The following is a 56,904-nucleotide window of genomic DNA, read 5'->3' as shown; positions in this document are numbered from 1 at the left end:
AGCCGGCGATTCCCTCTGCTACGGGCTGATGCACCTGCCCGATATAGCTCTTATGATTGTCATAAGCCACACTTTGAAGGCCGGCCTCTCCTTCAAAAGACCGGAACGCCTTGCCAAGCGTGCCGCTTTTCATCCAGACATCCGACAGGTATCTGTTCATGGAATCGAGTTCCGACAGTACCGTTCCTACATTCATCTTTACGCCCATACCTTTCTCCTTTCCTGCTTATGTAACAGTGCTCATCCCTGCCCATTCACATGACGGTCAACCTATCTCCGTGACGTATTCCCGCCTGTTTGAATGTCAGATATGGATTCACATATGTCTTCTGCCTCCAGGACCTGACTGAGATGCCCTCCGGGGGCACTTCAAGTGTAAGCGCGCTGTTATCGTTCAGGATATCCAGCACATCCCGGATCCTCTGCTCTGACTTCACGCTGACATCTATCTTTCCATTATTGTACTCCGTACATATCGTTAATACTATCAATCCTGCGCTTCCTTTCCCTTCTAAGCTTTCCTGCATATAAGTATGCGGCGGCCAGCACGACGGCGGCGATAATCTCTATCCAGAATATTACGTCCGAACCGGTACCGGCTTCCTCTTTTTCTATTTTATTCCCGATATTTTCCACAGTCCCGGCAAACACCTGGCCGCGGATAACATCCAGCTTCTCTTCTCCGTCATTCGTAGTGACAAACACCTGCTGTCCGATATACGTTATGTTATGCATATTTTCCAGCTCTAAGGACTGTATCTTTTCTTGTGACCTGTCTTCAAATACTGGTAAGCCGTACAGGTCACAGAGCGAGATGCCGGTGGTGCTCTTCTGTTCTGTTATCACAGAAGTATCCCATTCTATATCTGTATCTTCCTGTTGAACCTGAACTTCTTCTGTCTCCATATAGCCTCCCATTGCGTTCATATTGCCAGACGCATCATCAAAAGGGGAGCCGGAGCACCCGGCCCTTGGCTCCCATCGCCCTATCTGCCTGAATTGGCCGCACTTGCAGCCTGGTCTGCCTCTTCATAGTATGTTGCATTCTGCTGCAGGCCTGTCCCGATATCCTGAATCAGATCCTGGATTGCCTGGAAGCTTGGCGCCAGTTCCTGATAGCGGGTTATGTACGCTTCTGCTCCCGCTCCCTGCCACAGCTCCGGCAGCTTGCTGTTGACAATCGTATCCAGGAATGAGCGCAGCTCCGTATACTCCTGCATTGCCTGTCCTGTTATCTGCTGTGCCTGAGTCTTCACGTCATCGCTTTTAATTCCTATGTTCATATGTATCCTCCTCTCTTCTTTTGATTTATAATTAGCATCTCTGGATGTTAATTATCCTTTTTCTTTCTACGCATTGACGCATTTATAGTGATAGAGGCTACGACGCCGAGGATGGCAAATGCACCGAGCACTTCCAGTACGGCCCTGCCGGTTTCCGAGGCCTCTTTTACATCGCTTCCTGACGCAGATGCAGCGTCATCTTCCATATTGCCGCCACCGGTATTGCCTGCCGTATTCTGCTCTGTCACCCAGAAAGGATCCACAATAAAGCGGCCCGCTTCTTGATTCTGTGCTTTTCCTATCCTTGTGTACGGTAATTTACCCGTAAAGCTCTCCATTCGTTCCTGGTTGTCCCGGCTGCTCTCTTCCTTTACTTTCTGTGCCCCTGCAAGCCCTTGTTCGACTGCTTCTTCCGAAGCTTTTGTCGCCTCTTGTATATGCTGCTGTAATGCCACTTCATTCGCCGTGTATGTCTCATAGGTCTTTGCCATGCTCTCCAGACGATCCGTGTCTTTTTCCAGTACCTCCTTCTGCAGGGAGCTCGTATTGTCGTGCATGTCTGCATATGAATCCTGTATTGCGCTACGGTCGATATGCCCAAGTGGATCATATGCTGTCAGCGAGCTTTGGAACGTGGACAGCTTTCCATCGGAATCGGCATAGCTGCTTTGGAAGGCATGTTTCACTTCATCGGCCCTGTTAAGCAGAGGGGATACGACATCGCTTCTGAGGCTGCCCATAATATCATCCAGTTTTGTCTGGCTGATTGGCTCAATCTTATAATCTTCATCCGCCGCCAGGTCAACGCCTGATGCCGCGAGGCTGTCCGCAAGCAGCCTGTCCGCCTCTCTTCTATTCTCCTGCGCGTCTCCTTCTGTGAAGGTTCCGTCCTCCTCTTCTACGAACCGTTCGATGCTGCAGTCTGGCAACAGGCTCAGAACGATTGCTTTTATCTCTTCTTTGTCCTGGATATCTGTCGAAGCCACTCCCACCCTATAGGTGCCACTGCTGTTCTGCCGGTAATCCGTAAGCAGCCGCTCCAGCTCTCCTACGTCTAAGGTTCCATCTGCCGCCGTCAGCGTGTATGCTGCTCCGTTCATCGTTACGGTCCCATCATGGACCGTCCAGGCCGGTAAAGAGCCTGTATCATATGTACCGGTACTCAGAACATCGGCGATATCGTCTGCCGCTGTCTGGATACCGTTGTTATGCTCTTCTATACCGTGGCGCATCCCCATCCAATATCTCTGTAGTACACCCAGATTCCCCTCCACAAGATCCAGCTTGCCTTGAATATTGTCTCTGTTGCTTTCAAGTGCCGTATTATAATCTGCAAGCAGCCTCTTTACCCCAGGCAGGCCCGGGTCATATATATCGTTTCCTTCCGTATCCTTTGTGACATCCAGGCCTTCAATCTGCCGGTTCGTATCGTCAAGCGATGCCTTTGCCTCGCTTCCTGCTTCCGCAAGCTGCCTCCTCCCCTCTTCTCCCCTGGCCACACCTGTTTCATACTGGCTCTGTATCTCTTCGATAGCAGTTACGTTTCCGAGGATATATTGTTGTATGTCCAGTTCCGTTATGCTCATATCCGGCTGTAGGAGCTGTGGGAATTCTATATATTTCTGCAGGTCATAGGCCTTGATTTCCAGCAGCACCGATGTATCTTTCTTATCATTTTCCATCACCTTTATGGCACTGTCCTGTGCAGTATGGAACTCCTCCAGAATCCCTTCCACATACAGCAGACTTACATTGTCCGCCATCGACTGTATGAAAGAATCGACCTGTTTAAGAATCGTTATCTTTTTCTCCTGGGCGAGCTGCTTATTGATCTCATATGTTATATTTGACTTAGACATCACCGTATTCAGACTTTCGATATCTGCTGAAAAGCCTGCCGGTATGACGATATAAGCCGCATAATCTCCTGTCTGCACTCCATTCCTGGCATCTTCCAGACCTGCGTATACATAATTGCCGCCGGAGAAATGAATCAGGCTCGCAGCATAATTGACCGCTCCGTCTTCTCTTCTCACGCCCTCGTCCAGATTCACCACCGCAATTATGCTGCTCTCTTCTTCCCGCCCGGCATCTGCCACATATGCCGTACTTACCCTTCCAGCTATAAAACCGGCCGCAAGCAACACAAGTGCAGCTACAGGCAATATAATCATACGGCCGACCTTCTTATTTCTCAAGCAGCCGCCCTCCTCTCCATACTCTTTGTCATTTTCTTAACTGGCAAAGACGAGCCAGTAACAAAGAGACCTGTCGTATTATATTACTATCTTATGATTTTAGTCTGTAAAATCAAAGCAGATTTCCTTAACTGGTCGATATTTGTCCTTCAAATTATCAGTTATAAACAGCAATTCAGATATCCGCTTTCAGACAATTTATACCATATATCTTCTTCTATGTACATAAATCGCCGCCGAACCGTCGGAGGCTTGTCTTTATTTGGCTATAATCTATAAATTCAATTGACTTTTTCTATAGAAATTGATACAATTGGAACAAGAACAGACAATATTTTAACAAGGAATATAGTAAATCGGGGTACTTGTATTCCAGTTTAGAGGACATATTGTTTGTTTATTTTAAGTTTTAGTTACTTTTTAAACAATCTGGAGGGATGAACTATGAACGCAACAACTATTTTACGTATTATTATCATTGTGTATACAGCAATCTTCGCCGTATACTGGATTAAGGACTGTGTAGCTCACAAAGAAGAGTTTACGGGCAAAAAAGTAATTCCGTTGTTCATCATTGGTGCTATTACAAACTTCCTCGATACGCTTGGTATCGGAAGTTTTGCAACTACACAGGCTGGCTTCAAGTTTACAAAATCAAGTCCTGACGAGACAATGCCTGGTACACTGAATATCGGTGATGCTATACCGGTCGTAACAGAATTTGTTCTTTTCCTGACATTAATTGAAATGGATACATTAACTCTTGTACTGTTAATCATTTCAGCAGTTATAGGTTCTTACATAGGAGCAGGTATCGTTTCCAAGATGCCTGTTAAGCAGATTCGTATCGCTTTGGGAGCCGCTCTTATTGCTCTCGCTATAATCATGGGCTGCAGATTATTATCATTCGGTCCATTCGGCGCTGTTGGTACGGCTACAGGCCTTACAGGCATTAAGTTAGTAATCGGTATCGTTGTCAACTTCTTCCTTGGAGCTTTCATGACAATCGGTGTTGGTCTCTACGCTCCTTGTATGGCTATGATTGGTGCTTTAGGTATGAACATACAGGCAGCTTTCCCAGTTATGATGGGTTCCTGTGCATTCCTGATGCCAGCATGCGGTATCAAATTCATCAAAGAAGGCAAGTATGACAGGAAAGCTTCTGTACTTCTTACAGTCGGCGGTGTAATCGGTGTACTTATTGCTTACTTCTTAGTAAAATCTATGCCTATGACCGTGCTTACATGGGTTGTAATCGTTGTAATGATTTACACGGCAATCACGTTCTTTAGAGATGCTTCCAAAGGTTAATTAATATAACAAATAAAATGCCACCCGGCCGGGTGGCATTTTTATTAACTTCTTTATTTCTTTTTCCCTGACTTATTCTTTTTCTTTTCCTGTATCTTGCGGTCCTGCTCTGCCTCAGCTGCCTTCCTCATCATGTTCATCAGCCGTATACGTTCTTTCAGAGGCAATTTTAAAGGTATCACATCTCTTTTCGTCTTATCCCGTATAAACTTTTCAAATTCTCCGGCATCCCCCATATTAAAATCTCCAAAAGGGAGTACATATAATTCTTCATTGTTCATAGCTATAAAATAGTTCCTGTCATCCTTATAGCAGCCTGATACCTCGCCATATTTTGCATTGTTCACTTCCTGGTATTCCGTATTCTCGACATCAAACCCGCTTTGACCGAATGTAAAGAAAATATCCGATTGATTTTTGTAGTTATCATCTACAGCTGCAAGTTTCGTGAACGCAATATATCGCCTCGTAAATATAAATATCAGAATCAATGCACCGATTATGCCGCAAGGCCATGCTGCAGATGGAATCTCCCTAAACGCCACAGCCAGTATGATAAAGCAGCCGGCAAACAAACTAAGTTTAAGACCTGTTCTCGGATTTTTCACTTTATAAGTAAATTTAATAAAATCTTTCAGTACCTCTTCTGTATGCTTCGTTGCCACTTTATAGATAGGTGTCATATTTTTTCTCCCTCCGGTATACTATTCTCCTCTCTCATTATATTATATTTATCTTACAACCACAAGAGTCACTTGACAAAGTAAGACAATCAGTAAAAACTTGTGTCTTTACTCTTTTACCACGGTAAAGTGCATTAAATTACACATCAAAATTCAAATTTAATCGTTAAATTGCATAAAAATTAATTTTTTATTTTACTTGTATTGACACTTAAATTTATAAATGTTATATTAATAGCAACTTAAATGTACGAAAACCAATGGCGGTTACCTCGAGCAAGGGAACTGCCTATTTTTAAAAAAGTACAGGTAAGTTAAAACCAATATGGTTGTAATTGCAGTTAAGCTGCCGCCGACCATTTCCCCCAAGAATGGTCCTGCGACAGTGGACTCCAATTGATATATACATCCTCTTTAGTAGGAGCATTCCCCAGCTTTGTATATAAACAAAACTGCAATGCAACGAGGAAAAACCTCTCAATGACATACCAAAAAGAAAGGGCACGACATATCGTATGTCGTGCCTTTTCTTTATCCAAAGGCGCAGATGGACCGGCTAATCTGCATAACTATACATAAGCTAGAATTATTATTTATATGAGCACATAAAAGAGAAGGAGGTCTACTATGCAAGACGAAAAAAGAAAACAAAGAGAGGCCACAGGCAAAAATGAGGACGCTTTGACAGACAAGGAAAAGGAACTGTCCGGTACCTGGGCTGCCGACGCTCAAGATGACCTAGAGGACTGGATCGAAGAACAGGGGATTCAGCTGAGGTATTAAATGGGGGTTTAAGTAAAGTGGCGGCGTGCGGGAAGCCGGGTGGCAGATGCTCCGATGCGTACGAGGCTCCGACTAATTCACGTATCCCTAACCATGCGGAATGCGCGCCGATAGCGGCTTACATCCCGCAGGATAAGGGCTACGGAAAGGATTCTACGCCTCTCCCGCTTATACCTTCGCATCTCCCACCCGGCTCCCCGTCCGCTATCTACTTCACTTAACAAGGGCGAGAGTGGCTGTGTGACATTACTGGCCAGCGGATGAACGCTGGCTGCGTCAGCTAGATGGAAAATGATAGCAAGCTTAACGTAAACAGCACATACAGTTTAAAACGTTGTATATTATCGAGTCAAACTCTTGCAGCGAGGCGTGCACGCCGTTGCTACAGGAAGAGCCGGAATCAGGCGGGAATGTTATCTCATATAACATCCCCATATCTGATTCCGGCTCTTCCTCATAATAATTTCATTCCGCCTTTTTAATAATATACCGGCACAGATAAATTCCTTCCGGCCGCCAGTAACGTCACACAGCCACCCCCGCCGTGCCAGTAAAGTAGATAGCCGCTGGGGAGGCAGGGGACAGATGCGCAGGTATAAGCGGGAGGGACGGAGAATCCTCACCAGATTCCTTGGCCCGTGGGGTGTGAGCCGCTATCGGCGAACATCCCACAGGCTTAGGAATCTGTGTGATAGTCGCAGTTCCCGGACGCATCGGAGCAGATGTTCCCTGCCTCCCCAGCGGCGTCCCACTTTACGTAAACTCCTATTTCTTGCGCATCTTCAGCTTCAGCAGCGCTGTCGCTTTCCTGCAGTCCAGTTCAACCATGTTGTTCTCTCCGACCACATTCGTCTCTGTTCCGTCCACGCTCTTATTGATATCTACGATGCCGTCCAGATAGTCGTTCACAACGACGAACTGAGCCACTGTCCCATTGAAATTAAGCCCCGTCACTGCAATTCCACGGGTTCCAAGCTGTTCGCATGTATTCGTGTAATCTACATCGCTGTTGCCCCATCCGTCAGATGATATGATAACCCCGTCCGCCCGCATGGCTTCCGCCCATACGGCAGTTCTTGTACCTACGAGCATCTTATCCTCGTTATCATCCGGCGTTCCCACGATGATGATTCCCATTAAATCCAAGTCCGTATCACTTGACACGACATCCAGCAATGGATCTCTGAAGTGATGTAATGATGTTTCCTTTGTTGATGGTCCTATTCCCATGATTACACCTCCTACTGCATGGACCGGATAATGCCGTCTCTGTACTCATTAGGTGTAACAAGTATCGGCATATTACCCATATCGATGATCGAGCGTCCGCCTTCGACTCCTGAAGGTTCCTTCGCGAATAAATGTGTGTCATACATAGCGCCCTGTCCGGCAACCTGTCTTACGATAAGGACACGTTTCTTGCCGGGTCTTACGATGTCGTGATATTCATGGCGTTCCGTGCACTTTTCACCCTTGAACTTTTTCAGCTTTTCGCGGTATGACTGGATGAACTTATCGCATGCACGATGCGCTGCGGTCGGACCGGGCCTTTCCTGCCCCATTCCGGCGGCAAGCGTGACATCGAAGGAGATTATGTAATCGTTATCCCCCGGAGTACCTGCACGGTTCAAATAAAGCTGGTCTTTCAGATTCCCCTCTGAAGACCCAAACTCATGACACTGTTTACCGTTGACATCCACGCCTGTAAGCATAACATATACGCCGGTTACGGTGTGGGTAATCCCTTCCCCGAGCTTTCCGAGCACTTTCGTCGATACAGGTATGATGTCCATGATCGTATTCGTCCAGCGGTCATGGTCGCCGGGCTTGATGATCTGGATATCGATTTTCTCAAGATGCTCTTCTTCCGCCACCAGCTTATCAAGCATTTCTTTACTGACTGTCATATGACCGTCAACCGTTATGTCATTGTGTTCTCCCCATTCTACATCGTTCATATGGAATGCTTTGATTACAAGACGTCTCAGGTCTTTTACTTCTTCAGCCAATTTAAGTCACCTCCGATATTTGACAACTATTGTCATACTAAGTTTACGATATGTCGGATTCTTTTCCGATATATCGTTATATCATTTTTCAAAAAAGGGCAGATGCAAAACATCTGCCCTTCGATTAGAACCTGCGTTCACTAAATCTTAGCTACATATTCGAATGGCAACGGAACAATCTTTCCTGGTGTCTGGATCTCAACTAACTGCTCCAGAGTTGCCTTTACGATCTGTGTCTGCTGTTCAACATTGTGCGGTCCTCCGGCATTAGCACCCATAGGTACCAACGGAGCAACTGCACGAGGAGTACCAGTCTGACGTACGACCGGTGGAAGAGCTGCAATAATAATTGTAGGAATTCCAGCTTCTTCAATCGCTCTCTGCACCAATACTGCAGAGCGGTGGCAGGTACCTCAGCCAGCAGTGAGGACTACTGCATCAACATCCTCTTCTTTGAACATCTGTGCGATAGCCGGACCAGTTTCACCTTTGAACTTCTCCTGGTTTCCGCCGCCGCCCATGAATCCTGCATGTACCGGAGCGCAAGCTCTGATAAATCCTTCAGCAGCTAATTCATGAATTCTGTCTATTGGGAACATACAGTTGATGTCTTTGTTAACATCACTGTTATCATACCCACCATGGGATACCATCAGCTCGCTGGATGGTGTTGTGTTCTCTATTTTTCTCCATGTAAAGTCACCGGCAAGATTGAATCTTTCCTGGCTCTTTGTATGAACACCGGCAGCTGTTGCGAGAGCGATAGACATGTCTTTCAGCTCTTTCGTTACAGGAGTCCATACTGATGGCGGAGTAATAGGAACGAATATTTCAGATTGTAAACCTTTAACAACCGTTAAACTCATTTTTAAGCCTCCTTATTATCCATACGTTGGCGCATCTCTTCTTGTTTGCGTCTTTCTTTTTCAATGTTGCTGATATACTTGTCATTTACCTCATCTCCAAGCTGTTCCGGAAAGCTCATGTTCCACCCTACTTCCTGGCCTACTTTCAGCTCATAGTCGCAGATAAACATTCTCTTCGGGGCTTTGAAGAAGCCCAGGCGTCCTTTCAAATCAACGCTGATGCTGCAGTCGTCGATATCCACGATAACGCCTTCCATGTAAATGACCTTATCACCATAATTCAAACGTTCATTGTTCATTCAACATTACCTGAATTAACTGTATTTTTCTTTACGCTTCTGGCTCATCGGAAGTGACTGCTCATTTTCAACGAGGTCAACCTTAACGCCTGCAGCAGCTTCAATCAATTCAACGTTTGTAGATTTAACGTTTGGATTCCATTTCTTCTCAGCAGCTTTCACATCTTCTCCTGCCATAGCAGCTTTCAGCATAGCTAATGCACGGACTGCATCTTCCTGGCAGAGCGTATTGTTACCAAGAATTTCATTCTCGATACCAGCTTCTGATTTGTTATTGTCAACCATGTAGTTCATGTACTTGTTACCAACAACAAGCGCACCCTGTACTGCACAGTAGGACATACCAACAACCGGAGTTCCTCTCATACCAATCTGCTCGATGTGGCTTGCAAAGTCGATATGGTTGTTACCGAAACCTTCTGTTGTTACGAAAGCTCCGTCTGCATCCATAGCTTCTACTGTCATGCCGACACGTCTGGATACATAGAATTTTTCTGCGTTGATCTGCGGGCTTCCTACGAATACAACGCCACAAAGGTCAACTTCCGGATCATGCAGGGCCTCAAGAACCAATGGCTCTCTCCAGTAATGTCTGGACATCTCTTTAGATGCAGGTCCGATACATGTCAGTGCATGGATACATCCGTCAAGCACTTCCAACGGAGATACGCATACAGGCACGTTTCCTAAGTCTACGTTAGCTCTTGCGCCAAGAACACCAACAGGCTCTACAGGAAGGATGAAGTTGTCATGCATAGCTCCCTGTCCCATGATCTCCTTAACGATAACAACTTTCTTCTTGCCAGGACGGCGAACCTGCTTCAGCTCTTCTGTATCAGATACAAGGCTCTCGTCAAGCTTCTTCATAACTTCACGGATTTCCTGCGTGATGAGGTCAAATGCTGTATGAGCAGCCATAGGTCCACGGCGCTCCATGTTCGTCTTTTCCTGTACAACGATGTTACCTTTGATAAAGATTTCGCCTTTATCCGGGCAGCTTGGACGATTCCACATAATGTTCTCGTCAAGGTATCCTTCTGAAGAACCGAACTCACCAATCTGAACTCCGCCTTCATCTACACCTGTCAGCATCATAACAACGCCGTCAAGTACTCTCGTAACACCTTCGCCGACTACGTCATCGCCTTCTTTTGTAGCGATTGGCTGAACGTCCATAACTGTTTCAGAATATGTGTGATATAAATCAGGTGTGATAACTTCCAGTTTGAAATCTTTAACCAGATCCTGATCAGCAATAACATCTGCTTCAATTCCTTCACGGATGTAAAGAGTTGTTCCTTCGATCTTTGTCTCAGGCCCTCTCTTAACTTCTGTGATAGTGAAGTGTTTTCTTGTTAAGCTTCTTACTACTTTTTCCTCGCCAGCTGCTTCCGGAGCTGCTGCTCCTGCTACTGCCGCTTCCGCGCCTGCCGGCAATGGAGCAACTGCTGCCGCGCCGCCGCCAAGAGCACCAACCGGGATTTCAAGATCGATATCTTTACCTTCCCCAATGTGGATTTTTAATGTTCCGCCTGCTGCAGGTCCTGCTACAGGTGGTGCAACCGGTGCCGGAGCCGCCGGAGCTTCTTCTTCCGGAGCTTCCTCTGCCGCCGGAGCGCTTGGAGCCTTTGCACCTTCTACTACATCTGCTGTAAGCGGGCAAAGTGAATCACAAGTCTTTGTAAGTTTTGCTCCTAAAACTTGTTCGATGGTCAATGCACCATCCAGGTTCAGTAATCCTGAGTCTACCAAATCATCAAAGATCGCTGGATCTTCAAGATTAGCAGCTTCGATTGTAACGCCTGCTTCGGCTCTACAACATAATACGGCAGGATCATGAGCATGTTCTTTAGCTGTTTCAGCTGTGATTGACATATTTGTTTCCCTCCTTGTTTGGTTTTGCTTAAGTATCCATTCTGGGCACTTATTAAAATTATATATACAGCCACATATGATACACGAAATACCTCTCGACTTCCGCCTGTAAAAGAATCGGGGGTCTTCTACAGTTCATCATGTGCGGCAGTAATACCATTGTCCGCAGACTTATTTTCCTTCCGGAAGCTGGTCTACTTCTTTAGAAACTGTAAGTCTCCTGTACAGAGGATGACCGATTGTTCTCATAACATGGTCTGTCTGATGGAATGTTTTCAGCTTCAGTTTCGGCGCGGAACCCATAACTGTATTTGAACAGTCAGAGCAGTTGCCGATAATGATGAATTCAGCTCCATCCTTCTTGAACTGGAGACACTTCTGTGCCTGGCCAGGACAGTTTCCAGGATTTTCGCACTTGAGCGCCGCTCCCGGTTTTGGCTCGATTGCCTGCTTACATCTTGCCACAGATACAACCTTGCCATTCATCTTTTCACAGATTTCACGCATACGGTCTTCGCTTCCGCCGCAGGCACATACCAACAGACCCACGTTAGCGCCGTGTAAATCTGGAAATTCAACTGTTACGATGATGCCGCCCGTCGTCTTTGTCACAGGCGCATCTAATGTAGTGGACTTTCCTGTAAATGGTCCGCCCATGATAATCTCTCCATATGTACCGTCGATGCCGCCGGCTTTTTCAATCATATCCCCCACGCATGTTCCAACCGGAACGTCCATATATACGTGTGGTTCATTTCCGCCGTTCAGTTTGCCGATAACTGTCATATTCTTGCTGTAGCAAGGCTTTTTAAGCTCTATAGCTTCTGCGATACGAAGCAGCGTCTCACAGTTGATTACAACCGCATCTGCCGCAGAAGGAAGCTGTGTAGGATCCAGAAGCTTTCCAAGCGCTTCTCTTACGACTGCTCTTTCCTCTCCCATCGGGTAGATATCCGGAAGAAGATGAATCGTAATATTATCTTCGTCTTTGATGGCTTCTCTTAATATCTGTATTGCTTTCTCATTTTTCTTCTTGATAGCAATGATACCTTTTGCAGCGTTACAGACTTCCATGCAGTATTTCAGCCCGCGGATCGTGATATCAGTCTGCTCTTCAAGCTGCCGGATGTTATGGCGAAGTCCCGGCTCGCATTCTGCTGCATTCACCAACACATAGCCGCCATTAAGGTCTGTCCCGATTTTGACTCCTGTCGGGAATCCGGCACCGCCCATACCAACGATTCCAGCTTCCTTTACCATCTCAAGCTTGCTGCCTTCTTTAATAGGTACAAACTCGTCTTTCTGCTCTTCATCAGGCTTGATGATAATACGGTCATCCGTCACTTCTTCCACTACACCGTACACGCTGGAAAAAATGTTAGCGCCAAGGCCTGCAGGTGTTGCAATCAAGGTACCTTTTTTAACTTCATCCCCAGCCTTTACGATTGCTTCACAGGGTGCACCAACATGTTGACGTAATAAAATCTGCACATTTCCCATGACATCTTTCTCCTTTATTTTCTTTTTTTATAAGTAAAAAACGAAACATACATCCCGTTTACTTATTACATGTCCGCAGCATACCATTTACGTTATTTATAAATTTTGTCTATAATTACAATATATTGTTATCGCTATTTTTTTAACACTATATGTGTCTTTTTTGGCGGAGGCATGTGGGAATCGAACCCACCCAGGACGCTCTTAACGCCCCACACTAGTTTTGAAGACTAGGAGGCACACCAGTCACCCATCTACCCCCATGGTTCTTGCCTCATGCGTCTTGACTATAACACAATTTTATGCATATTTCAACCGTTTTTATTTACTTTTTATCTTACCAAAAAATCATTGACTTTTCAAGGTTTATCGTACATAATAATTGTAGCAGACTGAACGTGATACTAGAATGCGGTCTAATTGTTAATTTTATATCGTTATTATATGCGATATGCGGTTTCTTCTGTAAAAGGCACTGAGGAGACAAGGGAATCTCCGATGTGTTTTTATAAAAACTTATAGGTATTGTCTATGAGTAAATTTTAAGGAGGTAATGAATTATGGAGTTAAAAGCAAATGTTAACTTCGATCGGTTTGAGCAGGCATTACAGGTAGTGGACGCTCACACCGTCGGCGAGTTCTGCCGTGTAGTCATTGGAGGATTTCCGGAGCCGGAAGGCAGCACAATGATTGAAAAGAAAAAATGGATGGAGAACAACTACGACCACGTTCGTACGGCATTGATGTTCGAGCCAAGAGGACATCATGATATGTTTGGGGCATTCCTGTGCGAGCCTGTCAACAAAGAAGCTGACTTCGGCGTAATGTTCATGGATACAGGCGGATACCTTAACATGTGCGGCCACTGTACGATCGGTGCTGTTACCGTCGCTGTCGAAGCCGGACTTGTAGAGTCCAAAGAAGGGGTCAACGAAGTCGTTCTGGAAGCACCTGCAGGGCTCATCCGTACAGAAGCTGTTGTAAAAGACGGCAAGGTTGAGCATGTCACGCTGACAAACGTACCGGCTTTCGTTTATAAAGAGAACCTCTCCGTTACAATCGATGGAAAAGAGATTCCATTTACAATCTCATTCGGCGGAAGCTTTTTCGCATTAGTTGATACGACGAAGATCGGCATCGAAGAGATCAGCCCGAAGACGGTTCCTGATATCACAAAATTAGGAATGAAGCTTCTCGATGTCATCAACAAAGAAGTTCCGGTTAAGCATCCTCTGCTTGACATTGATACGGTTGATCTGGTAGAGTTCTATGGACCGACACCTAACCCGGACAAAGCAACCATGAGAAACGTAGTAATCTTCGGAGATGCTATGGCTGACCGCTCACCATGCGGTACAGGAACTAGCGCGAAGCTCGCTACGCTTCACCACTGGGGAGAAATCGGCGTAGGCGAGGAATTCATCTACGAAAGCTTTATCGGCACTACATTCAAGGGTGTTATCAAAGAGACGACAAAGGTCGCTGACTACGATGCAGTAATTCCTATGATTACAGGAAGCTGCTACCTGACCGGTGTTGCTACATACTTGATCGACCCAACAGATCCATTGAAATATGGGTTCCAGGTCGGTTAATATCTGCCGGAATTAAAGTTGGTACTGCGGTAGTTATAGAAGCGGATTAGTTCATAATCCGCTTCTCTTTATATAAAGGTATATCAAGGCAGGCTGTGCAGCGCACATCTGTCCGCGGTACACGATATGTTAATCTAGAGAAGGGAATGGGTGACGATGCCACGAAAGCGACAGTCAACGAAGAGCCGCATCGTAAAAGCTGCCTGGAATCTGTTTTACAAGAACGGATATGAGCAGACGACCGTAGAGGATATCATCTGTGCTTCAAAGACCTCTAAAGGCACTTTCTACCACTATTTCAAAGGGAAAGAAGCACTGCTTAATTCCCTGTCATATCTGTTTGATGAAAAATACGAAGAACTGGCCGCAGTTATTGACCCGAATCTGTCTGCTTATGACAAGCTCCTGTTTTTAAACCATGAGCTGTTTTATATGATAGAGACAAGTGTAGATATCAAGCTGCTTGCACTGCTGTATTCTTCACAGCTTGTCACGAAAGATAAGAAGTCTCTTTCTGACAGCAAACGTTTTTATTTCAAGTGGATTACGGAGATTCTGGAAGAAGGTCTGGAAAAAGGAGAATTTAAGAACACGAGCACTGCCGAAGAGCTCATGGCCATCTATGCCATGTTTGAACGTGCACTGCTGTATGATTGGTCGCTTTTCAAGGGAAAATACTCACTTTCCCAGTACAGCGACAAGCTTCTGCCGCATGTGCTTGACACATTCGTAGACGGTGTATAAATAACAGACGGCAGCACAAACATGCCCCGGAATTCAGGAATCCATCCTTTATTCCGGGGCATGTTCATCTCAGCGGCATTTATTCTAAACCATGCACTCGTGCATGTCCTCTTCTTCAATGCCGGCTTTTGCCATCATTTCTTTCATCTGTTCCCTGTCGTCAAGCCCTGCACACCAGGACAGGCCGCAGCCTGCGGATATTGCCCTGGGAACCGGGATAATCCGTCCTGGAGCACCGTGTTTCTTACACGCCTTCTCCATTGCCATAGCATCAGCCGTCGTATGGAATGTGACGACCAGTTTTAACTCTTTTTTTCTCATGCCTATTCGATTACCACTTCGAAATAGCCTTCCTTCTCCGTCGATACCGCAGACTTTCCATGCTCTTTTGCATACTTTTCTACGTTCATCTTCTGATGTGGTTCTGTAACAAGAACCTTTACCGCCTCTTTGACCTCTTTCATCGCATCCGCCGTCAGCATAAGCGGCTCCGGGCAGGAAAGACCTCTCGCATCTACTTCCTTCATATTATTTAACCTTCTTTCTCAGAATACTACTTATAAACCTGTATTTCAATACAAAAACATAATTATTTGGCTTCTTTGCGCTTGTTTGTAAACGCGATGACAAAGCATGCCACGATGCAGATAACGCATGCGACTTTACCGTTAAACGGAACTGCCCCGGCAACAATCTCTCCGGTCTCTGCATTGGCCGCCGTACCGCTTGCAGCAAGACCAAGGTTATGGCAGAGCGCTGCTCCGACAAGCATTCCGATTACCGTAACCGCTGAGTCAGAAGAACCCTGGCCCGCAAGGATGAGCTGGCGCAGTGGGCATCCTCCTGCAAGTACGGCAGCAAAACCAACCGCATACATACCAAGTATATTCCACAGATGCTCGGAATGGGCGATAATTCCAGGCGTGTCGAATCCGAATACGAAGCGGCCTGTGGCTATGTTGAATATGAGCATGACTACGAACAGTCCGCCAATCACGCTGAACAAGTCGAAGTTTTTCATCAGGATGATATCACGGATGCTTCCTGCAAAACACATTCTGGACTTCTGTGCGAATGCGCCGAAGACAAGACCGCCTATCAGTGATGCTATGAGCGGCGCATGCATGCTTCCAGGTCCCGCTTCGCTCGCCTTCAAAAGGGTCGTCCCGATGGAAAGGACAAGTATCCCTAACATGAGAAGAGGAAGCACCGTGCCACCAACCTTATTCGTCACATGTGCCCTTCCGAGGCTGAACCCCTTCTTTAAAGCCACGACGCCGGAACCAACGCCGAGAACGAATCCAATCAGCGCTACCCACGCGTTAAGGTCCCCGGCGGACATCCGGATTACCATACGAAGCGGGCATCCCAGAAATACGAGAGAACCCGTCATAATGATAAGTCCGAGCACAAACCGTATCATCGGCGAAGAGCCTGCCGTAGAACGGTACTCTTTTGTCACCACGGAAATTATAAACGCACCGAGTACAAGTCCGATGATCTCCGGTCTTGCATACTGTACAACTTCCGCCTGGTGCATTCCCAGAGCCCCTGCCGTATCTCTGATGAAGCATGCGATACAGAACGCCATGTTCGCCGGATTGCCGAAGTATGCCAGGCATGCTGCCACAAGTCCGCATATCACACCCGCAAGTGCAAGTTTCTTCTTTGAATCAGATAAATTCATGTTTCTCCTCCTTTAGTAACTCTCATTTGGCTCAGTCCTTCTTAGTCACCCCTGATCAGTCTGACGCCAACTCCTGGACAGCCGCTATTGCGGTATCCACTTCTTCATCGGTGTTATAGTGGGAAAAGCTGAACCTTACAGCCCCCTGTTCCACAGTACCGAGCGCCTCATGCATAAGTGGCGCACAATGTCCTCCCGGCCTTGTAGATATCCCATATGCTGTAAGAAGTTCATCACTCACTTCTGAAGAATCATAATCACCTATATTGAGCGCCACGATTGCACAGCGCTCTTTTAAGCTATAATCGCCATATACTTTTACACCGGGGATATCCTTTACCCCGTTATAGAACCTCCACATAAGCTCCTGTTCACGTCCGCGTATCTTGTCAATCCCCTCTTTTTCCAGATAAGACAGCGCCGCATTCAAGCCCGCGATTCCATGTCCGTTCAGCGTACCTGCCTCCAGGGCAGTCGGCATCTCCGAAGGATGCGTCCTGCTGAATGTCTGCACCCCGCTCCCCCCGCTCTTCAGAGGGCGGACAGCCAGGCCTTCTCTTACATACATGCCGCCGATCCCCTGTGGGCCCAGCAGGCCCTTGTGTCCTGTAAAACACAGCACGTCTATGTTCATCTCCTGCACGTCGATTGGAAATACGCCGGCTGTCTGGGAGGCATCAACGACGAGAAGAACGCCATGCTTTTTAGCAATTTCTCCTATAGGTTTCAAGTCGACATAATTACCGGTCAGGTTCGATCCGTTCGTTATAACGATCATCTTTGTTCCGGGCCTGATCGCGGCCTCAATGTCTTCTGTTTTTACCGTGCCAAGCCTGCTGCTCCTTACAACCGTAAGCTCGGTCCCGCGTTCTGACATCTCATACAGCGGCCGGAGCACGGAATTGTGTTCCAGCATCGTCGTCACCACATGGTCCCCTGGCCCGAGAAGCCCTTTGACTGCCATGTTAAGGCTTTCCGTAGAGTTGGCCGTAAATACAATCTGTCTCGGATTCTCTGCATGAAACAGAGTGCATAATTTTTCTCTCGTATCATATATAATCCTGGATGCGCTCAGAGAGGCCTCGTTGGCCCCTCTTCCCGCGTTCCCCATCGAGCTCATAGCTTGTATGACCGCATCCAGCACTTCCTTCGGCTTGTGCATGGTAGTCGCTGCATTATCCATGTATATCATCCGTACATACGTCCTTTCAAATTCTAACATTTGTCTTCTATCATTTAGTATATTACCATTTATTCCCTTCGTCTAATCAAAAAGGCCGATAAAAAACACCAGTTATAGACAGATTCTATAATTGGTGTTTTCTGCTCTATTTATCCTGATATATAGACCTTACCACCTTGATGAAACGTTCCGCGGAGCGCGACAGCTGATAATTTTTATTATATACGAGGTTGATATTACGTCCTTCGTCTGCAAAAGGTATCGGAAATACGAGCAGATGCCCGTCTTCCGCCTCATCCGCAGTAGCCAGCCTGGACAGTATCGATACCCCCATCCCCCGACGCACAGACTTTTTAATCGTCTCCTGGTTCTCGATACTCGCTATGATATCCAGATCCGTCAGCTCCACGCCGGCACGCCGGAGCTGCTTCCCTGCCTCCTTGCGTGTTCCGGATCCTTCCTCACGCATGATGACGTGTTCTTTCATAATCCAGGATATATCTTCTCCGCCCCCGTCTTGTATCTGCCTGTACTTATCTGTATTGGGCGTGATGATGACAAGCTCATCCTTGTAGAACGGTATATATTTGCAGTGCTTCTTCTCCAGCACGGTGCCGGTGAAGCCCACCTCAGCAAGATGATCCACAATCTGTGCGATTACCTTGGTGCTGTCCGTCTCTATTATCTTCAGCTGTTCCTCTGGATATTTCTCACTGAATTTGATAAGCACCTTTGGAAGAAGATACTGAGACGGTATCGTAGATGCCGCGATGGTAATGCACTGTCTCTTCTCCTTCCTTGACGAGCCGAACTTTTCTTCTATCTGGCTCTCCAGATCTATCATCTGCCTCGCATATCTGTATAGCTCCCTGCCGTCGTCCGACAGGCTGACTTCCTTCGTATTCCTTACGAACAGACGGACATTCAGCTCTTTCTCCAGCGAAGAAATATGCGCACTCACCGTAGGCTGTGTCAGGAATAATTCTTTTGCCGCTTTGGAAAAGCTTCCGCCCTCCGCCACCTGTACAAAGGCTTCTAACTGTTTTAGATTCATTAGTATGCTACCCTCTCACTCTCTGCCCCGGTCTTCTTGGTCACCCTGATGCTGTCCATATATTCCAGAATCGGTTTCGCGCTTTTCCTGCTCGTGCCGAATATATCGCGCACCTCTGCTATCGTTATGACTGGATTCTCCCTGAGCCTTCCGCTGATGATCTCTCTGGCTTCATCCATATAAGATTTCAGCGTATACGTATCTTCCGTGACCTTCACAAGCAGTTCTTCCTGAAGCAGTATGTTCAGTATATCATCAGATATTTCCCGGCTCATCCCTTTCATGTCTATGTCCGTATAGCGTACGAAATCATACCCTGCTTTTTGGACTGCCCCGGTAATCAGGCCGGACACCTTATCATAAGTCTTGTCTTTACATACTTTAAACTCAGGCGAACAGAGGAATTCATCCACCCGCTTAACGTGGCCGTCCGCCTCCAGCAGCTCTACCACTCTGTCAAATACGTTAGGCTTCATTTTCTGGAAGTAAGTCATCTGAACTTCTGCCTTCTTCATGCCATACCGGTACGGATGCTTTTCCTCGAAGGCCGCCAGCGCCCGCGCAATCACTTTCGCAGCCTCACGGGCAGCGTCTGCATGCCATACATAAGTATCCTTTCTCATGGCAAAGGAATATACGGTCCCGCAGGCTTCCAGCTCTTTTACATCTTCTTGTACCTCTTCCATGGAAAGCGCGGTCAGCTTTGCCAGTTCGGCCAGCGTAATCATCGACTGACCGTGCTCTTTTATGTGAAGTTCAATCACGTCGACAGAAGAGCCGGATTCTTTCCGCCTAAGTTCTTCAATCGCGTCTTCCCGGAAACGCTTCTTCACTCCCGGATTCGGCTCCAGCACGACGCCGCCTCCAATCGTCTCCATCGGGGAATAAAACCGTACGACGAACTTGTCTCCTCTGCGTACCGCGATGCTTTCCTCCAGACGGAGCTGTACGTAACCGCTCTCTCCCGGACCTATCTCGTCCGCGTCGAGAAGGACTGCCCGGCAGAGCACTTCACTAGTGCCTGTAAAAAGATGCAGTCTTGCATGATGGGTCAGGACCCGCATAGACGACTCAAGGACGTCCAGACGCACATCCAGAAGGTCCGTCTCTTTCATACTATCGGGCGGAGCCAATACGCAGCCTCGCTTTATTTCCCGCTTCTTCACGTTAGACAGATTGATTGCCACACGCTGTCCGGCAAAGCACTCTTTTACATCCTGCCCATGTACCTGAATGCTCCTAATCTTACATGGCTTACCGACAGGATACATCTGCAGCGTATCTTCTTTCGCAATCGTTCCCGTTACGAGAGTCCCGGTTATGACCGTGCCAAAGCCAGAAAGCGTAAATACACGGTCAATCGGAAGCCTTGGAATCGTATGGATGTCTTTGGGCACCACTTCATCCCGTGTCATCCGTTCGATGATGCTTATCAATTCCGGCAGGCCATCTCCGGTTGCCGCTGACACCTTAGCGACAGGTGCATGTTCCAGAAAAGTTCCTTCCAGCTCATCTCTGACCTCTTCTTCTACCAGTTCCAGCCATTCTTCATCGACGATGTCACATTTGTTCAGAACGATGATGCTCTTCTCAATGCCGAGCAGATGGAGTATGTCCATATGCTCCCTCGTCTGGGGCATGATCCCTTCATCCGCGGCAACAACAAGCAGGACCAGATCCATGCCGACGACGCCGGCGACCATATTGTTGATAAACTTTTCATGGCCCGGCACGTCGATGATACCGGCACGGTCCCCGTTCGGAAGGTCGAAATAGGTGAAGCCGAGGTCAATCGTTATGCCTCTCCTCTGCTCTTCCTCCCACCGGTCTGTATTGCGGCCTGTCAAAGCCTTGATCAATGTAGTCTTTCCGTGGTCTATGTGCCCCGCCGTGCCTATAATAATGTTCTTCATAATTAAATGCTCCTTAACGTGATGCGATAAGACTTGTCTCTTCCAGTACATCCAGTTCTTTTATCTGCTCTGTTATCAATTTATAATCTCTTTGTCCAAGGGTGCGGACATCCAAGAGGATTGTGTCGTTCACCGTCCTTGGAATTACCGGCACCGGCAGGTGGCGGAGGCGCTCTTCAAACTCCGGCACGCTGATTTTCTCCGGATGGATGGATACTGCCATGCTCGGTATCCTTTCCAGCGGCAGCGAGCCGCCGCCTATCTGTGACTCGCAGTGCTCCGTCTTAATCTCTGCCGGCAGATGTGCATCTTCCAGCATACTCGCAAACCCACGGGCTTCCTTCTCCACTTCTTCAAGCGGTTTTGTAATCATCCGCAGCACCGGGATATTTTCCACTGCCTTCTTTTCAGAAAGGTACTCCTGCAGTACAAGTTCCAGCGTGGCAGCCGTAAATTTGTCGATGCGCAGTGCCCGCGTCAGCTGGTTCTTTTTCATCATATCGATGTATTTCTTCTTGCCGATGATAATGCCTGCCTGCGGACCCCCAAGCAGCTTGTCTCCGCTGAAGCAGACGACATCCGCGCCTTTGGCAATCGAATTCTGTACGGTAGGTTCGTACGTCAGGCCATATCTGCTCAGGTCAATCAGCACGCCGCTGCCGAGATCTTCTATCACAGGAAGATCATGTTCCCTTGCGAGGGGAACGAGCTCGTCAATTTGCACCGTATCTGTGAATCCTACGATACGGTAATTGCTCGTGTGCACCTTAAGCAGCGCCTTCGTCGCCTCTGTCACCGCATGTTCGTAATCATCATAATGTGTCTTGTTCGTCGTTCCCACCTCGACAAGTGTGGCGCCACTTTGTTCCATCACGTCAGGTATGCGGAATTTGCCTCCGATTTCCACCAGCTCTCCCCGGGAGACGACCACCTCTCCCCCCTTGGCTATGGAACTCAGGATAAGCATGACTGCAGCTGCATTGTTATTAACCGCCATGGCAGCTTCCGCCCCTGTCAGCTTGCACAGCAGCTTCTCGAAATGAGAATAACGCTCGCCGCGCCGGCCCTCTTCCAGATTGTACTCAAGGTTGGAATATCCGGTTGCAATCGCTGCCACCTTCCTCATATGTTCCCCGCTGATTGGAGCTCTGCCCAGATTCGTGTGAAGAATCGTCCCGGTTCCATTGATGACCATACGCATATTCGGCCTGTGCATGGCTGCCACCGTCATCTCGATATGGGCCGTCAGCATCTCAATCTGAGCCTTCGCCATCTCCTCATCATCACATCGGCCGATAAACGCACGCAGCTTGTCCGTCTCAACACGAATCGCTTCCATCACCGTATCCCTGCTGTAATGTTCAATCATCCCCTGGACGGCCTTGCTCTCCAGGAGCACATCCACCTTAGGAATACTGCGGTACAACATATTCTTGTCCATAATACTGTTCCTTTCAAAATAGTTTGAATTGTGTGAAAATCTTCAAAGGGGTCAGACCCCTATATGCATAGGGGTCTGACCCCTTTTAAAATAACCTGATTAATCTGTCACTTTTCTCGGCTACTCTCCCGATGACTGACACTTTTGTATCCATTCCTGCCTGTCGGAAATCGCCCATCATCTCTGCAAGGTTTTCTTCTGCCACGCTGATGAGAAGTCCTCCCGAGGTCTGTGGGTCATACAGCAGATCCAGATAATGCTCTTCCACAGACCCGGTCTCTACTTTATCTATGGAATATCCTCTGTTCTTATATGCCCCTGCCGGTATCAGCCCCATCTTCGCGTAGTCGACGGCGTCATCAAAGTAGGCGATGTCGCGCACGTTCAGTTCAAAAGTGACACCGCTTGCAGAGGCCATCTCCACGCAGTGGCCCAGCAAGCCGAAGCCCGTGATGTCCGTACAGGCCGATACGTCGAAGCGCTCTACGACCTGCTTCGCCTTCTTATTCAGCGATGCCATGACTGTCTGCGCCTCACGGACAGCTCCCGGGGATGCCATCTCTGCTTTGATGGCTGTATTGACGACGCCACTTCCTATCTGTTTTGTCAGCACGAGGATATCGCCCGGCCTGCATCCATAATTTTTAAATATCTTGTCCGGATGCACGAAGCCTGATACGCACAGCCCATACTTCGGCTCGTCGTCCTGTACCGAATGGCCGCCCACCAGCACGGCGCCGGCTTCCTTGACCTTCGCGGCACCTCCCGCCAGTATGTCCCCGAGTATGGACGGATCCAGACAGTTCGGAAATCCGACAACGTTCAGGGCCACCGCCGGTTCGCCTCCCATAGCCCATACATCGCTCAGCGAATTTGCCGCTGCAATCTGCCCGAACATATACGGGTCATCCACGATAGGCGTAAAGAAGTCCACGGTCTGAATCATGGCAATATCGTCTGTCACCTTATATATGGCCGCATCATCTGATGTCTCAATGCCTACTATTAAATTTTCATCCTCAAACTGCGGCAGCTTACCCAGAACCTGGGCAAGGGTCTCCGGACCTAACTTGGCCGCTCACCCCGCAGTCTTGCTCAGCTGTGTCAGCCTCACTTCTGGCTTCATATGCCTGTCATCCTCCTGTCTGTATCTGAACTGTCCCGTGTCTTTGGCCAGTTTCTGCTCCCGTTACGGCTTGATTATCTTAGACGCCCCCGCCATAGTCTCAACTATGCTGTACATATTGGTCACCGTTCCGACCGCAAGCTTCTCCTTCAGGCCATAATAGTCAAGGCATGTCCCGCACGTCATGATCTCGACGCCCTGGGACTCAAGAAGCCTCAGATCTTCCAGAGAATCCGAACCTTCCGCCGTAAGGGTCGCGCCTCCATTATAGAACAGCATCGTCTTCGGAAGCACATCGAGCTGCGTTACGGCAAAGAGAAAGCCCTTCATGAGCACCTTCCCTAGTTCGTCGTTGCCCGTGCCCATCCGGTCGGAGGAAACGGCAACTACAAGGGGCTCGTTCTCCTCTTCCTTTTCAGCCAGAGCGTCCTCCATCTGTATCGTTATCTTATATGCTCCCTCAGCCGTCTGCTCTGAAGCAACCCTGCCTCCCTCGCTCTCTGCCATCTTTGTCACATTCTGCACGGCAATCTCATTGTCTACCAGAACTTCAATCGTCTCCGGCCCTGTAAGCGCCTGTATTGCCTTTTTGGTCTTGATAACCGGGACAGGACAATTGTCTCCCATTGCATTGACTGTAATCATCGTACTTCCACCTTTCCAGTAATTTGATGTTCCCAACACCTGGCACTTATAGACACATTCTATCACTGATGCCGAAAAAGGTAAATGGGAAATTAGCATTTATCTCGTATAATATTGCGGGACAAGGCTTCTTTCAAGCCCCACGATATGATACCTTCCATTGTGGTAATATGCCGGTCTCAGTCCGCCTTTCCTAAAGGCACGAAGCAATTCCTCCTCCGTCTTTACTTCCTCCGGAAAATAAGTGGCACATACGCCGACCTTTTCCGGTACATGGCAGTCGCTGGAGCCCAAAGTGACAAGATCAAGCCTGTCGGCATAAAGCGCTGCCCTGCCGCATGCTTCGCGTGAAGTACTTCCGTTCAGCACCTCTATGCCGTCCAGCCCCTTCACCTTCAGCAGATGTTCTTCCAGTCCCCTGTTGTTATTCCGGAACGGATGCGCGGCAAAGCAGACCCCGCCCTGGGACTTGACCATATCAATAAATTCTTGCGCCGGTATACGCTCTTTGGGATATTCCCTGATACCGAATGCGACGATATCTCCTTCCAGAGAATAATATTCAATCCCCGTAAAAATGGGAAAATCCACTTCTACAGAATATTCTCTGGCATGCTCCCTCAGTCCCATGCTGTCATGGTCTGTAATGCAGATGCCTCCTAATCCCCTTTCTTTTCCTATCTCCACGATTTCCCGCAGCGTAAGGAAACTGTCTTTTGAATAAGTCATCTCATGCATATGCATATCAATAAACATGCCGTCCACTCCTGTCTGCTTAAAGCAATATAAAATGTAGCGGTTCCCCGCAATAATACCTATGTACATTATATAAACCTTCCGTCCGCCCATCAAATAGACTTTTTTTATAATGGCCGTCTATTATAGAGATTATCTATATGATGATTTTATAGATGTTTTGTGATATACTTGTCCCATGATATACACGGAAGAGGGCATATCTGCCTTGTTCCGCTTCAACATTGAAGAATAAGGACAGAAAGGAATTTCATATACATGTGGATTGCAGACCAGTGGAAAGATTATGAAGTATTAGATTGCAGCAGAGGCGAAAAGCTCGAACGATGGGGCGGCTATCTCCTCGTACGCCCGGACCCCCAGGTCATCTGGGATACCCCGAAGGAACATAAAGGATGGCATGATAAAAACGGCCACTACCACCGCAGCAAGAAGGGCGGCGGAGAATGGGAGTTCTTCCATCTGCCTGAGCAATGGCAGATTCACTATAAGGAGCTGACTTTTAACTTGAAGCCTTTTAGCTTCAAGCATACAGGACTCTTCCCGGAACAGGCCGTAAACTGGGACTGGTTTTCCGATAAGATAAAAAAAGCGGGACGCCCCGTAAAAGTTCTGAACCTGTTCGCCTATACCGGCGGCGCCACTCTAGCGGCGGCAGCGGCAGGCGCAAGCGTCACCCACGTCGATGCCTCTAAGGGCATGGTTGCCTGGGCAAAGGAAAACGCAGCGTCTTCGGGACTTTCTGACAGGCCAGTACGATGGCTTGTGGATGACTGCGTCAAGTTCGTGGAGCGGGAAATACGCCGGGGTAACACATACGACGCCGTCATTATGGATCCCCCGTCATACGGGCGAGGACCAAAAGGGGAAATCTGGAAGATCGAAGACGCCATACACCCGCTTATCAGATTATGTGCCCAGCTATTGTCCAAACAGCCTCTGTTCTTCCTTGTCAACTCTTATACGACAGGGCTTGCCCCTGCCGTGCTGACCTATATGCTCAGCACGGAATTAAAGAAATATAACGGCCATGTAGACTCCCAGGAAATCGGGCTGCCTGTCACAGACTCGGGGCTGGTACTGCCCTGCGGGGCCTCCGGCCGATGGGAGGCAGAGTAGTTGGTTTCGTAAAGGAGATGCTACCCGGCTTCCGTCCGGCGCCCCAGTTTACTCTCCTCTCCCATTGAAGGCCTCCAGCAGCGCAGGTACCTCGTGCAGCGTTTCCACTACTTTATATGTAAGCCTCGTCAATTCTTCATCCGGACTTACCAGGTCGGGCACCATCACAGGCACCATACCCGCAGCGTGGGCAGAACGTATGCCGTTTGGAGAATCCTCCAGGGCCATGCAGCGGCCGGCTTCTGTTTCAATCGCGCCACACGCGGACAGATATATCTCTGGATCCGGCTTGGCCCGGCTCACCATATCACCGAATGCGAAGCCGTCAAAGTATTCTTTGATTCCAGCATCCGTCAGATTGCGCAGCGCATATTCGCCTCTTGAAGAAGTGGCGACAGCAGTCTTAAGCCCGTGCGCCCGCGCATACCGAAGAAGCTCTTTGACCCCGGGTTTCATAGGAAGCCCCTCCCTATCTGTTATCTCACGGAAACGCACCCTCGTTAGAGCCGCAAACTCCTCATGTGGAAAATCCGCTCCGACAGCCTGTGAAAAATATACTCTCCGGCTGGCTGCGTTCATCCCAAGCGTATGATATATATGACTGCCCATTTGCGGAATCCCAAGTACGTTGCCGCAGTCCTCCCAAGAGCGCTGGACAATGCGCTCAGAATCAAACAGCAGGCCGTCCATGTCAAATATAAGTGCATCTATCATCTTCTAAAACTCAATTCCTTTCCCAAGAGCATCCTTCAAATAATCCGATACCTCTTCAAGCTTGTTGATAATCTCCTGCTTCTCCTCCCACTCGTCGCCCCGCATGTCTTTACCTGCAAGACATTTCTGAATATGCTTCACTTCTTTTATCAATTCTTCTGTCATGATGATATCCCCCTTTGCTGTCCTGCTGCGATCTGCCGGCAGCAGCCTATGGCAGATCAATCTGTATAAAGACAGTATATCACACTCTGCTGTGGCGTGACAAATTCTTCCTCCATTTCCATACCAACGTATTGAATGCAGGCAGCTCAATGAGGTATACTGAAAAGTATCAATAATAAGAAAGGTCGGCCATTATGAAAGAAATAAAACGAATTCCACTTGAAGGGCTCTTCAACACACGTGACCTTGGCGGGTTCCCCGCAGCAGGAAACCGGCACATCAGACCCTGCAGACTCATAAGAAGCGGCATGCTCCGTGATATGACCCGGCAGGACAAGGAGACCCTCGTCTATACATACGGCTTAAAGAACATAGTAGACTTCCGCACCACGCATGAACAGTCCGAAAGCCCGGACCCGGATATTCCAGGGGTGCAGCACATAAGCAATCCCATTTTAGAAGCCATGACAGCCGGAATTACCCACGATGAAGAATCCGACAGGCAGCTCTCCCTCGGAGAGGCCACCATAAGCATGAAAGAGCGGGGCATAGACCCGGCCGCCTATATGCGGCAGATGTATGAAGAAATCATCACCAACGAATACTCGCTGAAGCAGTACCGCCGCTTTTTTGATTTCCTCGCGGCACAGACCGGCGGCGCCACGCTCTGGCACTGCAGCGCCGGTAAGGACCGGGTCGGTATCGGTACCGCTATGCTTCTCTTTACACTGGGCGTGGATTACGATACGATTATGGAAGACTATATGATGACAGGCACGTTTCTGCAAAAAGAGGTTGACAAGATTATAAGCCAGCTCTCCCACCGGATCAAAGAATCGTCTGCACTGGAAAGCATACGGATCTGTATGGGAGTAAAGGAAGATTATCTTGAAAGGGTCTTTACCATTATGAAGCAGACATCTGGCAGCATCCGTGCGTTCCTGGAAGATAAAGTCGGACTGGACGAAGCTAAAAGGGACACATTAAAGGCACTGTACCTCGAGTAACAGTGCCTTGGCAGCATTATGTATTGTGCCTCATATGTTTTTAAAGAATACATAGCGGGGCAGTCCTCCGTACTTCTCTTCTTCCGCTACAATGTCATATCCAAGCTTCAGGAAATTATTTACACTGTAGATGTTATCCGGGTGTGCCGTTCCCATCACATATTTATATTCCGTACCCGCCAGCAGTTTCTCGCCGCTGTCCATGAGCTGCTTCTGGATTCCGCGGCCGCGGAAATGAGGAACGACAGCCGCGGACTCCATATGCGCCACTGCCATCCCCTGTTCTTCCGTAAGCTTTATATAGCTCCCGAGATTATCTTCAGAATTTCCCGGATAACGGACAACAAGGAAACCCGCCATAGCATCGTCCATAACAGCTTTTAATGTAATACCCTCTTCTTCGATATGCCGTTCCAGAAAAGAGGTATCATCGATGACATACCAGCCCGAATCATGGATAAGCCGGTGGGCCTCTACCATGATTCTCCGAATCGCAGGAACATCGCCATACCCTGCCCGCTCAATACTCATTCTCTTGCTCATAAAGCCTCCCTCTCTCCATCCGTCAGCAGGTAGTAAACGAATGGCAGTTGTGTTATGATAAAATATGCAAAAACAAACGGAAAGGAACATATATGTTATGAAAATTATGATTGCATCTGATATCCACGGATCAGCATATTACTGTAGAAAAATGATTGACGCATACCACAAGGAGAAGGCAGACCGCCTTCTGCTGCTCGGCGATATCCTGTACCACGGTCCCCGCAATGACCTGCCGAAAGAATATCATCCGAAGGAGGTCGCCTCCATGCTGAACGCGATGAAGGGGGAACTGCTCTGCGTCCGTGGCAACTGTGATACAGAAGTAGACCAGATGGTTCTTGATTTCCCGGTCATGGCGGATTACTGCCTGCTGGAACTCGGCGGACGTACTGTATACGCCACCCACGGCCACCACTTTAATCCCCAGACGCCGCCTCCCCTAAAAAAAGGAGATGTCCTGCTGAACGGGCACACCCACGTACCGGCCAATGAGGACATGGATGGTTATACGTATATGAATCCCGGCTCCGTCTCTATCCCGAAGGAAGGCTCCTCACGCGGCTATATGCTGTTTGACGGCCGTTTTCAGTGGAAAGACCTGGATGGCGGCACATTAGATATCTAAGCCGCCTCATTCCACGGCCTCTTTCTTAATCCGTTTCCGGTAAAGCTGCCTCAGCCATCCGACCAGCAGCGTCAGGTAGCGCAGCACAGGCTCTGTCGCGATTGAAAATACGACGAAAAGCATGATACATTCCGCGGACATTCCCGTAATGGCGAACAGATCAGGAAGGAAGATGCTACACGCCAGAAGTCCGGTAATGCTCCCGATCCAGACGATGATCCGCAGCGTATTGAGCGGCTGGCATATCTTGAACAGAATCATAAATCCGACAATTGCAAGCAGCATCGTTGCCGCTGTAGAGATATCCGTCGGGCTCACGTCAAAGGTTCTGCCGAACACGACGAGTGCGCCGACCGCAAGCACGTCTGTCAGTCCTGCCGGCAGCGCCTTCAGGAATACATTCGTCAGGAAATGTCCCCTGATCACCTCCCTGTTCGGCTGCAGTGCCAGGAAGAACGCCGGTATCCCTATGGTAAACATACTGATCAGCGATATCTGTGACGGTTCCAGAGGATAGGTAATCATAAAGGCCACTGAAAACAATGATAGCAGGAAGGAGAATATATTCTTGACAAGAAACAGGCTTGCCGAGCGCTGGATATTATTGACAACCCTGCGGCCTTCCAGGACAACAGAAGGCATGCACGAAAAATCCGACTCGAGCAGCACCACCTGGGAAGCCTGGACTGCCGCCTCGCTCCCGGATGCCATGGCGACGCTGCAGTCCGCATCCTTAAGCGCGAGCACATCGTTGACACCGTCACCGGTCATGGCAACGGTCCTTCCCTGACTTTTGAGCGCCTGCACGAACTGGCGCTTCTGTGCCGGCGTCACACGTCCGAACACGGTATAATCTGCTATTGCTTCCGCAATGTCCTCGTCCGTATGAAGCGTGGCAGCGTCCACATAGCTCTCAGCATTTCTGATACCGGCTTCCTTGGCCACCTCCGACACCGTCAGCGGGTTATCGCCGGATATGACTTTCACTTCTACTCCCTGCTCTGCAAAATAAGCAAATGTCTCAGGCGCTTCCTTCCTGACCGGGTTGGCCAGAAGTATATAGGCAAGGGGCATCGCCTTTCCTGTCAGCGCTTTCCCGTCAACCTCACCATCATAGTCTGCAAAGACAAGCACCCGGTATCCCTTCCCCGCATACTGCTGAATCTCCTCTTTATACGTCTCATAATCGTCCCGGAGGATGAATTCCGGGGCACCGAGCACGTGGGCCTTGTCCTCATAGGTGACTCCGCTGTATTTCGTCTTGGACGTAAACGGCGTAACCTTGACCGGCTTCTCGTCCGAGTGCTCCTTAAAGTAAGACTTGAGCGCTTCCATCGTGCTGTTGTCGCTGCTCATGGCAAGCGCAAAATCTCCAACCTGCCTGGAGAGGCTGTCATCACCTTTGGTACTGACTGGAATAAGCTTCTTGACGCTCATCGTATTCTCTGTAATCGTCCCGGTCTTGTCCACACAGAGCACGTCCACCCTCGCCAGCGTCTCGATGCTCTTCATGTCGTGAAGCAGCACCTTCTGCTTTGCGAGCCGCATGGAACTGACCGCCAGCGCGACACTGGCAAGAAGATAAAGGCCCTCCGGTATCATTCCGATAACAGCAGCTACCATGGAGGTGATGCTGCTGCGGAACGTCTCATGGTTGAAGAACAGTCCCTGTACCACAAGGGCGATTCCAATCGGTATGAGAGCGATGCCGATGAACTTCACCAGCTTGTTCAAAGAACGCATCATCTCAGACTGCTCGCCCTTCTGCATCGCCTTGGCTTCCAGCGTCAGCTTGGATATATAGGAATCGGCTCCCACATATTCCAGCCTCGCGTGGCACTGTCCGGCGACTACAAAGCTTCCGGACATCAGATGGTCTCCCCTTTTCTTCGTAATCTCTTCGGACTCTCCGGTCAGAAGAGATTCGTTGACCTGCACCTCGCCTGCTGCCACGACCGCATCCGCGCAGATCTGATTTCCTGCTTTGAAGATGACGATATCATCCAGCACCAGTTCCTCAGAATCGACTGTCGACGTCCTTCCTTCACGCACCACAGACGCCTGCGGCGCATGGAGCATCGTCAGCTTTTCAAGGGTGTTCTTGGCCCGGATTTCCTGCACGATGCCGATAAGCGTATTGGCGATGATGACCGGCAGAAACGTCAGGTTACGGAAGGACCCGACCAGACAGAGCAGCACGGCCAGTACTCCGAATATAAGGTTGAAATACGTAAATACATTTTCATGTACAATTTCTTTTACTGTCTGCGCCGGGGGATCCACAGAGACGTTCCGGTATCCCGCCGCGGCATATTCCTCCACCTGCCTGGCTGAAAGGCCCTCTCTGTAGTCCGGCTCGCAGCGTGTGACCGGAGCACGCTCTTCCTCATAATCATATGTCTCTTCTTCTGTTTCTGTCCCATATCCGGACTTCCGCCTCAAAAACATGATATCCTCCTTAAGCTGACCCTCCGGCAGCGCTTACACTTCGTACCGCGCAAATTTGCACCGCAGGGAAACATAAGGTAATTATACCTCTGCACACCTTATAATTCTATAAACAGTTTCTGAATTTTGTCTTATTTTTCCTGCAAGCCCTTCCGGCCTATACGTCAATATAGATAGTCTCTTCCATACTTGTCCAGAAATTCTCCTATCGGTATCGGCTCGGAAAAGAGAAATCCCTGTCCGATATCACAGTGGTAGCTCTTTAGAAGCTCTCGCTGTTCCTCCGTCTCTATCCCTTCGGCGACCGCCGTGATGATTCCCAGCTCCTGGCACATCTGAATCGTGTGTTCCAGCACGATGCGCGAGCGTCTGTTCGTCATGATATCCCTGATAAGGCTCTGATCAATCTTAAGCTCCTTGAATTCCAGTCGGGCGAGAAGCGACAGATTGGAATATTTCGTCCCGTAATCGTCCAGAGAGAATGCAAATCCGTGATCTTTAAACCGCTCCATCAGTTGTCCCAGCGCCTCTGCTCCCATCCTGCTTATGCTCTCCGTAACCTCGATCGTCAATAGTCCGGGGGCGACCTGATACTTTCCTCTTATCCTGGCAAGGCTTTCTATGATGTCTATCCCCATCAGGCTGATTCTGGAGAAATTGACGGCAATCGGAATCATACGGTATCCTTTTTCCTTCCAGTTATCCAGAAGCCTGCACACCTCTTCGAACACATACAGATCCAGCTGCTGGATAACCCCCTCAGCCTCATACAAAGGGATGAACTGTCCCGGCATAAGAACTTCCCCATCCCCCGTCCGCCTTCTGACAAGCGCCTCCGCGCCGTACAGTTCTCCTGTATCTATATTTACCTTCGGCTGCAGGTACACTTCAAATTCGCCTGACGCAATTTCTTCTACAAGCCTTTTGGCAAGCATCTCGTGATAGGAGTTTTTCCCTTCTACGCCATTGCCATAATAGACCTGCTTCTCGACATACATCATGTTGTCGCTGTATCCAATCTGCTCTTTGACGTCCACGTTGCCCACACGATAATTGATTCCCATGGAAAAGTCACACATACAATCTTCCTGCTCAAACCTCCGCAGACGCATAAGGCGGTTGTCAAACTCGCTCTGGCCGCCATTGATGAACAGGCAGACAAACTCGTCTCCCCCGACACGGTATGCATTTTCCGGAAATATTTCAGACAGTCCGGATGCCACATTCTGGATGATGCAGTCTCCGTACTCATGTCCGTATTTGTCGTTAGATGCCTTCAGCGAATTGATGTCGATAAACACGACGCCCAGCGAATTAAGCTCCGTATCCTGCAGCTTCTCAATCGTCTCTATATAAAGGTTGCGGTTCCCAAGTCCGGTCAGGGTATCTCTGTAGCTCAGCTTCCGGAAGTTATCGAGCATATGCCGCTTTGTTATGTCATTTTCTATAAAGTACGGCACAGACTGGAGCAGCTTTATCTGTTCCGTGCCACAGGTAGGATTATCCACACCGATGAATCCCATAAGCGCCCCCTCCTTCCAGAAGGGCGCTGCCATGAGCTTCTCAATCCCCTGGGAGGCAAGGAGTTCATAATCCTCCGAACCTTCCTCCACAAATTCACATAGGGAATCAACATAAAATTCACCCCTGGACTTGAATGTTTCAAGCCATACATCCACCACGCAGATGGGAAGCTTCTGCAGATTGTCAATCTGAGGCGTAACACCCTCTCTGCACCATTCATAAGAATTTGACACTGTCCGTGCATCGTAATCTATCTCAAATATATATGCACGCTCCGCCTGATAGAATTCGCCGATTATACGCAGCAGCTTTTCGATAGCCGTATCAATCTCCGTATGTTCCGACAGCGTATGAATACATTCCACCAGCGTCTCTTCTACAGACAGCTGCCGCTCCAGTTCCAGGTGCTCTGCCTCAGATTCTGTAATGTCCATGCTGATTTCCAGCCGCATGCTCCTGCCGTCAATCTCTATCAGCTTATCTTTCAGTTCGTAGTGTTGTTTCAATATAGGATTGTAATGTTTCCATACATGACAGCCATTCTTCTTCAGATACTCGTTCGTACAGAACGGACACGGACTATCCAGCCCCTGAAGGACTTTATAACATTTGTCCCCGATGCACTTACGGTCGATGTCAAACTTTTCCATCAGCGCTTTGTTCATATACACCAACTCATAGTTCTCCATATCTGATATATATACCATGTTTTCACTTTCATCTAATATAAGAGAAGATATCTGATCGTATTCCAATTTGCAGCCTCCTGTCCTGTCCTTCAAATCTGATATAGCTATTATACTCTACTTTCAGCTGGCTGTAAAAGTAATCTTTCACTTGTCTTGGCTGTCTTTTATGTATTTCTCTGCCGCCGGATCTTTGATATTATATATGCGCTGCCACTCCTTCGTGGCATCATCCCGTTTTGCCGTCGACTGGTTTCTGTACAGGAACCGGACGAGCGGATAAGGGTCTATCCATATCTCATTGTTCCCTTCCCTCTGGGATTCGTCAAAGATAAGCTGCAGGCCAAAATGCAGATGATACGTGTCGATGTTATTGACATTCTCTTTCGTACTGTATCCTGTACGTCCCATATAGCCGATGACATCTCCGGCCTGCACGACCGAGCCTTCTTTCAACGATTTGGCAAAAGGGAAGTCCTGGCGCAGATGAGCATAGTAATAGTACCGCCTGTTGTCGAAGCTGCTTACGCCTATACGCCATCCGCCGTACTGGTTCCACCCGAGCTCCATCACATAGCCGGACTCCACAGCCACTACCGGCGTACCCACCTGCCCCATCATATCATGCCCCAGGTGGTTTCTCTTATAGCCATAGGTCCTGGATACTCCAAAATCATCATAATCACCGTAAGGGAAGCCTTTGGCGATAGGATGGAAGGCTTTCAGTCCGTATGTTTCTGTATATTTCCCGTCTTCCCCCTGGATCTTGAACGTTCCGACCATGCCGCCGAGCACGGACTCATAAGCCTCATGGTAATATTCATAATACTGCATGTCTTTCGTGAGTGTTTCCATATCGGTCCCGTCCTGGGACAGCTGTTCTGCCAGCGTATCCATGTCACTGGCCTTATAGCTTGTAAAATCGCCCCCGTACTTTGCCCCGAGATATGAAAGCAGCTCTACCCAGTCCAGATGTGGTTCCTTACCGTAGGTGTCTACATCATACTGGTACGCTTTGTCCAATGCCTCATAACATACATTAAACTCCACCCATTTGATATAGTCATCTTCCTTCTCATTTGCCACGGCGGCCGTCTTCTCCGCGTTTGCCCTTCCAAATAGAAGCGCGGCGGCAAGGACAATCAGAAGCAGCTCGGCGGCAATGCCCTTCGGTGATATAACAAACTTACGCATACATGCTCCTGTATAACGGATTCCTAACAGTCTATGACATGGGACAGTTCCATATGCCGCCCTTTTGAATATATTAGTAAAAAGAGTATACACCTAAAGTCAGGAGCAATGTCCATGCACCTTATATCATCTATACTGTTTGCATTGTCCGCCAACATAGACACCCTGATCGTCGGAATATCCTATGGTATCAAAAAGGAGCGCGTACCCTTTGCTGAAAATATTGTCATCAGCCTGATTACATTTGCCGGAACGATATTCTCCATCTATATGGGACTGCAGCTCACCTTATTCATTCCGGCCAGCGTCACCCAGAGAATCGGCTGTGTCGTCCTCATCATCCTTGGCCTGTATTATACGGTAAAATCCATAATAGAGTACCGTCAGGGCAAGCTGCCGCCGGATGACTGGGATAATCCGGAGGCAGAACCGCCGGATAAGACGATATCTCTGAAAGAAGCAATCCTCATCGCCTGCGCGCTCACCGTAAATAATATGGGAATGGGCATAGGCGCCAGCATCTCAGGGATGAAGCTCATCCCCACCTCCATCGCCACTTTACTCATCTGTATGGTATTCCTGCACGCCGGTAATAAAATAGGCCGGATAGGAGTATCGGGCGCTTTGAAACGGTGGGCCGGACCGGTCTCCGGCATGATACTGATCGTACTCGGGCTGTACGAGATGCTGCTATAGCATCAAAGCCCAAAAAAATAAGAACCAGAATGTACACCTCTTTTCCTTCCGGTTCTTATTGCCTACATATATCTTTCTGAAATCTTCCAAACACTTCGTATTATTATCCTTCATCCGGTAATTGCCCGTTTTTCTCTTCCGCCGAATCCAGGCAGACACTGCCCATCTACTTTTCTTGCAATAATTTCACTGGCTTGAAGACAAAAGGATAAGGCTGCCCTCCTCCATACACGCAATATACATGCATGAAAAAGAGCAGACTTACCGCTTCACACCTGTTCTGGCCTTCTAAAGCTTACCGTGGAATTTGTCTTTGTCAAATTCAGGGTTGAAGTAGTAGAAATTATTGCTGTCCAGCTCGTCCTTCGTCTTCTCCAGCGCCTCGCCGAAACGCTGGAAGTGGACAATCTCCCTTGTACGCAGGAATTTAAGCGGTTCTCTTACTTCCGGGTCCGTTATCATGCGCAGCAGATTGTCATAGACGGTCCTGGCTTTCTGTTCTGCGGCCAGGTCCTCGGTCAGGTCAGCTATTGCGTCGCCCTTGGACTGGAATTCCAGCGCCGTAAATGGAACAGACGCTGCGGCCTGCGGCCAGAGCGCTGTCGTGTGGTCGATATAATAAGCGTCAAAACCTGCTGTTTTGGCCTCTTCAATCGTAAGGTCTTTCGTCAGCTGGTATACCATGGCACAGATAATCTCCATGTGGGCCAGCTCTTCTGTCCCGATATCTGTCAACAGGCCGCCGACCGCCTTGACCGGCATCGTATACCTCTGAGCCAGATATCTCATGGAAGCGGACAACTCCCCGTCCGGACCACCGTACTGGCTTATGATCATCTGCGCCGTCTTCGGGCATGTCTTTGTAATCTTAACCGGAAACTGTAATCTCTTCTCATACTGCCACATTATACGCACGCTCCTTCCCAGGGCATCGGCCCAGTCTGCCAGCAGAATCTGCCGTCCTCTTTCTTACCACAATACGGAATGCACTCACGGGTAAGCGGGTAGAACTTTTCTGCAAACTGTTTTTTCAGCGTCTCCCTCTCCGTAAGCTTCTGCTCAAACAGGCTCAGCGCCTGAGCCTCAGCGCCATGGGTGTCAAGGTATAGTGTCAGATCATCAATTACGAAGCTGACCTCCGTTATCTGTGTCATGAGCTGTTCTCTTTCTTCCTGTTCCGGCAGCTTCTTTTCCGTACCGAACAGGGCACTTTTCTTATTGCCTTTCTCGCTGTCCGTCGCAAAAAACGGCATATCCAGCGCTTCAAATATGGTACCGGTGCACAGTGCTTTCTTATCATCATATATCTCACCGTAGTCCTGCATCGGTATATTGGCAATTGCTAAATGTTCTTTTGACATAATTTTCTCCTTTCCTGTATATACTAAATACTTGCCAGCTAAAAGTTTGCTGCACTTTTAGTATCTGCATAAAAAGGAGAGTTATATTGGTAATATAAGTTACAATGCCAATGTAAATCGCGTTCCTTTTTTATAGGATGACTGCACATCGATACCAATCTTAAGTTCGTCTGCAAGCTGTCCTGCAAGATACAGCCCCATGCCGCTCGACTTCTTCCTCTGGCCTCCGGCGTCTCCGGAAAATCCTTTGTCAAAGATAAACGGCAGGTCGCCTTCTCTTATCCCTGCTCCATTATCCTCCAAGATTAGTAATAATTTCTTATCTGCAGCGGACTTTCGGGTTGTTATGACAAGCTCCGGACATGCCACATCCCTTCTTGTATATTTGATGGAATTACTTACGATCTGGCTTAAAATAAAGCAGAAGCTTTTCCTGTCCGTATACGCCTTCGCATCGGCGACATCTGCCGTAACCCGGAAGCCGGCCTCATGTAGGAGCATTTCATATTCTGACAGCACTTCGCCGATGCACTCAGCGACGCTCACTTCTTCCAGCAGGTAATCTTTGTGTACCGCTTTCAGCCTTGCATATATCAATATCCGGTCCACATATCCCTGCATCTGGTTCCTGGCATACTCCAGCCGCTTATGAATATCCGGCTCTATCTCACCCTTCCGGTTGTCGAGGAGAAGCGTCATAAGCGCGAGCGGCGTCTTAATCTCATGCGCCCACGACTCGATGAATTCTTCATATCCCTCAAGATGACCCGCCTGTTCCCGCAAGCGTTCCTCTTTTCCCCGCAGCAGTTCTGCCGCCAGCCGGATTTCCCGGCGTTCCCTCGCGCTCAGGGCGCTAATCGCCTCTTCTTCCTGCTCCTTATCCGGGCGGTTCAGATATTCAGTTACTGCATCTTCAAACCGGCTCTCCCTGCGGCACGTCCATACGGCCGCTGCCCCAAAAAGAAGGACAGAAAATAAGAGAATAAGCCCAGCCAATTCCCAGAACGCCCGGATATCCGCCAGCCAGAGGAAGAGACCGAAAATAGCATCCGAGATGAGAAGCAGCCCGAGCCATATCTTATAATCCATGCATCTTTCCCATATGTTTCTAATCTTCTCCATCTGGTTCCCTTCCTGCCAGCCGATAGCCTATGCCTCTCACCGTCTCTATCCTTCCTTCCAGAGAAAGACGGGCAAGCGACTTCTTAAGTCTCGTCATGTTGACCTGCAGAGCATTTTCATCGATGTATTCCGTCGTTCCCCAAAGCGTCTCGCTCAGCTGCTCCTTCGTGGCCGCCGCCTTTGTGCTGTTCATAAGCTGTTCCATAATCTTCCCCTGATTCTCCGGCAGCAGGATGGACGAGCCGGATGCATACAGCGTATACGTGTGCGTGTCCAGAGACAGGTCCCCAAGATGAATGATATGTTCCCTCCCCTCATACCGGCGCAGCAGATTCTCTGCCCTGGCGAGAAGGCGTTCCTTGCGGCACGGCTTCGTCAGATACTCGTCGGCTCCAAGGCGCAGCGCCCTCACCTCATCGTTCAGATGGTTCCTGGATGTCAGTACAAGCACCGGAATGCTGCCGTGTTCCTTTAGTTCCATACATATGTCAAACCCGCTTTTCCCCGGAAGGTTCAAGTCCAGCAGCACAAGGTGGGGCGCATGCCTGCGAATGAGCTCAGACGCCCTGCCGAAATCCGTAATGCAGACTACCTCATATCCTGCCTTCTGAAATATACATTCCAGCTCTTCTCTCATAAATGTTTCATCTTCTACAACCGCTATCTTTTTCATCTGCTCCCCTCAATCCGTCCGCTCATTTGGCGGGCGCATCATCTCAATAATATGGCGCCTTCCGGCCCGCATAACTACCGTAATATACACATACTCTACGATGCCGAGAAGGCCTGCCATCAGAAGCGCGGTCCAAAACATCTGGCCGGTCCTGCTTCCAAGCCCCGACGGGAGTATGCCGCCAAACAGCGAGCTGATTCCAAATATACTGCTTATGGCCGCCGTCACTACGGTCAGCGCAAAGTACCATCTGATCTGCGTGTCCGAGGAACGGCAGACCTCCTTGCTTCCACTGCCCAGCATCATAAGCATCCGGTATCTCCTCCTGCTCTTTTTCTGCTGCATCAGATATTGTACGCTTATGACCGTATTGGCTATGACGAGAAATATAGCAGCAAGATACAGGCTTACATAAGCGGACGCCACATTATAGAACATCTGCCTCCCAAGACCCTGCAGATACGTCTCATATTCCAGGTCCGTCTTTTTCAGCAGGCTGTTCACCTGCATCACCGCCTGGAGAAGGCCCTTTTCTTCCACAAGTTCTTTCTGTACAGAAGCATTCCAGTATGTGCTCGTCTGCCCCTCATCAAACAGCTGGTCAAATACTGTGTCCGTGACAATCAGCCCGAGGTCAATCGTCATGAGACGGTCCGCCACAAAATTGTCCGTGTACAGTGTGCCTGATACCCTGTACTGTTCCCCGTCTATCGCAAGATACGTACCCATCCTGCACACTTCCTCTACCGTCTCTTTGTATCTGTCATCTGAAAAATCTGCGTCAGAATAAAGTGCTGTCTCGTTGTCGTTCAGATGAATCGCATCCTTACCCGCCATCTTTCGAATATCGTTATATCCCGACAGTGAGATTATATACGGAGAGGTAAAATACTGCAGATTATTGTTGAACTTCTGCTTTTCCTCCGTATCCTTCAGCCTGCCGACCGCTTCTGACAGCTGTGCCGTCTCAAATACATGCTCCTTGCGCTCTGACCCTTGGGTTTCCTCTTCGGTATACAACAGGCTTACTTTCACACCAGACAGCCCCGTGAGCTTATCTTTCAGTTCCGGTGTGGCCAGCTCACTCCGGATATGCCTCTCTTCCCCTGTAAATGTAAAGTCCACGGCATGGCCTTCGTCACCTTTCGTCACCCATCCGACTGCAATGCCGTAAGCAAAGCATACGAGGGCCAGCAGAATCAAAAGAGAAGATACGGCCATGGACCTGTGCTTCAGGAATACGTTCTCCTGAAGCTGCCGGTACGTAAACGTAGAGAGCCCTTTCCTGCGGCTCTTGTTCAGAAAAGATTCAAGCCCCTTCCCCAGACCGGAAAAGAGCAGGAATGTCCCTACTGTTCCGGCGGTTACTGTCGGCGCCATCATAAATATGTTCTTCCAAGCAAGCCCGGCAATTGCCATGCCATAAGCGGCAAGAAGGAGTAAAAGCCCAGCCAGGAGCCGAAGCGCCGCATACCGGCCAGTCTTCACGCTCTGCTTTTCTTCCTGCCCCTCTTCCATCAGACTGCTGATTTCCTGTCCTGCTATCTTTCTGCTCAACATGAGGAAGGCGAGAATCTTTACGCCGAAGAAGCCCACGGCAGTCCACAACACTGCCCCCAGGGAAAAGGAAGGCTGATGTCCGAGAATCCCAAGACCCACTAATCTGGAAGTTATGAGGCTGACCATCTCAGAGAGAAAGATTGATAGGGGCAGGCCGGCCAGCAATGCCAGCATACTGTTCCACATATCCTCCGCCATCAGTATGCCGAAGAGTCTTCTTCGCTTCATCCCAAGCATCAGATAGATTCCAAATTCCCGGTTCCTGCATTCCAACTGGTACTTGCCCGCAAAGTAAACGAGGAAGAAGATGAGGAACAGCGAAAATGCATACAATACCGGTACCAGACCGAGTAGGCGGTTCACCGCATCGCTCTCCATCGTGTACAAAAACTGTATCACATTCTGGCCTTCCAGTGACAGTATCATGTAGAATAATACGACCGCAGCCACGAGAGAACCGAAAAATATGCTGTTTTCCTTGCGGTTCCTCTTGCTGTTTCTCCTTATCATATCAAAAAACATCCGCGCTCCCTCCCAACTGTGCCATAGCTGCAAGAATTCTTTCATAATAGTTCTTCTGGGATTCCTGCGGAAATTCTCTTCTCAATTCGTGGAAAATGTACCCGTCCTGCATAAACAGAATGCGGGAACAGTAGCTGGCTGCCCCTGCATCATGGGTAACCATCAGGATAGTACGGCCGAACTCACGGTTCAGCCCGTTAAGCTTCTGCATAAGCGCTCTTGCATTTTCCGTGTCAAGCGCGCCGGTAGGTTCATCGGCGAGCACGATGCCAGGATCTGGTATGAGCGCCCTGGCTGCCGCCACTCTCTGCTTCTCGCCTCCCGACATCTGGGACGGAAACTTATCCAGCACTTCCCTGATTTCCAGATAGTCCACAAGTTCCTGGAACCGGTCTGCTTCTACCCCCTCTTCTTTTCCGTGTATCGCCAGCGGAAGCATAATATTCTCCCGCCCGGTCAGATTGTCAAGCAGTTCAAAGTCCTGATAGAGATACCCGATGCGGCTGCCTCTGTATGCAGCAAGGCGGCTGTCATCGAATACGCCGATGTCCTCGCCGTTGAGTAGAATCTTGCCTTCCGTAGGCTTTAAGGCGGTGGCGATGCAGTTCAGAAGTGTCGTCTTGCCGGAACCGCTCTTGCCCATGATGCCAAGAAACTCACCTTCCAACACGTCGAACGTCATACCGTTAAGTGCTTTTGTCATGCTGCCATGCTTTCCAAAATGCTTGCGCAGGCCCTGTACCTGTAATATTTTCTGCTTCATAATTATCGTACCTCCCATCTACAGGAATTATACCGTATATGGCGGCACGAAACCACTTACATAAGATGTAAGGTTTGCCGGTACGATCTCCATGATCCTTTCCATCCGCTCCAAGTTCTTGTCCGAATGCTCAATCTCTCTCGAATAACGGTAGACGGTCTCTATGACATCTTCCGAATCGAGCATCTTCTCATTCTTCATCCATCGCGCCATGAGCATCTCTTCTATTACCATGCGGCTTACTGCCGCCAGTTTCGCTTTGGCGCTGATTCTGCCATCATATGCCGCCCCACAGAAATAAGTGAAGATAAAGTAGACAAGAAGCTGCTCCGCCTGTATCTCCCACTCCGGCATCCGTTCTTTCAGCCATGTGCCGAATTCCAGGCATATCCCGGCGTAGCTGTCCGCCGTTCCCATATGGAGGAACGCCCTCGTCTCGTCCAGACAGTTCTTCCAGTCTTCACGCAGCAGTTCCAGCGTATCAAGGCAGGAAAAAAGCTTCATCATAAAGGGAAGGCGTGCGCGGATCCTTCTTCCGTCCGCCTCCCATGCGGCTGCTAATGTGCCTTCCCCGTTCCCGTATGCGCAGAACAGTTCCTGGCAGGAGAACAGCATGCCATCCGTATGCCTCTTCTGCACGGCATCGGCAAGAGAGAGCATCTGCTCTTCTCTTTGCTCCACCGGAAGCGCCCGGTTCTTAAGCAGGTTCAGCACCACTTCCCTGGCATCGGCCAGCACAGAATATAACAGCAGGTCGAAGTCCCCGTAAGACTCTTCCCCCTCCTTTTCATACGACAGATATGCCACCGGCTCTCTTCGGTTCATAAGTATCTTTGCAACGGCAGGGCACGACAGAGACAGCGTAATCTCCCGGACGCCTTCAAACTCTTCTATGTGTCTCGGGTAGAGCCGGCACGTCCTGCACAGGCTGTTTTTCCCCAGTTCTGCATACATGTGGCACAGATTATCTTCATCCAGAAATGCACAGCGCTTTCCTTCCTTCTGCCGGAATACCGCCCGGTTCCAATGGATGGATTTACGCAGCTTACGTCCCATCCTGCCCCGGATACGGGCATATCTTCTAAGCGATCTGCCATCTATGGCTATCTGCCATCCCGCACAGCATGTGTCTTCACATCTGTCTGCGGCACATCGGAAATGTTGATAATAATCTGGTATCGTATATCTCATATCGCTTAACATCCTTTCAAAATCTGTCGACATCCTCCTGCCTTTCATGATATAGTATCGATGGCGCAGCCGGAAGCGGCGCCATCAATCGCAAGGTATAATATACAGAAAGGTTATGGGACAATGGCACGGGGAACGCAGTCCGATTGTTTTCGGAACATTTTTTCAGCAGCTCTATAATACGGTAGACACAATCATCGTCGGACATTTCGTCGGCAAAGAGGCGCTGGCAAGCGTGGGAGGTTCTTCCACACAGATCATCAATCTGATTGTCGGCTTCTTTACCGGCCTTTCTTCCGGCGCGTCTGTCATTATCGCTCAGTTTTACGGAGCAAAAGACAGGCACTCCCTGAGGCAGAGCCTGCATACTGCCTATGCATTTTCTGCAGCGGGAAGTATCGTTATCGGTATGCTTGGATTCTTACTTGCACCAAGGATGCTGGCATGGATGAATACGCCTGCCGAGCTTGTAGCAGACTCCACCACGTACCTGCGTATCTACTTTGCAGGCATCCTCTGTACTACCTGATCGTGTGCTGCATCCTGAACATCGTGCTGGACACGGTATTTGTCGTCGTCTTCCACATGGGTGTGGCAGGCGTGGCAGCAGCCACCTTAGTGTCACAGGCTGTAAGCGCCCTGCTGGTGTCGTTCAGGCTCATCCGGGGAGAGACGATGCTTAAGCTTTCTCTGACGCAGATCCGCATCCACGGTCCAATCCTCCGATTGCTGCTGCGCATCGGGCTGCCTGCGGGCTTCCAGTCTGTCATGTACAATATCTCCAACACGATGATCCAGGCGGCGCTGAACGGGTTCGGGACCGACACGTCGGCGGCATGGTCGGTATATAACAAGCTGGACGGGCTGTTCTGGATGATGAGCGGCGCCTTCGGCATCGCCATCACCACATTTGTCGGCCAGAATTACGGGGCAGGAAAGACAGACCGGGTAAAAAAGAGCGTCCGTGTCTGCCTTGGCATCGACTTGCTCTTTTCCGGAATCCTTGTCATCTTTTTCCTCGTTTTCCGCATGCCCCTTTTTGGCATCTTCACGACAGACGCAGAAGTCATGCGGCTTGGCTCCTGGATGATGGGCCTCATCACGCCGTGCTATATCTTCTATGTATTCCTGGAAGTGCTGTCCGGGGCGCTGCGGGGTATCGGAGATGTCATCATCCCTCTTATCATAACGATGTTCGGCACCTGTCTGCTGAGAATCATATGGGTCGCGGGTGCGCTTAAGATACATCCCGCCGTTGATACGGTCATCTTCAGCTATCCGGTGACGTGGATCATCTCGGCAATACTGTTCATCCTCTATTATTCGTACCGGAAACGGAGGCTGTAGTGTTGCCCTACACGCCTTTCTTCCTGCAGATATCTGCCAGACAGCACTTATCGCAGAGCGGCTTCGTCCTCGCCGTGCACACGTCACGGCCATGGTAGACGAGACGGTGGCAGAAATCGCTGCCTTCTTCCGGAGGGATTATCTTCCAGAGCGCCATCTCCACCTTTTTCGGTTCCTTGATACCGTCTACAAGCCCCATACGGTTCACAAGACGGATGCAGTGCGTATCTGTCACGATAGCAGGCTGACCGAACACATCGCCCATGATAAGGTTGGCGCTCTTACGCCCCACGCCTGGAAGCTTCAGCAGCGCGTCAAAGTCTTCCGGTACCTTTCCGCCATATTCCTCTTTCAATATCTTCATACAGGCGCTGATATCCCGCGCCTTGCTCCTGCCAAGGCCGCACGGCCTTACAATCTCTTCTATGTCTTCTGCGTCTGCGGCAGCCAGCGCGTCCACATCGGGGTATCTCTTATACAAGTCTTCTACGACTACGTTGACTCTTGCGTCCGTGCACTGGGCCGCAAGGCGGACGCTGACCAGCAGCTTCCACGCATGGTCATAATCCAGCGTACAGCCGGCATCCGGGTACTCCTTTTTCAGACGTTCGATTATCTCTAGTGCTAAGTTCTTCTTCGTCATACTGTTCCTCTTCTTTTCATCAATTCTTTGTATATCTGGAGGCTTTCGTCATCAAATAAGACAAACACCACCTTCTCTATCCTTCCGGGGTGCTCTTCCAGATATGACCGTACCGTATGTATTGCGACAGTGGCAGCCTCTTTCTTCGGATATCCGTAGATGCCGGTAGATATGGCGGGAAACGCGATGGACGTAACCCGCTTTCTCGCCGCAGCCTCCAGTGAATTCCTGTAGCAGGCCGCCAGTACCTCTGCCTCTTTCTTCTCGCCGCCGCGCCATACAGGACCTACCGTGTGGATTATATATCTGCCCGGCAGCCGGTAGCCTCCGGTCACCCTCGCTTCATCTGCAGGACAGCCATGAAGCGCTCTGCATTCTTCCAGAAGTCCCGGGCCTGCTGCTCTGTGTACAGCCCCGTCTACGCCTCCCCCTCCGAGAAGGGAAGAATTGGCGGCATTGACTATCGCATCTACATCTGTAAGTCTGGTAATATCACCTTTTATTACATGTATCATGGTCATCCTCCTTTTCTGTGAAGTGGTTTCTATTCATTTTAATCTCTGCCTGTCCTAATGTCAAACGACAATCCGTTTTGTTGCAATATAAATATTGCATAATGTAATATATAGTTGACATACATAATTTAACAGTCTATACTTGAGTTAAAGGAGGCGGGAGATGAAAAACAAAAAGATGAAGCTTGCAAGAATCAATATGGATATGTCTCAGGAGGACCTTGCCAGACGCGTGGAAGTCACCCGCCAGACGATAGGTATGATAGAGGCCGGGAAATTTAATCCGTCACTCAAACTTTGCATCGCAATCTGCCGGGCACTCGGCGCCACTTTAAACGACTTGTTCTGGGAGGAGGATGAAATATATGAAGAAAGTAGTAGATGAAAGACAGGAACTGGAAATTATGAAGATAGAACGCACAGGATTCTGGGTGCTATTTGTCGCACTGGCTGCAGATATCCTGCTTAAAGTATTGTTCTTTCACGTTCCGGTGCGGAATCTGATCGGGGAACATATCGTCTTTCTTACAGGATGCGTAACCATCATCATCGGATGTGCAAAGAGAGGGCTGTGGACGAATTATTCTGTACCGTGCGTCAAAGACTATCTTATACACAGCCTTGGAGGAACTGTTATCTTTACGCTTCTGTTCGCAGGCGCCATGGCTCTGCGGGATGCCAGGCATCTTGCCGGTATTACGCTGGCCTTTGCAGCCTTTATCTTTCTTCTTATGTTCGGGGTGCTGGCAGCTATGGGGGCATACACGAAAAGAAAGCAGAAAAAGCTGGATGAAACTTATGGAGATGATTAGATTCAGGAGGTAGCGCTATGGATTTTGAACAAGATTATATTATGAGGCTGGTCAAAGACCTGGTACGCTTTCTCATGCAGCTCATCACAGGAAAGCCCCAGTTCCGGTATGAGACAGACATAGAGCAGCCCTCGGCGTGCGGTGATGATTATACCCGCATCATCGCCATGGCTGACGCAGGCAGAATCAACGAAGCCGAGAACCTGCTCTATGAGAATCTGGACCGTGATAACGAGGACTATCTGCTGATGGGCCTGTCCTTCTACTCACATGTCAACGACTTTGATGACGATTTCCTCCGGGAATCGGATTATTCCAGAGATGAGATCAGGGACGGCATCGAAAGCTTTATAAAAGAGTACGGTATCACAGGGCTTGAGGCCTTCCTGCCTAATCTATCTGCTGTACCATGACACGGGTGAATACTTCGTCTCCCTCCGGCACAAGGTTCTCTCCACATGCACGGACCTCACCGTCCGTCTGCTGGATGTACATCCGGTAACCGATATAAGGGAGCGGCTCTTCCCGGTCATAGAGCGGGTACTGTTCCGGCGAACGGTACAGGAGCGCATCAATCCAGACAGCCTTCACCTTCTCCCTGGCCTGTACCGGCTCCGGCAGAATCGTACCTTCCGATACGGGGATGCCACATTGTCCGTACGTATTGTCCCCCCACGTCCAGAGCACGTTGTCATCACTGAGCGCAGCCATCGTGTTCCTGCCGGCGGTGACATATTTCATATGTGCCAGCTGCTGTTCCCATCCGTCATAGGAGGCAATGGCCGTCCCTGCGATATCCTTAAGCGTCCCGCTGCACCAGACGGTACCGTCTTCCTTCAATACAGCCACCGCCTCCTCGCTGCAGCTTACGAAGCGGACATGATCCATCATCTTTGTAAGCCTCATCGTGCCTTCCGTGTCCGGAATGTCACCTGTCCCCCAGAGTTCATCCTTATCATTGATATATACCATGAAGCTTTTTCCGAGCGCTACATGTCTTGCGTCTTCCGCAATCTCATATGCCGGGTAGAACCCCTTGGCATTTAGATGCCCTTCTGTGTCCCCCCTGCCCAGTTCACCGTGTTCATTGGCAGAGATTCCATATAACGTCCCATTCTCTATATAAAATCTGCTGTCATAGTTGACAGCGTTGTCACTGTAGCATTCTTCAATACGAAGCTCAGGGGCCCCAAGATTCAGCCCATCTTTGTCCGGCGTGTCCACGTATTGCACGAGGGCCTCCCCGGCAGCCTTCGTCTCTTTCTTCTCCTGCTCCAGCTTTGATGTAGAATACAGTCTGTCTCTTAGGATGTCACCGGGCTTCAAGCTTCCCGAATTATAGTTCCATAGGATCAGGACGATGAGCAGAATCTGCACTGCAAGCGCAGCCGCTGTCCGTATCTTTCTGCCTTTGACAGAACCAGAGATATCAATGTACTGGAATCCGCTGCCACAGTATTTTTTCAGGCGGTTCCGTAATACGGCCTGCTCGACTTTTGGCATATCCCCTTTGAATATAAAATTGTTGTTGACTGCAAAAAAGCGCTCTCCTTCTTTTACCTGTTCCAGCTTCCCCAGCGGCAGTCCGGTGACGTTGTTATGCGTGTGGATGACAAACTCGTCTCCAGACAGTTCCACAACGGTCTTTGCCTCTTCCGGACGGTTGCCATAATTCTTTTTCATCGCCTTCACAGACAGCCAGTACACCAGCTGCCGGAACAGTGTAATCAACAGGAAGGTTCCCACGATGAGGCACATACAGACAGTGACTGCCAGCATGGGACCCATAATGTTCATATACAACAGGGCAGCTGCCAGGATGCTGATAAATCCTGCCCTCTTTTCTGAATAATAATACCGCAGGTGATAGAGCGCGTACAGCGCAGACCATTTTGACGCCTGTTCCCTGTCGCCTTCGCGCCAGCCAAACTCTATGCGGACCTCTTCCTCTTCCGGATGCAGGTTGCCCGTATACTTGTCCTTGCAATGCTTTTTCAGCCAGTTTCTCAGAGAAAGCATCTCATCTCTGCCGATATATTTCTTCTCAAGCCACAGTCCTGTCACAGTGCTGCAGATGTCAAAAGCCTCCTCACTTTCCACGACTGAGGATATATCCGAATAGTTGATGCTCTGCTGCCGGCCGTCGCTATATTCGACAAAAAGGTAGTCCGGGTAGAAGGTCCCTTTCAGGCTGTTCTGTTCCCGGCTTTTCATCAATGCAGACAGCTTTTTTCCGGAAATGCCGTAGCAGAGCCGTACGGTAACGAGCACGGCGGCTTCTAACGCCGCCGCCAGTACGGCCATCTGAAGCACCGGACGCCAGTCGGACAGTATACCGGCTGCATGCAGCAGCATAATCAGGAGCAGCACCCCATACCCGATTACAATCACGAAGCAGTCTATCCTGCTGTTATGGCACTTCTCATAACGCTCTCTGTAATTCGCGGGAACGGTATCATATATAAAAGTATCTGTCTTCTCCATCTATTGCCCCTCCTGCCTCTCACCTGGTACAAAGTAAGAATAATCAGGGTTTCCTGCCGTGTCCCTCTCCTGCTTCACCGGTGGAGCTTCGAGTCCGTACGCCCCATCGGTTCCATAAGGCACCTGATATGCAAGATATACGCCTTCTCCCTGCATGATCCGATAGTTGGCCGTCATATCCAGCTCCTCCTCTTCCTTGCTGTAAGGATCTGAATATACATCCGTCGAATCTATCTGCACGAGACAGTCATACCTATCTCCGGCCATCATCTCAATATGGGTGATATTCCTTGTGACGTCAATCCCGTTTACCGCATACTGCTTGTCGTTTTCTTCAAGCGCGCACCTTGCCGCCCAGAATATATCATCCGTATCCGCCGCCACCTTCAGATACCCGAGCTGGCTGGACTGCAGCTGCGCCAGGGCCGGGTCCTTCTGCAGTATATTCTTCATCTCCTCAGCCAGCGCCCTGCCGGATTCTTCTTCATCCGGTACGGTACCCGTATCACTTTCAAATGTCTCCGGCGCCTCCGTTCTCGTAAAATGCATCGGGGCGGTTTTGTCCATGGACACTCTGCACAGCGATATCGTACCTCCGTCTTCCAGATAGCCCTCCTCCCCGACTACGCAGTTTTCATCCAGCACGATGGTCCACTGCGGGAGCCCGTCCCGGCACAGGGCAATGGCAAGCGTTCCAAACTGTACACAGTCTTCAAACCCATATATCTCTTCCTCATCTCCTTCTGAGGATATGACGATGCCGTCTCCTGTCGTCTTTATCTTCCAGCCCGCAATATTCTTCCCTTCACCCGTCCAGCTTCCGGTTATGATATTAGATACATAAGGGGTGGTGATTCCATCACCACGGTCGCCGTACGTCATCACATACTGATGGACCTTGCCGTCATCCGGGGACTCATATGTAACCACACATGCGTCATCTGCCAGCCACTGTATCTTCATGTCCTTCTGAGCCGTATACGGAAATTGATCGGACTTCCGGGCAAATAAGAACAACTGATTGCGATACGTCGTCACAAGCCCAGACTTTTCTTCATACTTCAGCACGAGCATATGCCGGTAATCCGGCGACAGGCTCCATACCGCGCCTCGTCCCTTCGTCTCCCTGACGCCCACAGCGAGCACCCCCAATAGGACCGCGCCTCCCGCTGCCGCCGCTCCAATCCGCACTGCCCGGTTCTCCCAGAAGAAGAGGATTACTGCCGCTGCCAGCAGGACGATAAGCAGCATATTAACAAGATACGGCAGGAAGTCCGAGATATATTCCATCTGATATGCCTTCCCGGCCGTAACATACGCAAGCTGCATACAAAGGAGAAGCAGGGACGGTATAGCACATACGATTCCCGCTGTTTTCCTCTTCTTCCTGCGCCGCACCTCTTCTTCATCGGCTATGCCTCTGTCATTGCTGCCGCCTCCGGTCCCGCGCTGCTCGCCGTCCAGCAGTTCGTCCACGCTTATCTCCAGTATCTGGCACAATTGCTTGAGCATGCCTACATCGGGCAGACCGCCCCCAGTCTCCCATTTAGATACCGCCTTATTCGTTACGCCCAGACGTGCCGCGAGTTCTTTCTGTGTCAGCCCCACCGCTTTGCGCCTTCTGGCAATCAGCTGCCCGGTCTTATTATAATCCATGCCATGCCTCCAGTCTGCTGACGCCTATAATGTCCCGCCAGCTCTTGTATATCATGATAGCAGATGCCGCTTTCTTGGCAATACACGCAGCGTTCCACCGAGTCTACGCAGCGTGGACTTATCCCCGCATCCGCCCAATATCAAGGCTTTCTGTTCAATTCGTAGTAAAAGATGTACTGCTGCATCACGCCCCGATATCCTTTATAACGCCTCTTCGGAAATCCTCTGCGGTAGTGCCGCTTCAGTGCCTGGCTGATATGCGTATCCACCGGAAACGCATCCAGCTCATGCAGCGCAAACAGGCAGATACAGTCCGCCACTTTCTCACCGATTCCATATAATTTCAGCAGTTCTGCTTTCGCCTCAGGATAAGGGAGGCTTCTGATGTAATCCAAATCCACCTCACCGGATGCTATGGATCTGGCCGTCCGCACGACATACTTGCTCCTGTATCCAAGGTTGCATTCCTTCAAATCATCCTCTTCGAGCTCTGCGAGCGCTTCCGGGCGTGGGAAGGCATAGTACGTGCTCCCGGAAAGCGCCTCCTTTTTCTCTCCGTACTTCTCGCAGATATTGGAGATGCACTTTCGTATACGGGTAATATTATTCTGTTGGGATATGAGAAAGGAGGCTGTCATCTCCCACAGATCCTGCCGCAATATCCGGATACCACTGCCAGCCTCAGCCGCTTTCCTCAGGTACTCGTCCTTCGTGTCTATCCTCTCTATGTATGCCCCATAGTCATTCTCCAGATCAAAATAATCTCTCCAGAATGCCTCAAACTCCTCCTCCCCGCAATAAAACGTACACAGATCCTCCTCTTGGGCCACTTCCACATACCGGCCGCCGGCTATGACAGAATATGTCCCTCCTGCGGTGCGCTCCATGCGGAAGCACTGCCCGGATGCGCAGATCTGGCCTATATCAAAATGGTCCGTTCTTTTCGTAATCATGTGAGTGCTTCTTCCTTTTCTCTCGTCTCCTTTAAAAACACGAAGGTGCTGTCATCCGAATACGCTTCCCGGAAACGGTAGCCCAGCCCATTGAACTTCCTGACATCCTCTGGGCACCCGGCATTACTCTCCGCAAGGAAGCGCACCATCTCTCCCCTCGCCATCTTGGCCAGCGTCCCTTTTTCTATCACCTTCCCGCCGGACAGTTCACCGAATACGCAGGTCACAAAGGCAACGTCCTCACGCACATATTTTGAAATGCATCTGCTGTATTCTTTTGAAGCCAGGTTCAGAATCATCTGGTCTTCCGCAAATATATCCTCTGCCATCGTCCCTCCCCAGTAGTCATACAGGGAATCTAGTCCGGGACACCCTTTATGCCCTCCCATCCTGGCCTGCATCTCCAGCCGATAGGGGACGACGCCGTCAAAGGGACGCAGCATCCCGTAAAATGCGGACAGTATCCTCAGGTGCTCCTGGAGATAGGCAAATGCGCCTTCATCCATAACAGCAGGCGCCATATACTGATATTGGATTCCTTCATAAGAAAGGAGGGCGGGCGTCAGGTTCTTATACAGATCCATATCCTGAAACCGCCTGTAGTTCAGCTTGGCTATCCTATCGCTGCATTTCCATATCTCTTTGCACTGCTCGTAGGTAAGAGACTTCATATATTCCATCAGATATTCCGTTTTGTCTATGTAAGAGGGCAGGCCGCAAGGTGCAAATGCATCGTTGTCCACCCTCATCTTCTTAGCCGGTGATATGATTATCTTCATGTTTCATTTCCTGCTTTCTAACTTATCTTGCGTATTCACTTCATTCAGAAAGGCGAAGCCTATAATCATCGCTCCCCCTGCTATCTGTGGCACGGTAATGTTCTCTCCCAGTACGAAAAAAGAGACGAGAATCGCCACCATAGGGTCGATATAGCTCAGTATCGCCGCCTGCTGCCCACGAAGGCCGGAAAGGGCGGCAAAATACATGCAGTACGTGATACCTGTGTGGACGACTCCGACGACAAGCAGCAGCGCCGCCCCTTTCGGGTCGATTCCCCCTATGGCAAATCCGCATGTGAATACGACGTAAGGCACCATGATGACCATGGCTGCTCCAAACTGGAGCCATGTCCGGACAAGCCCGTCAATATCACCGAGCAGCTTGTTAAAAAAAACGACCCCTGCATAGCAGACAGCCGCGCCAAGGCCGTACAACGCACCGACCGTATCATTGCTTCCGCCGCCGCTGACTCCGATGACAAGAATAAGGCCCGCGGTGGACGCGGCGAAACAGACCGCCTGCTTTACCTTAAGTTTCTCACGGAAGATGGCAACGCTCAGTATGACAATCAGTGTAGGGGCAAAATAATAACACAGAGTAGATACCGCCACGCTTGTGTACCGGTACGCTTCAAACAAAAGTATCCAGTTGAACGCAAGCGCGGCTCCTGATCCGAACAGCATCCGTATCCGGCCTTTAAAACTTCTGATATGTTCTAGCTTCCCGCTGGCCGCTGCTGCCGCGGTAAGCATGAGAAATGCCGCCACTGCCCTCCACAGGGCTATCTCTGCGGACGGCAGATGGATATGCTTCACGAAGGCTCCGATAGTGCCGAAGATTATCATGGACAGGATCATCTGTATCCTTGCTTTACTTTGCAGCATGATAGAATTCCTTCAGCTCCGCCTTGACCTCCGGGGGCAGGTCGCGCTTCTTGATGCCCCTGACAGCCCCTTCAAGCCCCTGCAGCCTCTGGATGCAGGCCGAGTCATCTATCGCCTTGATCTTAAGCCAGGCCTGCTTGCTGCCTGTCTCTCTGAGCTGTCTGGCCGTCGTGATACCAACTTCGTTCAACTGCTGCTCTACCACCGGACCTATGTTCGGCAGACTGGATAATTCACCCATACTTGTACCTCCTGTCATTATAGTGCTGTTTCCATTATACATCATCTGTCCTTTGTCCTCCACCAGAAATATTCTCCATGATAATATCGAACAGGCTCATCTGATGACCTGTCACCTCTTTCTTCTTTTTCTGAACCTGTTCCCTTGCAAATATTGGGTCAGGCATGCCTTCTACAAATACGGAATCCTCTCCCGACGAGGTCAGTATGAGCTCTTCTTCGGCTCTGGTCATACCGACGTAGAACAGCCGCCGCTCTTCTTCCATGTCAGCCGCGTACCGTTCGTTTTCAAGCGGCATCTTTCCTTTCCGGACGCCGAAGATAAATGTAACCGGATACTCCAGCCCCTTGGAGCCGTGCAGCGTCATAAGTGTGACCGCTCCGGAACCGTACTGCCTGTCTCCACAGCGCTTCAGGTCGCTTTCCACACCAAGGCTCAGCGCATCGGAGAGTTCTCCCATATCTTTGTAGAATACGGCCATCTGCGACAGCTTCTTCATCGCCGGATTGTCCAAAGCCTGAATCTCCTGCATCCACAGCTTCAGAAACTTCTGCGGCTTTTCCTTTGCATAGAGCGGCCGGTACTTCTCTGCCATACGCCCGAACACCTCTTCCGACACCGGATTCCGGTCCAGGTTCCACAGTATCTTCAGGCTCTGCTCTTTGGCATGCCTGTCAAGCTCGTCTGCGAGATACCGGAAAAAGAAGAGACTCCCCCTGACGATATCCTCCTGAAGGAACGACTCTCTCCCTGCGACGACATAGGGAATGCCTTCCCTCTTCAGGCATGTCTCCAGCAGCTCCGCGTCCTGGTGCGTCCGGTAGAGGACGGCGATATCGTCGAACGCCCTTATCTTCCGCTCCCCCTGGTCATGTGCCGCCTCGTGCGCTTCCAGCATTCCGATGCCCCCTGCCAGACGGTTGATCTCCTTTGCCACGAATATGGCCTCTCCCATCGGAGACATTGCTCTGGCAAGCCGTACTTTTGCACCGCCTACCCGGTTGGCATGCAGCGTGCGCGCATCGCCGGGATTGCCGGAAATGATGTGAAGCGCTGATGACACGATTTCCGGGGTGGACCGGTAATTCTCTGTGAGCCGGATCGTCTTCAATCCGGGAAAGTCCTCCTGCAGCCTTGCAAAGCACTTTGCGTCCGCTCCCCTGAACCCGTAGATAGACTGATCCGGGTCTCCGATGACGAACAGCTCTCTTCCCTTCTCATTCCAAGCCTTCACGAGCCGGTACTGCAGCGGATTGATATCCTGGAACTCATCTACGAACAGATACGTATAGCTCTTTTGCCAGCCGTCCGGCGCCGCCCCGCCCTCGAGAAGCTGCAGTGTCTCAAGCAGCAGGTCGTCAAAGTCTAAAAGACCTCTCTCTTTCAGCCTACGATTATACACCTGTACTTCTGGGCTCATCTCTTCTCCGGCCAGCCCTTTTGACTTTTCCATGGACGCCTGCTCTGCCAGTCTCTTGCCCGTGATACGGATGCCCGTCTCCTTCGCCGCTTCATCGGCAATCTCTCTCGCTTCCGTCTCATCCGCGACGGAAAACTCAAGTCCCTGCTCCTTTAGATATTCTAGGCAGATTGCATGGAAGGTACCTGCCTTAAGGCTGCCAATCCGCCCTCTGCTGCCAATTCCTTTCTGTATCCTCTCTTTCAGTTCACGGGCCGCCTCGTTCGTAAAGGTCACTGCCGTAATCTCATACGGCTTTACGTTCCTATGCTCCAAAAGGTACAAAATGCGGGAGACGAGCGTCCTCGTCTTGCCCGTCCCCGGCCCGGCAACGACAGCAATGGTACGTGCCGGACAGGTCACGGCATATTCCTGCTCTTTATTGAGCGCCTTTCCTTCCACCCCCGCCGGTTCTTTATCCCCCTTTTCCTCTGATTCCATCTCATGCAGAACAGCCTCTTTTTCTGTCGCGGCCTTTCCAGCCGCATCTGCTCTGTCCCTGCTCATGCCAAGCAGGTCAAAAAAGTCCATCTGCCCACTTGTATCTTCTATCTCATGAGGCTCAAACAGCCGGATCGTCCCATATTCCCCGTCGAATCCGGGCACACGGATGACTTTCCCCTCCCGGAGCCTCCTGATCCCCTCCGCAATCAAGACACCGGACGTACTGCGTATTTCTTCTACCGGTACTTCCCTCAATATATCAAACTCCGGCCCGAGCCGCTTCAGCATACTGAGATATTCTTTCTGTACTCCTGCGCTGGTCGGGGCATGCCCTACCGATGCTCCAATCACTTCCGGCAGGGGCACAAGACTTTCAAACCGTGCGGCGTCCGCCTTAACATATCCCTCCCCCCGGTCCGACAGCTGATCTACCCTGTGGGATACGCCGATGGTAATCTTTTTTCCACAGACAGGACAGATTCCGTGATATTTGTCCGTATCTGCAGGGGACAGGCAGAGGCTGCATTTTCTATGGCCGTCAAAATGGTACTTCCCTTCTTCGGGAAAAAATTCTATCGTACCATATAGCCCCTTTCCATACTGAACAGCATCTCTGAGCCCGGGATAAGACAGCGCGATATCGAGCATATTGGCTTCCCTTCCAAGCTTCGCCGGAGAATGGGCGTCTGAATTGGAGATGAGCTGGTAACTGTCCAGCATGGACACACGCCAGTTCATAGGCGGGTCGGAGGACAATCCTGTCTCCATGGCGTGTATGTAAGGCGACAGGTCCCCAAAGCATTCCTCCACCGTGTCGAATCCTGAGAAGGCTCCGAACAGGGAAAAGTGCGGCGTCCAGATATGCGCGGGTACAAAGATGGCATCGGGGCACAGTTCCAGGACGATTTCCAGCAGATCATGACAGTCAAGTCCGAGAATGGGCCTGCCGTCGGAATGGATATTGCCTATGGCTTCCAGCTTCCGCGCTATCACTTCCGCGGCTTCAAGTCCCGGAAGCAGTATCAGGCTATGTACTTTCCGTACTCTGCCACCTCTCTTATATATGGAGCTTATCTCTCCTGTAATGACAAAACGGGGCGTCCGGCCACCTGTGTCCGGCCCGTCTTCTATACGATATCCTTTCTTCAGGACATACAGCCCCTCTTCGGCGGGCATGAGCTTTTCCGCCAGCTCTTCCCTCCATGCCGGATGTGTAAAATCCCCGGAGCCGACAATGTGGATCCCTTTCCTCCTGGCCCACAGGTCCAGATATTCCGGAGTACAGTCTTTGCTCGTGGCTCTTGAATAACGGGAATGGATGTGCAGATCTGCAATGTACATAGTATCACCTCTTTACGTAGTTCATCTGATTAATACGATTATACCATGGCTGCACGGATCCGTAAGATGTTTCCTTCCATATCTTTACAATTTTCGACAAATAGGGACAGCAAAAAAGGACGTGGATACTGCTACTCCACGTCCTGTACATCCGGCTCCCTGCTATCTTCATCAGATGCCAAGCGTTTCTCTTGCCTGGCTCAGCCTGGTGTAAAATTCTTTATAGAAATCATCCGTCTTGTATTCTGACTGGTAGAATGTCCTCAGGACATACAGGTTAAGGATACGCACCTTCTCTCCATCGAGCGTTCCGGCGGCCTCCTGGCAGTCTGTCAGAAATCTGTGCCAGTCTGTAACATACTGCTCATATGCCTTCAGATCCGGCGTGTCAAGCCATTTCTTTACCTTTATCTTTCCCCTGTCTGTAGGATTACAATACATGTGTTACAACTGAATATTTAAAAAGCAGAGATACTGC

General features: G+C 49.7%; 56 protein-coding genes, 1 tRNA gene and 1 pseudogene. 12 read left to right on the top strand and 46 right to left on the bottom strand.

Features of this window, described 5'->3' with window-relative positions:
- The 5 genes from HJV72_RS16480 to HJV72_RS16460 all read right to left on the bottom strand — a co-directional run.
- Positions 1 to 208, bottom strand: a 208-nt coding sequence (locus tag HJV72_RS16480; protein WP_208072599.1) for a hypothetical protein, incomplete at its 3' end; no start/stop codon positions are given.
- Between the two features lie 46 nt (positions 209 to 254).
- Complete coding sequence (locus tag HJV72_RS16475; protein ID WP_208072597.1) at positions 255 to 491, bottom strand: hypothetical protein; 237 nt, start codon at positions 489 to 491, stop codon at positions 255 to 257.
- Positions 457 to 906, bottom strand: coding sequence for a hypothetical protein (locus HJV72_RS16470; protein WP_208072595.1), 450 nt, complete (start codon positions 904 to 906; stop codon positions 457 to 459). The genes HJV72_RS16475 and HJV72_RS16470 overlap by 35 nt, the downstream gene beginning before the upstream one ends.
- A gap of 80 nt (positions 907 to 986) precedes the next feature.
- Complete coding sequence (locus HJV72_RS16465; RefSeq protein WP_006444987.1) at positions 987 to 1,283, bottom strand: WXG100 family type VII secretion target; 297 nt, start codon at positions 1,281 to 1,283, stop codon at positions 987 to 989.
- A 47-nt stretch (positions 1,284 to 1,330) separates the two neighbouring features.
- Entirely contained in the window at positions 1,331 to 3,481 is a 2,151-nt protein-coding gene (locus HJV72_RS16460) for a hypothetical protein (RefSeq protein ID WP_208072593.1), read from the bottom strand.
- Positions 3,482 to 3,925: 444 nt separating this feature from the next.
- Between HJV72_RS16460 and HJV72_RS16455 the strand changes: the two genes are divergently transcribed.
- Positions 3,926 to 4,792 carry a sulfite exporter TauE/SafE family protein gene (locus HJV72_RS16455; RefSeq protein WP_208072591.1) on the top strand — a complete coding sequence of 289 codons (867 nt, stop codon included), beginning with the start codon at positions 3,926 to 3,928 and terminating at the stop codon, positions 4,790 to 4,792.
- A 53-nt stretch (positions 4,793 to 4,845) separates the two neighbouring features.
- Here HJV72_RS16455 and HJV72_RS16450 read toward each other — a convergent pair whose 3' ends face one another.
- Entirely contained in the window at positions 4,846 to 5,475 is a 630-nt protein-coding gene (locus HJV72_RS16450) for a YcxB family protein (protein WP_208072589.1), read from the bottom strand.
- A gap of 627 nt (positions 5,476 to 6,102) precedes the next feature.
- Between HJV72_RS16450 and HJV72_RS16445 the strand changes: the two genes are divergently transcribed.
- Positions 6,103 to 6,258 (top strand): hypothetical protein, encoded by a 156-nt coding sequence (locus HJV72_RS16445; RefSeq protein ID WP_157039374.1) that lies wholly within the window; start codon positions 6,103 to 6,105, stop codon positions 6,256 to 6,258.
- Between the two features lie 765 nt (positions 6,259 to 7,023).
- On the opposite strand, the gene HJV72_RS16440 is transcribed toward HJV72_RS16445, so the two are convergent.
- The 7 genes from HJV72_RS16440 to HJV72_RS16410 form a co-directional block, all read right to left on the bottom strand.
- The gene (locus HJV72_RS16440) at positions 7,024 to 7,488 is read right to left on the bottom strand and encodes a glycine/sarcosine/betaine reductase component B subunit (RefSeq protein ID WP_049729950.1); all 465 of its coding nucleotides are present in this window, start codon (positions 7,486 to 7,488) and stop codon (positions 7,024 to 7,026) included.
- Positions 7,489 to 7,499: 11 nt separating this feature from the next.
- Positions 7,500 to 8,267, bottom strand: coding sequence for a proline reductase cluster protein PrdD (gene prdD / locus HJV72_RS16435; RefSeq protein ID WP_049729949.1), 768 nt, complete (start codon positions 8,265 to 8,267; stop codon positions 7,500 to 7,502).
- A gap of 140 nt (positions 8,268 to 8,407) precedes the next feature.
- Positions 8,408 to 9,133, bottom strand: a complete 726-nt coding sequence (gene prdB / locus HJV72_RS16430) for a D-proline reductase (dithiol) protein PrdB (RefSeq protein WP_082912698.1) — start codon at positions 9,131 to 9,133, stop codon at positions 8,408 to 8,410.
- A gap of 2 nt (positions 9,134 to 9,135) precedes the next feature.
- Positions 9,136 to 9,432: a CBO2463/CBO2479 domain-containing protein gene (locus tag HJV72_RS16425; RefSeq protein ID WP_049729947.1), complete on the bottom strand. Its 297-nt coding sequence runs from the start codon at positions 9,430 to 9,432 to the stop codon at positions 9,136 to 9,138.
- 15 nt (positions 9,433 to 9,447) lie between these two features.
- Positions 9,448 to 11,307, bottom strand: coding sequence for a D-proline reductase (dithiol) proprotein PrdA (gene prdA / locus HJV72_RS16420; protein WP_049729946.1), 1,860 nt, complete (start codon positions 11,305 to 11,307; stop codon positions 9,448 to 9,450).
- Positions 11,308 to 11,478: 171 nt separating this feature from the next.
- Positions 11,479 to 12,825, bottom strand: coding sequence for a proline reductase-associated electron transfer protein PrdC (gene prdC / locus HJV72_RS16415; protein ID WP_330619023.1), 1,347 nt, complete (start codon positions 12,823 to 12,825; stop codon positions 11,479 to 11,481).
- Between the two features lie 146 nt (positions 12,826 to 12,971).
- Positions 12,972 to 13,069: transfer RNA gene (locus HJV72_RS16410), tRNA-Sec, on the bottom strand.
- A gap of 298 nt (positions 13,070 to 13,367) precedes the next feature.
- Between HJV72_RS16410 and HJV72_RS16405 the strand changes: the two genes are divergently transcribed.
- Entirely contained in the window at positions 13,368 to 14,402 is a 1,035-nt protein-coding gene (locus tag HJV72_RS16405) for a proline racemase family protein (protein WP_006444975.1), read from the top strand.
- A gap of 156 nt (positions 14,403 to 14,558) precedes the next feature.
- The gene (locus HJV72_RS16400; protein WP_049729944.1) at positions 14,559 to 15,146 is read left to right on the top strand and encodes a TetR/AcrR family transcriptional regulator; all 588 of its coding nucleotides are present in this window, start codon (positions 14,559 to 14,561) and stop codon (positions 15,144 to 15,146) included.
- Between the two features lie 84 nt (positions 15,147 to 15,230).
- On the opposite strand, the gene HJV72_RS16395 is transcribed toward HJV72_RS16400, so the two are convergent.
- The 10 genes from HJV72_RS16395 to HJV72_RS16350 form a co-directional block, all read right to left on the bottom strand.
- The gene (locus HJV72_RS16395) at positions 15,231 to 15,467 is read right to left on the bottom strand and encodes a DUF3343 domain-containing protein (RefSeq protein ID WP_049729943.1); all 237 of its coding nucleotides are present in this window, start codon (positions 15,465 to 15,467) and stop codon (positions 15,231 to 15,233) included.
- Positions 15,468 to 15,469: 2 nt separating this feature from the next.
- Positions 15,470 to 15,673, bottom strand: coding sequence for a sulfurtransferase TusA family protein (locus tag HJV72_RS16390; protein ID WP_049729942.1), 204 nt, complete (start codon positions 15,671 to 15,673; stop codon positions 15,470 to 15,472).
- Between the two features lie 62 nt (positions 15,674 to 15,735).
- A complete protein-coding gene (yedE, locus tag HJV72_RS16385) occupies positions 15,736 to 16,833 on the bottom strand; it encodes a YedE family putative selenium transporter (RefSeq protein WP_208072585.1) in 1,098 nt (365 codons plus the stop codon).
- A 55-nt stretch (positions 16,834 to 16,888) separates the two neighbouring features.
- Complete coding sequence (locus HJV72_RS16380) at positions 16,889 to 18,025, bottom strand: aminotransferase class V-fold PLP-dependent enzyme (protein ID WP_208072603.1); 1,137 nt, start codon at positions 18,023 to 18,025, stop codon at positions 16,889 to 16,891.
- Positions 18,026 to 18,161: 136 nt separating this feature from the next.
- A complete protein-coding gene (locus HJV72_RS16375) occupies positions 18,162 to 19,070 on the bottom strand; it encodes a selenium metabolism-associated LysR family transcriptional regulator (RefSeq protein WP_049729939.1) in 909 nt (302 codons plus the stop codon).
- Complete coding sequence (selB, locus tag HJV72_RS16370) at positions 19,070 to 20,983, bottom strand: selenocysteine-specific translation elongation factor (protein WP_208072583.1); 1,914 nt, start codon at positions 20,981 to 20,983, stop codon at positions 19,070 to 19,072. Before selB ends, HJV72_RS16375 begins: the two co-directional genes overlap by 1 nt.
- A 13-nt stretch (positions 20,984 to 20,996) precedes the next feature.
- Positions 20,997 to 22,424: an L-seryl-tRNA(Sec) selenium transferase gene (selA, locus tag HJV72_RS16365; protein ID WP_208072581.1), complete on the bottom strand. Its 1,428-nt coding sequence runs from the start codon at positions 22,422 to 22,424 to the stop codon at positions 20,997 to 20,999.
- 85 nt (positions 22,425 to 22,509) lie between these two features.
- Positions 22,510 to 23,550, bottom strand: a complete 1,041-nt coding sequence (gene selD / locus HJV72_RS16360) for a selenide, water dikinase SelD (protein WP_208072579.1) — start codon at positions 23,548 to 23,550, stop codon at positions 22,510 to 22,512.
- 63 nt (positions 23,551 to 23,613) lie between these two features.
- Entirely contained in the window at positions 23,614 to 24,195 is a 582-nt protein-coding gene (gene yedF / locus HJV72_RS16355) for a sulfurtransferase-like selenium metabolism protein YedF (protein WP_208072577.1), read from the bottom strand.
- A gap of 99 nt (positions 24,196 to 24,294) precedes the next feature.
- Positions 24,295 to 24,951 carry a PHP domain-containing protein gene (locus HJV72_RS16350; RefSeq protein WP_049730038.1) on the bottom strand — a complete coding sequence of 219 codons (657 nt, stop codon included), beginning with the start codon at positions 24,949 to 24,951 and terminating at the stop codon, positions 24,295 to 24,297.
- A gap of 258 nt (positions 24,952 to 25,209) precedes the next feature.
- On the opposite strand from HJV72_RS16350, the gene HJV72_RS16345 reads away from it, so the two are divergent.
- A complete protein-coding gene (locus tag HJV72_RS16345; protein WP_208072575.1) occupies positions 25,210 to 26,070 on the top strand; it encodes a class I SAM-dependent methyltransferase in 861 nt (286 codons plus the stop codon).
- A gap of 48 nt (positions 26,071 to 26,118) precedes the next feature.
- Here the strand turns inward: HJV72_RS16345 and HJV72_RS16340 are convergent, their stop codons facing one another.
- The gene (locus HJV72_RS16340; RefSeq protein ID WP_049729934.1) at positions 26,119 to 26,784 is read right to left on the bottom strand and encodes an HAD family hydrolase; all 666 of its coding nucleotides are present in this window, start codon (positions 26,782 to 26,784) and stop codon (positions 26,119 to 26,121) included.
- Between the two features lie 3 nt (positions 26,785 to 26,787).
- Positions 26,788 to 26,949, bottom strand: a complete 162-nt coding sequence (locus HJV72_RS16335) for a hypothetical protein (RefSeq protein WP_198146295.1) — start codon at positions 26,947 to 26,949, stop codon at positions 26,788 to 26,790.
- A gap of 194 nt (positions 26,950 to 27,143) precedes the next feature.
- On the opposite strand from HJV72_RS16335, the gene HJV72_RS16330 reads away from it, so the two are divergent.
- Positions 27,144 to 27,956 carry a tyrosine-protein phosphatase gene (locus HJV72_RS16330; RefSeq protein WP_208072573.1) on the top strand — a complete coding sequence of 271 codons (813 nt, stop codon included), beginning with the start codon at positions 27,144 to 27,146 and terminating at the stop codon, positions 27,954 to 27,956.
- Positions 27,957 to 27,986: 30 nt separating this feature from the next.
- Here HJV72_RS16330 and HJV72_RS16325 read toward each other — a convergent pair whose 3' ends face one another.
- Entirely contained in the window at positions 27,987 to 28,499 is a 513-nt protein-coding gene (locus tag HJV72_RS16325) for a GNAT family N-acetyltransferase (protein WP_049729931.1), read from the bottom strand.
- 97 nt (positions 28,500 to 28,596) lie between these two features.
- Between HJV72_RS16325 and yfcE the strand changes: the two genes are divergently transcribed.
- Positions 28,597 to 29,127, top strand: coding sequence for a phosphodiesterase (yfcE, locus tag HJV72_RS16320; protein WP_049729930.1), 531 nt, complete (start codon positions 28,597 to 28,599; stop codon positions 29,125 to 29,127).
- Positions 29,128 to 29,133: 6 nt separating this feature from the next.
- On the opposite strand, the gene HJV72_RS16315 is transcribed toward yfcE, so the two are convergent.
- The 3 genes from HJV72_RS16315 to HJV72_RS16305 all read right to left on the bottom strand — a co-directional run bounded on the left by HJV72_RS16315 (position 29,134) and on the right by HJV72_RS16305 (position 34,979).
- Positions 29,134 to 31,575 carry a cation-translocating P-type ATPase gene (locus HJV72_RS16315; protein WP_208072571.1) on the bottom strand — a complete coding sequence of 814 codons (2,442 nt, stop codon included), beginning with the start codon at positions 31,573 to 31,575 and terminating at the stop codon, positions 29,134 to 29,136.
- A gap of 164 nt (positions 31,576 to 31,739) precedes the next feature.
- A complete protein-coding gene (locus HJV72_RS16310; RefSeq protein ID WP_243765682.1) occupies positions 31,740 to 33,854 on the bottom strand; it encodes a sensor domain-containing phosphodiesterase in 2,115 nt (704 codons plus the stop codon).
- 78 nt (positions 33,855 to 33,932) lie between these two features.
- Positions 33,933 to 34,979, bottom strand: a complete 1,047-nt coding sequence (locus HJV72_RS16305; RefSeq protein WP_208072569.1) for a M23 family metallopeptidase — start codon at positions 34,977 to 34,979, stop codon at positions 33,933 to 33,935.
- Positions 34,980 to 35,093: 114 nt separating this feature from the next.
- Here HJV72_RS16305 and HJV72_RS16300 point away from each other — a divergent pair, with 114 nt between their 5' ends.
- Positions 35,094 to 35,675: a manganese efflux pump gene (locus HJV72_RS16300; RefSeq protein ID WP_049729927.1), complete on the top strand. Its 582-nt coding sequence runs from the start codon at positions 35,094 to 35,096 to the stop codon at positions 35,673 to 35,675.
- A gap of 288 nt (positions 35,676 to 35,963) precedes the next feature.
- Here HJV72_RS16300 and HJV72_RS16295 read toward each other — a convergent pair whose 3' ends face one another.
- The 7 genes from HJV72_RS16295 to fliB form a co-directional block, all read right to left on the bottom strand.
- Positions 35,964 to 36,581 carry a manganese catalase family protein gene (locus HJV72_RS16295; protein WP_049729926.1) on the bottom strand — a complete coding sequence of 206 codons (618 nt, stop codon included), beginning with the start codon at positions 36,579 to 36,581 and terminating at the stop codon, positions 35,964 to 35,966.
- Positions 36,581 to 37,036 (bottom strand): spore coat protein CotJB, encoded by a 456-nt coding sequence (locus tag HJV72_RS16290; protein ID WP_208072567.1) that lies wholly within the window; start codon positions 37,034 to 37,036, stop codon positions 36,581 to 36,583. Before HJV72_RS16290 ends, HJV72_RS16295 begins: the two co-directional genes overlap by 1 nt.
- A 99-nt stretch (positions 37,037 to 37,135) precedes the next feature.
- Positions 37,136 to 38,158 carry a sensor histidine kinase gene (locus HJV72_RS16285; RefSeq protein WP_208072565.1) on the bottom strand — a complete coding sequence of 341 codons (1,023 nt, stop codon included), beginning with the start codon at positions 38,156 to 38,158 and terminating at the stop codon, positions 37,136 to 37,138.
- On the bottom strand, positions 38,145 to 38,831 hold the full coding sequence (locus HJV72_RS16280; protein ID WP_049729925.1) for a response regulator transcription factor: 687 nt from the start codon (positions 38,829 to 38,831) through the stop codon (positions 38,145 to 38,147). The genes HJV72_RS16285 and HJV72_RS16280 overlap by 14 nt, the downstream gene beginning before the upstream one ends.
- A gap of 9 nt (positions 38,832 to 38,840) precedes the next feature.
- Complete coding sequence (locus tag HJV72_RS16275; protein ID WP_208072563.1) at positions 38,841 to 40,913, bottom strand: ABC transporter permease; 2,073 nt, start codon at positions 40,911 to 40,913, stop codon at positions 38,841 to 38,843.
- Positions 40,903 to 41,676 (bottom strand): ABC transporter ATP-binding protein, encoded by a 774-nt coding sequence (locus HJV72_RS16270; RefSeq protein ID WP_208072561.1) that lies wholly within the window; start codon positions 41,674 to 41,676, stop codon positions 40,903 to 40,905. The genes HJV72_RS16275 and HJV72_RS16270 overlap by 11 nt, the downstream gene beginning before the upstream one ends.
- A 27-nt stretch (positions 41,677 to 41,703) precedes the next feature.
- The gene (gene fliB, locus HJV72_RS16265) at positions 41,704 to 42,867 is read right to left on the bottom strand and encodes a flagellin lysine-N-methylase (protein ID WP_208072560.1); all 1,164 of its coding nucleotides are present in this window, start codon (positions 42,865 to 42,867) and stop codon (positions 41,704 to 41,706) included.
- Between the two features lie 115 nt (positions 42,868 to 42,982).
- Between fliB and HJV72_RS16260 the strand changes: the two are divergent.
- A pseudogene (locus HJV72_RS16260) lies at positions 42,983 to 44,214 on the top strand (MATE family efflux transporter).
- A gap of 7 nt (positions 44,215 to 44,221) precedes the next feature.
- Here HJV72_RS16260 and HJV72_RS16255 read toward each other — a convergent pair.
- Positions 44,222 to 44,857 (bottom strand): endonuclease III domain-containing protein, encoded by a 636-nt coding sequence (locus tag HJV72_RS16255; RefSeq protein WP_208072558.1) that lies wholly within the window; start codon positions 44,855 to 44,857, stop codon positions 44,222 to 44,224.
- On the bottom strand, positions 44,854 to 45,372 hold the full coding sequence (locus HJV72_RS16250; protein ID WP_330619020.1) for an O-acetyl-ADP-ribose deacetylase: 519 nt from the start codon (positions 45,370 to 45,372) through the stop codon (positions 44,854 to 44,856). The genes HJV72_RS16255 and HJV72_RS16250 overlap by 4 nt, the downstream gene beginning before the upstream one ends.
- Before the next feature lie 163 nt (positions 45,373 to 45,535).
- Between HJV72_RS16250 and HJV72_RS16245 the strand changes: the two genes are divergently transcribed.
- The 3 genes from HJV72_RS16245 to HJV72_RS16235 are packed head-to-tail and all read left to right on the top strand — an operon-like array spanning position 45,536 to position 46,597.
- Positions 45,536 to 45,757 (top strand): helix-turn-helix transcriptional regulator, encoded by a 222-nt coding sequence (locus tag HJV72_RS16245; RefSeq protein ID WP_066572352.1) that lies wholly within the window; start codon positions 45,536 to 45,538, stop codon positions 45,755 to 45,757.
- Complete coding sequence (locus HJV72_RS16240; protein ID WP_208072554.1) at positions 45,738 to 46,184, top strand: DUF6773 family protein; 447 nt, start codon at positions 45,738 to 45,740, stop codon at positions 46,182 to 46,184. The genes HJV72_RS16245 and HJV72_RS16240 overlap by 20 nt, the downstream gene beginning before the upstream one ends.
- A 17-nt stretch (positions 46,185 to 46,201) precedes the next feature.
- Positions 46,202 to 46,597 (top strand): DUF6483 family protein, encoded by a 396-nt coding sequence (locus HJV72_RS16235; RefSeq protein WP_208072552.1) that lies wholly within the window; start codon positions 46,202 to 46,204, stop codon positions 46,595 to 46,597.
- On the opposite strand, the gene HJV72_RS16230 is transcribed toward HJV72_RS16235, so the two are convergent.
- From HJV72_RS16230 to HJV72_RS16195, 8 genes are all read right to left on the bottom strand, one after another.
- Positions 46,575 to 48,668 carry a hypothetical protein gene (locus tag HJV72_RS16230; protein ID WP_208072550.1) on the bottom strand — a complete coding sequence of 698 codons (2,094 nt, stop codon included), beginning with the start codon at positions 48,666 to 48,668 and terminating at the stop codon, positions 46,575 to 46,577. The genes HJV72_RS16235 and HJV72_RS16230 overlap by 23 nt on opposite strands.
- Positions 48,669 to 50,324 carry a helix-turn-helix domain-containing protein gene (locus HJV72_RS16225; protein ID WP_208072548.1) on the bottom strand — a complete coding sequence of 552 codons (1,656 nt, stop codon included), beginning with the start codon at positions 50,322 to 50,324 and terminating at the stop codon, positions 48,669 to 48,671.
- 140 nt (positions 50,325 to 50,464) lie between these two features.
- Entirely contained in the window at positions 50,465 to 51,277 is an 813-nt protein-coding gene (locus tag HJV72_RS16220; protein ID WP_208072546.1) for a DNA-3-methyladenine glycosylase family protein, read from the bottom strand.
- The gene (gene yaaA / locus HJV72_RS16215; protein ID WP_208072544.1) at positions 51,274 to 52,056 is read right to left on the bottom strand and encodes a peroxide stress protein YaaA; all 783 of its coding nucleotides are present in this window, start codon (positions 52,054 to 52,056) and stop codon (positions 51,274 to 51,276) included. The genes HJV72_RS16220 and yaaA overlap by 4 nt, the downstream gene beginning before the upstream one ends.
- A gap of 3 nt (positions 52,057 to 52,059) precedes the next feature.
- Complete coding sequence (locus HJV72_RS16210) at positions 52,060 to 52,941, bottom strand: DMT family transporter (RefSeq protein WP_208072542.1); 882 nt, start codon at positions 52,939 to 52,941, stop codon at positions 52,060 to 52,062.
- Positions 52,928 to 53,182 (bottom strand): TfoX/Sxy family protein, encoded by a 255-nt coding sequence (locus HJV72_RS16205; protein ID WP_049729913.1) that lies wholly within the window; start codon positions 53,180 to 53,182, stop codon positions 52,928 to 52,930. Before HJV72_RS16205 ends, HJV72_RS16210 begins: the two co-directional genes overlap by 14 nt.
- A gap of 34 nt (positions 53,183 to 53,216) precedes the next feature.
- Positions 53,217 to 56,426 (bottom strand): UvrD-helicase domain-containing protein, encoded by a 3,210-nt coding sequence (locus HJV72_RS16200; protein WP_208072540.1) that lies wholly within the window; start codon positions 56,424 to 56,426, stop codon positions 53,217 to 53,219.
- A 171-nt stretch (positions 56,427 to 56,597) separates the two neighbouring features.
- The gene (locus tag HJV72_RS16195) at positions 56,598 to 56,867 is read right to left on the bottom strand and encodes a hypothetical protein (RefSeq protein ID WP_208072538.1); all 270 of its coding nucleotides are present in this window, start codon (positions 56,865 to 56,867) and stop codon (positions 56,598 to 56,600) included.
- Positions 56,868 to 56,904: the final 37 nt, after the last annotated feature.

The sequence above is a fragment of the Extibacter sp. GGCC_0201 genome, assembly GCF_017566055.1.
Lineage (GTDB): Bacteria > Bacillota > Clostridia > Lachnospirales > Lachnospiraceae > Extibacter.
Note: the sequence above shows the minus strand (reverse complement) of the source record. Positions and strands in the feature narration are given on the sequence as shown.

What these genes read in the sequence shown, in the direction of transcription:
- HJV72_RS16470 (WP_208072595.1), bottom strand. Translation starts at nt 906, where the DNA reads ATGGAGACAGAAGAAGTTCAGGTTCAACAGGAAGATACAGATATAGAA.
- HJV72_RS16465 (WP_006444987.1), bottom strand. Translation starts at nt 1,283, where the DNA reads ATGAACATAGGAATTAAAAGCGATGACGTGAAGACTCAGGCACAGCAG.
- HJV72_RS16455 (WP_208072591.1), top strand. Translation starts at nt 3,926, where the DNA reads ATGAACGCAACAACTATTTTACGTATTATTATCATTGTGTATACAGCA.
- HJV72_RS16450 (WP_208072589.1), bottom strand. Translation starts at nt 5,475, where the DNA reads ATGACACCTATCTATAAAGTGGCAACGAAGCATACAGAAGAGGTACTG.
- HJV72_RS16445 (WP_157039374.1), top strand. Translation starts at nt 6,103, where the DNA reads ATGCAAGACGAAAAAAGAAAACAAAGAGAGGCCACAGGCAAAAATGAG.
- HJV72_RS16440 (WP_049729950.1), bottom strand. Translation starts at nt 7,488, where the DNA reads ATGGGAATAGGACCATCAACAAAGGAAACATCATTACATCACTTCAGA.
- HJV72_RS16425 (WP_049729947.1), bottom strand. Translation starts at nt 9,432, where the DNA reads ATGAACAATGAACGTTTGAATTATGGTGATAAGGTCATTTACATGGAA.
- prdA (WP_049729946.1), bottom strand. Translation starts at nt 11,307, where the DNA reads ATGTCAATCACAGCTGAAACAGCTAAAGAACATGCTCATGATCCTGCC.
- HJV72_RS16405 (WP_006444975.1), top strand. Translation starts at nt 13,368, where the DNA reads ATGGAGTTAAAAGCAAATGTTAACTTCGATCGGTTTGAGCAGGCATTA.
- HJV72_RS16400 (WP_049729944.1), top strand. Translation starts at nt 14,559, where the DNA reads ATGCCACGAAAGCGACAGTCAACGAAGAGCCGCATCGTAAAAGCTGCC.
- HJV72_RS16395 (WP_049729943.1), bottom strand. Translation starts at nt 15,467, where the DNA reads ATGAGAAAAAAAGAGTTAAAACTGGTCGTCACATTCCATACGACGGCT.
- HJV72_RS16390 (WP_049729942.1), bottom strand. Translation starts at nt 15,673, where the DNA reads ATGAAGGAAGTAGATGCGAGAGGTCTTTCCTGCCCGGAGCCGCTTATG.
- yedE (WP_208072585.1), bottom strand. Translation starts at nt 16,833, where the DNA reads ATGAATTTATCTGATTCAAAGAAGAAACTTGCACTTGCGGGTGTGATA.
- HJV72_RS16380 (WP_208072603.1), bottom strand. Translation starts at nt 18,025, where the DNA reads ATGATATACATGGATAATGCAGCGACTACCATGCACAAGCCGAAGGAA.
- HJV72_RS16375 (WP_049729939.1), bottom strand. Translation starts at nt 19,070, where the DNA reads ATGAATCTAAAACAGTTAGAAGCCTTTGTACAGGTGGCGGAGGGCGGA.
- selB (WP_208072583.1), bottom strand. Translation starts at nt 20,983, where the DNA reads ATGAAGAACATTATTATAGGCACGGCGGGGCACATAGACCACGGAAAG.
- selA (WP_208072581.1), bottom strand. Translation starts at nt 22,424, where the DNA reads ATGGACAAGAATATGTTGTACCGCAGTATTCCTAAGGTGGATGTGCTC.
- yedF (WP_208072577.1), bottom strand. Translation starts at nt 24,195, where the DNA reads ATGATTACAGTCAATGCAATGGGAGACAATTGTCCTGTCCCGGTTATC.
- HJV72_RS16350 (WP_049730038.1), bottom strand. Translation starts at nt 24,951, where the DNA reads ATGTTTATTGATATGCATATGCATGAGATGACTTATTCAAAAGACAGT.
- HJV72_RS16345 (WP_208072575.1), top strand. Translation starts at nt 25,210, where the DNA reads ATGTGGATTGCAGACCAGTGGAAAGATTATGAAGTATTAGATTGCAGC.
- HJV72_RS16340 (WP_049729934.1), bottom strand. Translation starts at nt 26,784, where the DNA reads ATGATAGATGCACTTATATTTGACATGGACGGCCTGCTGTTTGATTCT.
- HJV72_RS16335 (WP_198146295.1), bottom strand. Translation starts at nt 26,949, where the DNA reads ATGACAGAAGAATTGATAAAAGAAGTGAAGCATATTCAGAAATGTCTT.
- HJV72_RS16330 (WP_208072573.1), top strand. Translation starts at nt 27,144, where the DNA reads ATGAAAGAAATAAAACGAATTCCACTTGAAGGGCTCTTCAACACACGT.
- HJV72_RS16325 (WP_049729931.1), bottom strand. Translation starts at nt 28,499, where the DNA reads ATGAGCAAGAGAATGAGTATTGAGCGGGCAGGGTATGGCGATGTTCCT.
- yfcE (WP_049729930.1), top strand. Translation starts at nt 28,597, where the DNA reads ATGAAAATTATGATTGCATCTGATATCCACGGATCAGCATATTACTGT.
- HJV72_RS16315 (WP_208072571.1), bottom strand. Translation starts at nt 31,575, where the DNA reads ATGTTTTTGAGGCGGAAGTCCGGATATGGGACAGAAACAGAAGAAGAG.
- HJV72_RS16305 (WP_208072569.1), bottom strand. Translation starts at nt 34,979, where the DNA reads ATGCGTAAGTTTGTTATATCACCGAAGGGCATTGCCGCCGAGCTGCTT.
- HJV72_RS16300 (WP_049729927.1), top strand. Translation starts at nt 35,094, where the DNA reads ATGCACCTTATATCATCTATACTGTTTGCATTGTCCGCCAACATAGAC.
- HJV72_RS16295 (WP_049729926.1), bottom strand. Translation starts at nt 36,581, where the DNA reads ATGTGGCAGTATGAGAAGAGATTACAGTTTCCGGTTAAGATTACAAAG.
- HJV72_RS16290 (WP_208072567.1), bottom strand. Translation starts at nt 37,036, where the DNA reads ATGTCAAAAGAACATTTAGCAATTGCCAATATACCGATGCAGGACTAC.
- HJV72_RS16285 (WP_208072565.1), bottom strand. Translation starts at nt 38,158, where the DNA reads ATGGAGAAGATTAGAAACATATGGGAAAGATGCATGGATTATAAGATA.
- HJV72_RS16280 (WP_049729925.1), bottom strand. Translation starts at nt 38,831, where the DNA reads ATGAAAAAGATAGCGGTTGTAGAAGATGAAACATTTATGAGAGAAGAG.
- HJV72_RS16275 (WP_208072563.1), bottom strand. Translation starts at nt 40,913, where the DNA reads ATGTTTTTTGATATGATAAGGAGAAACAGCAAGAGGAACCGCAAGGAA.
- HJV72_RS16270 (WP_208072561.1), bottom strand. Translation starts at nt 41,676, where the DNA reads ATGAAGCAGAAAATATTACAGGTACAGGGCCTGCGCAAGCATTTTGGA.
- fliB (WP_208072560.1), bottom strand. Translation starts at nt 42,867, where the DNA reads ATGAGATATACGATACCAGATTATTATCAACATTTCCGATGTGCCGCA.
- HJV72_RS16255 (WP_208072558.1), bottom strand. Translation starts at nt 44,857, where the DNA reads ATGACGAAGAAGAACTTAGCACTAGAGATAATCGAACGTCTGAAAAAG.
- HJV72_RS16250 (WP_330619020.1), bottom strand. Translation starts at nt 45,372, where the DNA reads ATGATACATGTAATAAAAGGTGATATTACCAGACTTACAGATGTAGAT.
- HJV72_RS16245 (WP_066572352.1), top strand. Translation starts at nt 45,536, where the DNA reads ATGAAAAACAAAAAGATGAAGCTTGCAAGAATCAATATGGATATGTCT.
- HJV72_RS16240 (WP_208072554.1), top strand. Translation starts at nt 45,738, where the DNA reads ATGAAGAAAGTAGTAGATGAAAGACAGGAACTGGAAATTATGAAGATA.
- HJV72_RS16235 (WP_208072552.1), top strand. Translation starts at nt 46,202, where the DNA reads ATGGATTTTGAACAAGATTATATTATGAGGCTGGTCAAAGACCTGGTA.
- HJV72_RS16230 (WP_208072550.1), bottom strand. Translation starts at nt 48,668, where the DNA reads ATGGAGAAGACAGATACTTTTATATATGATACCGTTCCCGCGAATTAC.
- HJV72_RS16225 (WP_208072548.1), bottom strand. Translation starts at nt 50,324, where the DNA reads ATGGATTATAATAAGACCGGGCAGCTGATTGCCAGAAGGCGCAAAGCG.
- HJV72_RS16220 (WP_208072546.1), bottom strand. Translation starts at nt 51,277, where the DNA reads ATGATTACGAAAAGAACGGACCATTTTGATATAGGCCAGATCTGCGCA.
- yaaA (WP_208072544.1), bottom strand. Translation starts at nt 52,056, where the DNA reads ATGAAGATAATCATATCACCGGCTAAGAAGATGAGGGTGGACAACGAT.
- HJV72_RS16210 (WP_208072542.1), bottom strand. Translation starts at nt 52,941, where the DNA reads ATGCTGCAAAGTAAAGCAAGGATACAGATGATCCTGTCCATGATAATC.
- HJV72_RS16205 (WP_049729913.1), bottom strand. Translation starts at nt 53,182, where the DNA reads ATGGGTGAATTATCCAGTCTGCCGAACATAGGTCCGGTGGTAGAGCAG.
- HJV72_RS16200 (WP_208072540.1), bottom strand. Translation starts at nt 56,426, where the DNA reads ATGTACATTGCAGATCTGCACATCCATTCCCGTTATTCAAGAGCCACG.
- HJV72_RS16195 (WP_208072538.1), bottom strand. Translation starts at nt 56,867, where the DNA reads ATGTATTGTAATCCTACAGACAGGGGAAAGATAAAGGTAAAGAAATGG.